The organism is Megasphaera sp. AM44-1BH (genome assembly GCF_003467125.1).
In the GTDB taxonomy this organism is placed as follows: Bacteria; Bacillota; Negativicutes; order Veillonellales; family Megasphaeraceae; genus Megasphaera.
Map to the genome: position 1 here is coordinate 57,319 of NZ_QSFA01000003.1, position 57,671 is coordinate 114,989.

Annotated in this window: 48 protein-coding genes, 3 tRNA genes and 1 pseudogene (2 of these 52 only partly in view); 26 read left to right on the forward strand and 26 right to left on the reverse strand. The window is 48.6% G+C overall.

What is annotated here, in order from left to right:
- The 17 genes from plsY to DW949_RS03965 form a co-directional block, all read left to right on the forward strand.
- On the forward strand, positions 1 to 352 hold the 3' portion of the coding sequence (plsY, locus tag DW949_RS03885) for a glycerol-3-phosphate 1-O-acyltransferase PlsY (protein WP_118021946.1). 266 nt of this gene lie to the left of the window's left edge; 352 of the gene's 618 nt are visible here — the last part of the coding sequence; its start codon lies off the left edge, out of view; it ends in the stop codon at positions 350 to 352.
- Between the two features lie 76 nt (positions 353 to 428).
- A complete protein-coding gene (gene rsmD, locus DW949_RS03890; protein WP_118021947.1) occupies positions 429 to 983 on the forward strand; it encodes a 16S rRNA (guanine(966)-N(2))-methyltransferase RsmD in 555 nt (184 codons plus the stop codon).
- 2 nt (positions 984 to 985) lie between these two features.
- Positions 986 to 1,477 (forward strand): pantetheine-phosphate adenylyltransferase, encoded by a 492-nt coding sequence (coaD, locus tag DW949_RS03895; RefSeq protein ID WP_118021948.1) that lies wholly within the window; start codon positions 986 to 988, stop codon positions 1,475 to 1,477.
- Between the two features lie 11 nt (positions 1,478 to 1,488).
- Complete coding sequence (locus DW949_RS03900) at positions 1,489 to 1,956, forward strand: hypothetical protein (protein ID WP_059075567.1); 468 nt, start codon at positions 1,489 to 1,491, stop codon at positions 1,954 to 1,956.
- A 134-nt stretch (positions 1,957 to 2,090) separates the two neighbouring features.
- Positions 2,091 to 2,900, forward strand: a complete 810-nt coding sequence (locus tag DW949_RS03905; RefSeq protein ID WP_118021949.1) for an RNA methyltransferase — start codon at positions 2,091 to 2,093, stop codon at positions 2,898 to 2,900.
- Between the two features lie 7 nt (positions 2,901 to 2,907).
- Positions 2,908 to 3,669, forward strand: coding sequence for a nickel pincer cofactor biosynthesis protein LarB (gene larB / locus DW949_RS03910; RefSeq protein WP_118021950.1), 762 nt, complete (start codon positions 2,908 to 2,910; stop codon positions 3,667 to 3,669).
- Positions 3,670 to 3,671: 2 nt separating this feature from the next.
- Positions 3,672 to 4,145 (forward strand): nickel insertion protein, encoded by a 474-nt coding sequence (gene larC / locus DW949_RS03915; RefSeq protein ID WP_233539479.1) that lies wholly within the window; start codon positions 3,672 to 3,674, stop codon positions 4,143 to 4,145.
- 107 nt (positions 4,146 to 4,252) lie between these two features.
- Positions 4,253 to 5,101 (forward strand): ChbG/HpnK family deacetylase, encoded by an 849-nt coding sequence (locus DW949_RS03920; protein ID WP_118021951.1) that lies wholly within the window; start codon positions 4,253 to 4,255, stop codon positions 5,099 to 5,101.
- A 26-nt stretch (positions 5,102 to 5,127) separates the two neighbouring features.
- The gene (locus tag DW949_RS03925; RefSeq protein WP_118021952.1) at positions 5,128 to 6,057 is read left to right on the forward strand and encodes an NAD-dependent epimerase/dehydratase family protein; all 930 of its coding nucleotides are present in this window, start codon (positions 5,128 to 5,130) and stop codon (positions 6,055 to 6,057) included.
- Entirely contained in the window at positions 6,054 to 6,503 is a 450-nt protein-coding gene (locus tag DW949_RS03930; protein WP_118021953.1) for an ACT domain-containing protein, read from the forward strand. The genes DW949_RS03925 and DW949_RS03930 overlap by 4 nt, the downstream gene beginning before the upstream one ends.
- A 12-nt stretch (positions 6,504 to 6,515) precedes the next feature.
- Positions 6,516 to 7,802 carry a homoserine dehydrogenase gene (locus DW949_RS03935; protein ID WP_118021954.1) on the forward strand — a complete coding sequence of 429 codons (1,287 nt, stop codon included), beginning with the start codon at positions 6,516 to 6,518 and terminating at the stop codon, positions 7,800 to 7,802.
- Positions 7,803 to 7,813: 11 nt separating this feature from the next.
- Positions 7,814 to 8,737, forward strand: a complete 924-nt coding sequence (gene thrB, locus DW949_RS03940; RefSeq protein WP_118021955.1) for a homoserine kinase — start codon at positions 7,814 to 7,816, stop codon at positions 8,735 to 8,737.
- Between the two features lie 81 nt (positions 8,738 to 8,818).
- Positions 8,819 to 9,643 carry an NAD(+) diphosphatase gene (gene nudC / locus DW949_RS03945; RefSeq protein ID WP_118021956.1) on the forward strand — a complete coding sequence of 275 codons (825 nt, stop codon included), beginning with the start codon at positions 8,819 to 8,821 and terminating at the stop codon, positions 9,641 to 9,643.
- 311 nt (positions 9,644 to 9,954) lie between these two features.
- Positions 9,955 to 12,618: a valine--tRNA ligase gene (locus DW949_RS03950; RefSeq protein ID WP_118021957.1), complete on the forward strand. Its 2,664-nt coding sequence runs from the start codon at positions 9,955 to 9,957 to the stop codon at positions 12,616 to 12,618.
- Positions 12,619 to 12,627: 9 nt separating this feature from the next.
- Positions 12,628 to 13,935, forward strand: a complete 1,308-nt coding sequence (locus DW949_RS03955) for a folylpolyglutamate synthase/dihydrofolate synthase family protein (RefSeq protein WP_199595734.1) — start codon at positions 12,628 to 12,630, stop codon at positions 13,933 to 13,935.
- Between the two features lie 195 nt (positions 13,936 to 14,130).
- Positions 14,131 to 15,927 (forward strand): phosphoethanolamine transferase, encoded by a 1,797-nt coding sequence (locus DW949_RS03960; RefSeq protein WP_118021958.1) that lies wholly within the window; start codon positions 14,131 to 14,133, stop codon positions 15,925 to 15,927.
- Between the two features lie 63 nt (positions 15,928 to 15,990).
- Positions 15,991 to 16,812 (forward strand): 4Fe-4S binding protein, encoded by an 822-nt coding sequence (locus DW949_RS03965; protein ID WP_118021959.1) that lies wholly within the window; start codon positions 15,991 to 15,993, stop codon positions 16,810 to 16,812.
- Between the two features lie 167 nt (positions 16,813 to 16,979).
- Here the strand turns inward: DW949_RS03965 and DW949_RS03970 are convergent, their stop codons facing one another.
- Positions 16,980 to 18,713 (reverse strand): IS1634 family transposase, encoded by a 1,734-nt coding sequence (locus DW949_RS03970; RefSeq protein ID WP_118021960.1) that lies wholly within the window; start codon positions 18,711 to 18,713, stop codon positions 16,980 to 16,982.
- A 363-nt stretch (positions 18,714 to 19,076) separates the two neighbouring features.
- Here DW949_RS03970 and DW949_RS03975 point away from each other — a divergent pair, with 363 nt between their 5' ends.
- A complete protein-coding gene (locus tag DW949_RS03975; RefSeq protein WP_118021961.1) occupies positions 19,077 to 20,933 on the forward strand; it encodes an APC family permease in 1,857 nt (618 codons plus the stop codon).
- A 265-nt stretch (positions 20,934 to 21,198) separates the two neighbouring features.
- Here DW949_RS03975 and DW949_RS03980 read toward each other — a convergent pair.
- Positions 21,199 to 21,966 (reverse strand): annotated as a pseudogene (locus tag DW949_RS03980) (tyrosine-type recombinase/integrase); the annotation flags it as partial.
- 564 nt (positions 21,967 to 22,530) lie between these two features.
- Between DW949_RS03980 and DW949_RS03985 the strand changes: the two are divergent.
- Positions 22,531 to 22,604: transfer RNA gene (locus tag DW949_RS03985), tRNA-Gly, on the forward strand.
- A gap of 87 nt (positions 22,605 to 22,691) precedes the next feature.
- On the opposite strand, the gene DW949_RS03990 is transcribed toward DW949_RS03985, so the two are convergent.
- The 10 genes from DW949_RS03990 to DW949_RS04035 form a co-directional block, all read right to left on the reverse strand.
- A complete protein-coding gene (locus DW949_RS03990) occupies positions 22,692 to 23,099 on the reverse strand; it encodes a HEPN domain-containing protein (RefSeq protein WP_233539480.1) in 408 nt (135 codons plus the stop codon).
- Positions 23,086 to 23,427, reverse strand: a complete 342-nt coding sequence (locus DW949_RS03995; protein ID WP_059075643.1) for a nucleotidyltransferase domain-containing protein — start codon at positions 23,425 to 23,427, stop codon at positions 23,086 to 23,088. The genes DW949_RS03990 and DW949_RS03995 overlap by 14 nt, the downstream gene beginning before the upstream one ends.
- A 262-nt stretch (positions 23,428 to 23,689) precedes the next feature.
- Positions 23,690 to 24,019: a hypothetical protein gene (locus DW949_RS04000; RefSeq protein ID WP_118021963.1), complete on the reverse strand. Its 330-nt coding sequence runs from the start codon at positions 24,017 to 24,019 to the stop codon at positions 23,690 to 23,692.
- A 49-nt stretch (positions 24,020 to 24,068) separates the two neighbouring features.
- Complete coding sequence (locus tag DW949_RS04005) at positions 24,069 to 24,965, reverse strand: hypothetical protein (RefSeq protein ID WP_118021964.1); 897 nt, start codon at positions 24,963 to 24,965, stop codon at positions 24,069 to 24,071.
- 10 nt (positions 24,966 to 24,975) lie between these two features.
- The gene (locus DW949_RS04010) at positions 24,976 to 25,914 is read right to left on the reverse strand and encodes a phosphodiester glycosidase family protein (protein ID WP_118021965.1); all 939 of its coding nucleotides are present in this window, start codon (positions 25,912 to 25,914) and stop codon (positions 24,976 to 24,978) included.
- Between the two features lie 30 nt (positions 25,915 to 25,944).
- On the reverse strand, positions 25,945 to 26,763 hold the full coding sequence (locus tag DW949_RS04015; RefSeq protein WP_118021966.1) for a polysaccharide deacetylase family protein: 819 nt from the start codon (positions 26,761 to 26,763) through the stop codon (positions 25,945 to 25,947).
- Positions 26,764 to 26,836: 73 nt separating this feature from the next.
- On the reverse strand, positions 26,837 to 27,799 hold the full coding sequence (locus DW949_RS04020) for a C-terminal binding protein (RefSeq protein WP_118021967.1): 963 nt from the start codon (positions 27,797 to 27,799) through the stop codon (positions 26,837 to 26,839).
- Positions 27,800 to 28,010: 211 nt separating this feature from the next.
- Entirely contained in the window at positions 28,011 to 29,543 is a 1,533-nt protein-coding gene (locus DW949_RS04025) for an ABC transporter permease (RefSeq protein ID WP_118021968.1), read from the reverse strand.
- Positions 29,540 to 30,289: a phosphonate ABC transporter ATP-binding protein gene (gene phnC, locus DW949_RS04030; protein ID WP_199595736.1), complete on the reverse strand. Its 750-nt coding sequence runs from the start codon at positions 30,287 to 30,289 to the stop codon at positions 29,540 to 29,542. The genes DW949_RS04025 and phnC overlap by 4 nt, the downstream gene beginning before the upstream one ends.
- A 22-nt stretch (positions 30,290 to 30,311) precedes the next feature.
- Positions 30,312 to 31,337 carry a phosphate/phosphite/phosphonate ABC transporter substrate-binding protein gene (locus DW949_RS04035; RefSeq protein WP_233539481.1) on the reverse strand — a complete coding sequence of 342 codons (1,026 nt, stop codon included), beginning with the start codon at positions 31,335 to 31,337 and terminating at the stop codon, positions 30,312 to 30,314.
- 401 nt (positions 31,338 to 31,738) lie between these two features.
- On the opposite strand from DW949_RS04035, the gene DW949_RS04040 reads away from it, so the two are divergent.
- Positions 31,739 to 32,836: a mandelate racemase/muconate lactonizing enzyme family protein gene (locus DW949_RS04040; protein ID WP_118021970.1), complete on the forward strand. Its 1,098-nt coding sequence runs from the start codon at positions 31,739 to 31,741 to the stop codon at positions 32,834 to 32,836.
- On the opposite strand, the gene DW949_RS04045 is transcribed toward DW949_RS04040, so the two are convergent.
- Positions 32,833 to 33,387 carry a phosphatase PAP2 family protein gene (locus DW949_RS04045; RefSeq protein ID WP_118021971.1) on the reverse strand — a complete coding sequence of 185 codons (555 nt, stop codon included), beginning with the start codon at positions 33,385 to 33,387 and terminating at the stop codon, positions 32,833 to 32,835. The two genes, DW949_RS04040 and DW949_RS04045, sit on opposite strands and share 4 nt — an antisense overlap.
- Positions 33,388 to 33,700: 313 nt before the next feature.
- Between DW949_RS04045 and DW949_RS04050 the strand changes: the two genes are divergently transcribed.
- On the forward strand, positions 33,701 to 34,732 hold the full coding sequence (locus DW949_RS04050) for an alpha/beta hydrolase (protein ID WP_199595737.1): 1,032 nt from the start codon (positions 33,701 to 33,703) through the stop codon (positions 34,730 to 34,732).
- Positions 34,733 to 34,949: 217 nt separating this feature from the next.
- On the opposite strand, the gene DW949_RS04055 is transcribed toward DW949_RS04050, so the two are convergent.
- From DW949_RS04055 to DW949_RS04115, 11 genes are all read right to left on the reverse strand, one after another.
- A complete protein-coding gene (locus DW949_RS04055) occupies positions 34,950 to 35,246 on the reverse strand; it encodes a helix-turn-helix domain-containing protein (protein WP_118021972.1) in 297 nt (98 codons plus the stop codon).
- Complete coding sequence (locus tag DW949_RS04060; RefSeq protein WP_233539482.1) at positions 35,243 to 35,710, reverse strand: type II toxin-antitoxin system RelE/ParE family toxin; 468 nt, start codon at positions 35,708 to 35,710, stop codon at positions 35,243 to 35,245. Before DW949_RS04060 ends, DW949_RS04055 begins: the two co-directional genes overlap by 4 nt.
- A gap of 326 nt (positions 35,711 to 36,036) precedes the next feature.
- On the reverse strand, positions 36,037 to 38,151 hold the full coding sequence (gene brxL / locus DW949_RS04070; protein WP_118021973.1) for a protease Lon-related BREX system protein BrxL: 2,115 nt from the start codon (positions 38,149 to 38,151) through the stop codon (positions 36,037 to 36,039).
- Positions 38,152 to 38,175: 24 nt separating this feature from the next.
- Positions 38,176 to 40,701 carry a BREX-1 system phosphatase PglZ type A gene (gene pglZ / locus DW949_RS04075; RefSeq protein WP_118021974.1) on the reverse strand — a complete coding sequence of 842 codons (2,526 nt, stop codon included), beginning with the start codon at positions 40,699 to 40,701 and terminating at the stop codon, positions 38,176 to 38,178.
- A 27-nt stretch (positions 40,702 to 40,728) separates the two neighbouring features.
- Positions 40,729 to 41,754 (reverse strand): Fic family protein, encoded by a 1,026-nt coding sequence (locus DW949_RS04080; protein WP_118021975.1) that lies wholly within the window; start codon positions 41,752 to 41,754, stop codon positions 40,729 to 40,731.
- A gap of 3 nt (positions 41,755 to 41,757) precedes the next feature.
- On the reverse strand, positions 41,758 to 45,450 hold the full coding sequence (gene pglX, locus DW949_RS04085; RefSeq protein WP_118021976.1) for a BREX-1 system adenine-specific DNA-methyltransferase PglX: 3,693 nt from the start codon (positions 45,448 to 45,450) through the stop codon (positions 41,758 to 41,760).
- Between the two features lie 20 nt (positions 45,451 to 45,470).
- A complete protein-coding gene (gene brxC / locus DW949_RS04090; protein ID WP_118021977.1) occupies positions 45,471 to 49,088 on the reverse strand; it encodes a BREX system P-loop protein BrxC in 3,618 nt (1,205 codons plus the stop codon).
- A 13-nt stretch (positions 49,089 to 49,101) separates the two neighbouring features.
- Entirely contained in the window at positions 49,102 to 49,731 is a 630-nt protein-coding gene (locus DW949_RS04095) for a DUF1788 domain-containing protein (RefSeq protein WP_118021978.1), read from the reverse strand.
- A gap of 5 nt (positions 49,732 to 49,736) precedes the next feature.
- Positions 49,737 to 50,336, reverse strand: coding sequence for a DUF1819 family protein (locus tag DW949_RS04100; RefSeq protein ID WP_118021979.1), 600 nt, complete (start codon positions 50,334 to 50,336; stop codon positions 49,737 to 49,739).
- Positions 50,337 to 50,853: 517 nt separating this feature from the next.
- Positions 50,854 to 50,929: transfer RNA gene (locus DW949_RS04110), tRNA-Ala, on the reverse strand.
- 82 nt (positions 50,930 to 51,011) lie between these two features.
- Positions 51,012 to 52,577: a tetratricopeptide repeat protein gene (locus DW949_RS04115; protein WP_118021980.1), complete on the reverse strand. Its 1,566-nt coding sequence runs from the start codon at positions 52,575 to 52,577 to the stop codon at positions 51,012 to 51,014.
- A gap of 159 nt (positions 52,578 to 52,736) precedes the next feature.
- Here DW949_RS04115 and DW949_RS04120 point away from each other — a divergent pair.
- The 5 genes from DW949_RS04120 to DW949_RS04135 all read left to right on the forward strand — a co-directional run bounded on the left by DW949_RS04120 (position 52,737) and on the right by DW949_RS04135 (position 56,151).
- Positions 52,737 to 52,813 (forward strand) — tRNA-Val (locus DW949_RS04120).
- 314 nt (positions 52,814 to 53,127) lie between these two features.
- Entirely contained in the window at positions 53,128 to 53,328 is a 201-nt protein-coding gene (locus tag DW949_RS04125) for a hypothetical protein (protein WP_118021981.1), read from the forward strand.
- Between the two features lie 202 nt (positions 53,329 to 53,530).
- A complete protein-coding gene (locus tag DW949_RS13615) occupies positions 53,531 to 53,701 on the forward strand; it encodes a hypothetical protein (protein ID WP_158570631.1) in 171 nt (56 codons plus the stop codon).
- Positions 53,702 to 53,842: 141 nt separating this feature from the next.
- Positions 53,843 to 54,745 (forward strand): mechanosensitive ion channel family protein, encoded by a 903-nt coding sequence (locus tag DW949_RS04130; protein ID WP_118021982.1) that lies wholly within the window; start codon positions 53,843 to 53,845, stop codon positions 54,743 to 54,745.
- A gap of 20 nt (positions 54,746 to 54,765) precedes the next feature.
- Complete coding sequence (locus tag DW949_RS04135) at positions 54,766 to 56,151, forward strand: GDSL-type esterase/lipase family protein (protein WP_118021983.1); 1,386 nt, start codon at positions 54,766 to 54,768, stop codon at positions 56,149 to 56,151.
- Between the two features lie 94 nt (positions 56,152 to 56,245).
- On the opposite strand, the gene DW949_RS04140 is transcribed toward DW949_RS04135, so the two are convergent.
- Together DW949_RS04140 and DW949_RS04145 are read right to left on the reverse strand one after the other, a co-directional pair.
- Positions 56,246 to 56,749 carry a hypothetical protein gene (locus tag DW949_RS04140; protein WP_199595738.1) on the reverse strand — a complete coding sequence of 168 codons (504 nt, stop codon included), beginning with the start codon at positions 56,747 to 56,749 and terminating at the stop codon, positions 56,246 to 56,248.
- 13 nt (positions 56,750 to 56,762) lie between these two features.
- On the reverse strand, positions 56,763 to 57,671 hold the 3' portion of the coding sequence (locus DW949_RS04145) for an AAA family ATPase (protein WP_118021984.1). Its footprint extends 705 nt past the window's final position; 909 of the gene's 1,614 nt are visible here — the last part of the coding sequence; the start codon falls outside the window, past its right edge; its stop codon occupies positions 56,763 to 56,765.

Consider the following 57,671-nt stretch of genomic DNA (forward strand, 5'->3'; position numbering starts at 1 on the left):
TGGCGGCGGACTGCTGGCGATTCTGGGTCATTCCTGTTCCCTGTTTATGAAATTCAAAGGCGGGAAAGGCGTGGCCACCGGCCTGGGGGTCATTTTGTATCTGGCTCCCTGGGAAACGCTCATCGTTTTTGCTGTCTGGTGCATTATCGTGGCCTTCACGCGCATCGTTTCTCTCGGTTCTATCGTGGCGGCTATTCTGGTGCCGGTGACGATGTACCTTTTCCATGAACCGTTTGAAATCGTGGTATTTGGTGTCCTGGCAGCGGCATTTGTCATTATCAGGCACCGTGCCAATATCGTACGGCTCCTCCATGGCAATGAATTGAAAGTAGAACGGATACACAAAAAATAACTGTCCCGGTTTCAGGATTTGTATTTGATATGTAAGGAAAAACGTGTATAATTAACATGTACGAGCAGGTGATGATGTGAGAATCATAGGCGGAAGTGCCAGAGGCAGACAGTTGAAATCCCCGAAAGGGATGCTGACCCGGCCTACACTGGACAGTACGCGGGAAAGTTTATTCAATATTCTGGCTAACTATGGCCTGCAGGATGCGGCCGTGCTGGATATTTTTGCCGGAACGGGAGCTCTCGGACTGGAAGCTCTCAGCCGTGGTGCTGCCTATTGTGTGTTTATCGATCATTATACACAGCACCTGATTCAGGAAAATGCCGATATGTGCGGGTTTTCCGGAAAATATGAGGTACTGCGCATGGATATGAAACGTGCACTGGCCCGGCTGCGCGGGCGGACGTTCCAGTATATCTTTGCCGACCCGCCGTACGATAAAAATCTGGTCAATGATACAATTTCTTTTATCTTTCACTATCAGCTGCTGGCTGCCGGCGGCCTGGTCATTATGGAACACAGCCGCCATGAAGATATATCGGAGAACCCGTTGTATAGCATTATCAGAGAAAAATCCTATGGAAAAGAAACGCGCGTCAGTCTTATCTGCCGCCGTCAGGAAGGGGAATAATTGTGCGTATCGGAATCTGTCCGGGAAGTTTTGATCCCGTGACGAACGGACATATCGATATATTTGAACGAGGAAGCAAGCTGGTTGACAAGCTGATTGTTGCCGTCTTCAGCAATCCGACGAAACAGCCCGTATTTACGATGGCCGAACGGGAAGAAATGCTACGGGAAACGACGAAGCATATCCCGAATATTGAGGTGGCCAGTGCCGGAGGACTGCTCAACGAATATGCTATGTCCCACGGAGCTACGATTATCATCCGCGGTCTCCGTGCACTCAGTGACTTTGAATACGAATTTCAGCGGGCTCTTCTCATGAAACAGATTGAACCGGCTATTGAAACGGTATTCATCATGGCCAATACAAAATATTCGTATGTAAGTTCTACGGGAATCCGGGAACTGGCCTGCTTTGGAGGCAAGCTGGACGGCATGGTGCCGGATTATGTGGAACAACGCTTGAAAGCTAAATTTAAGGATAAATACAAGGTATAGGGGTGGACAACATGAATTCTGATAAGTTGTTGGAAGATTTGGAAAGTTTAGTACTGAATGCGTCAAAGATGCCCTTTACGAACAAAAAGATGATTGAAGAAGAAGAACTCCTTCAGATCATTGATGATTTGAAAGCATCCATGCCGGCTGAGTTAGACGAATCTAAAAAAGTTCTGGCAGAAAAAGATAAAATCATTGCCGATGCCCAGCGCCATGCGGACAGTATGGTTGCCCAGGCAAAAGATTACATTGCCAAACTGACAGAAGAAAGTGAATTGGTACGGCAGGCACAGGAACATGCCAATCAGATTGTCATGAGTGCTACGAAATCCTCTGATGAACTCAAGAGCAGTTCTATTACGTATGCTGGTGACGTCTTGAAATATGTGGAATCGACATTGGAAAAGACGCTGACCAGTATCCGTCAGAACCGGGAAAGCCTGCTTCAGTCCAACCGGCAGGATAATAGCAAACAGTGATGCAGTAAATCAGATTACAAGAGACCGTCACACGAAGAGAAATACTTTGTACGACAGTCTCTTTTTGCGTTAAGGCATAAATAAGGCCGGAAGGCTCCGGCTGCTTGTATTTGGTACGATGCAGGGAGAAAACGATGAAAGAGATAACATCACGGGATAATCAGTGGGTCAGGATGGCCCATTCGCTTAAAAAGAAAAAGGGTCGTCAGGAACAGAGCCGGTTTTTGGCAGAAGGATACCGGCTGCTGGCAGATGCTATCCGGGTAGGCATTATGGATGGCATCTGCTTCGTTACGGAAAAAGGCATGCATCATGAAGGATTTGACGCATTCCTGGCAGAAGGAGAAACTTTAGGCTGGACATTTTTTCGTGTAACCGACAGTGTGTACGATAAAATAAAAGATACGGGGAATCCTCAGGGAATGGCGGCTATGCTGCCACTGTTTCCGTATACGCTCCAGGCACTGGATACGCTGGAATCTGACCGGCCCGTCCTCTATCTGGAAGATATTCAGGACCCGGGCAATCTGGGTACCATTCTGCGTACTGCCGCGGCCAGTAATGGCGCCGCTGTCCTTTTGAGCGAAGGCAGTGTCGATGTGTATAATGACAAGGCGATCCGCAGCGCCATGGGAGCCATATTCAAGGTCCCTGTCATACAGCACGTCACACTGGATGATCTGCTGGCATTCCGGAGGCGGAGTGGCCGTTTCCTGCTGGGTACGGCGCCCCTGGGGAAGGTGCGCTATACAGATGCGCCGTATGAAAAACCAGTCATTCTGGCGTTTGGCAACGAAGGAAATGGCCTGTCCCGTACGCTGCAGGAACAATGCGATGCCCTGATCACGATACCGATGAAACCGGATACGGAATCACTCAATCTCTCACTTTCTGCAGGAATTATCCTGTATAAGGCGTGGGAAATCAATGGATTTAAGGAGTAATGCCAATATGGATATAACCAGTATTTTAGAAGATTATAAAAAAGGGACACTGTCTCTGGAAGCAGCACAGGCAGCTCTGGCACAGGGCAGAAGTCCCCATACGGAACAGACGGCAGATCTTGGCTTTGCCAATATTGATCTGCAGCGTCAGGAACGGTGCGGATTTCCCGAAGTCGTATATTGTGCCGGAAAAACCGTAGACCAGTCTGTCACTATTTTATCCCTTTTGATGAAGCAGTATGACAATGTCATTGGCACGCGGGCCCCAAAAGAAGTCTATGACCGGCTGCTTCCTGATTTTCCGGACGTACAGTACGATAATCTGGCACGCATGGTTTATCAGCGCAAGGATACCACCATCGTCAATGGCGACAGGACGATTGCCGTCGTCACAGCTGGCACCAGTGATATTCCCGTTTCGGAAGAAGCGGCTCTTACGGCTGAAATCATGGGAAATAAGGTCATACGCGTTTACGACGTGGGCGTTGCCGGCATTCACCGTCTGCTGAACCGGGTCGATGACATACGGAAAGCCAATGTGGTCATTGTCGTCGCCGGCATGGAAGGCGCCCTGGCCAGTGTCGTCGGCGGGCTGGTGAGCCAGCCTGTCATAGCCGTGCCGACCAGCATCGGGTACGGTGCCAATTTCCATGGCCTGTCTGCCCTTTTGGCTATGCTCAACAGCTGTGCAGCCGGTGTCTCTGTCGTTAACATCGACAATGGATTTGGTGCCGGCCGCCTGGCGGACATATTGAACCGGATGAGGTGACGATGATGGAAACACTCTGGCAGATGGAAGCCAATATTGACGATATGAATCCCCAGAATATGGAATATATTTTCCGGTGCCTTCTGGATCTGGGAGTCAATGACGTGTGGGCCATGCCGATGCTCATGAAGAAATGCCGGATGGCCTCCATGCTTTGCGTTTTATGCCGGGAAGACCTTCTGGAAAAAGCAGCCGATATTATTTTTAAAGAAACGACTTCTGTAGGCGTCCGCTATTTTCCTGTCAGCCGCATCGCCTGCAGACGGTCTATACAGACTGTGACTGTATCAGGTGAAACGCTTCATTGTAAAATCTGCTGGTCCGGTGATGCAGTGACCAATATTTCTGCAGAATACGATGATTGCCGGGCTGCAGCCGTAAAGACCGGTATTCCACTGAAAGAATGGCAGCGTCGTGTCCTGGAAGCCGCCTGGCAGCGCTATGGCGGGAAAAAATATGAAGAGACAGCAACTTGAACAATGCGTTTCCTGAAGCGTCTCTCAGAGAAAAACAACTTGTCTCTTGCAAATAAACAATTGTCCGTGTATAATAGTGAATGAGTTCAAAAAAGGCGATTCTGATTATGAATAGATTAATTATCAATGCAGATGATTTCGGTATCCATCAGGAAGTAAACCAGGCTGTAGCCATTGGCTTTGATACTGGCATCCTGAGGAGTACATCCCTTCTGGCATCGGGGCCGGCGTTTCCTGAAGCCGTAGCCGTTGCCAGACAAAGACCGGGCCTGGGAATTGGCATCCATCTCTGCCTGGTCGGGGGCCTGCCGCCTGTTTTATCACCGCAGGAAGTTCCCAGTCTCGTCGATGAACGGGGCTTGTTCCCTGATAGTTACGGGGAATTTATGAAACGGGTATATACGGGCCGGATCCAGTATCAGGAGCTGTATCGTGAGCTGGATGCGCAAATGGAGAAAATCATGTCCCAGGGGCTTACCATTACCCATGTAGACAGTCATCAGCATCTGCATGTACTGCCACAAGTCTGGGTTATCGTACAGGCCCTGATGAAAAAATATCATCTCCACCGGCTGCGCATTCCCGACGAATCGTATCTTTTCAAGATGTGGACCGCCAATCCGGTCCGGGCTCTGGGCCGCGATGGCCTGACTTTTTTTGCCAGGAAGGCCCGTCGTGACGCACGGCATCTTGGATTTTCCATGGCCGATTATTTTTGGGGCATGGCAGACGGGGGAAATATGAACGAAACGAATCTGCGCTATATCATCGGTCAGATGCCCTTTGGCATACATGAAGTGATGATGCATCCCGGCTGTCACACATCCGTTCTCAGCCAGATATTCCATTGGGGATATCACTGGCAGGATGAATTAGCGGCCATCGTTTCACCGGGAATCCGTCAGCTCATCGAAAGCCACCATATTGAACTCATCCATTATGGTAATCTGCCGTAAGTTACGGGAGTGGGGAGTGGTACGTATTGAATATATTGGTTACAGGCGGTGCCGGTTTTATCGGTTCACACCTCGTTGATACCTTAGTAGAAGCCGGTCATGATGTAACGGTATTGGATGATCTTAGCAGTGGCAGGAAAGAATATGTCAATCAGGCAGCCCGGTTCTGTCAGGGCGATGTCCGGGACACGGAAGCGCTGGACCGTCTGTTTGCCGGAACCGCTTTTGATGTTGTGTTTCATGGAGCAGACAAGACACAGGCCCCCTGTTCCATGCTCCATCCCCGGGAAGAAGCCGATGTCAGTATTCTGGGCCTGATCAATGTGCTGGAACACTGCCGCAGGCATGATGTGAAAAAGATACTTCTGTCTTCTTCGGCTGCTGTATATGGAAATCAGGAAAAAGGCCTGGCCGACGAAACAGCACCGGTACAGCCGCAATCCTTTTATGGACTGACGAAGGCAGCAGCAGAAGCCTATGCTGCTTTGTATCACCGTATGTACGGTCTGCCCTATGCTGTCCTGCGTTATGCCAATGTATATGGCGAACGTCAGGGAAGCGGCACGGAAGATGGCGTAGTCAGTCTGTTTTCCCGGGCGCTGGCAGCAGGAAATCCTATGACCATCTATGGTGATGGAAATCAGTCCCGGGATTTTATCTATGTCAGGGATGCAGCATCTGCCAGTATGGCTGCTATGGCCGCAGACGTCCCCAGCGGCATTTACAATATCAGTACTAAAATCGAAACGACCATCAATGCCCTGAAAGAAATATTGATGTATTTTGCCCAGATACGGACGGAAGTAACCTATGAAGAGGCAAAGAGCGGTGATATCTACCGGTCCGTCCTCGACAATGGGAAAGCTGTACAGACACTGAACTGGCGGCCGAAAACAAAACTTCTGCCAGGCTTGATGACGACGTTTTCTTACTTTTTAGGGAGGGATGAACTATGAAAAAGGATACGAGCCATAACTTCTATCTGGTCCGGGAAGACATCCTGCCAGAAGCGATTAAAAAAACAATCCGCGTCAAAGAAATCCTCAAGCATCATCAGAGCCATACCATCAATGAAGCGGTAAAGATGATGGATTTGAGCCGCAGTGCATATTATAAATATAAAGACTATGTTTTTCCGTTCCATGATGTCACACAGGGAAAAATCGTCACCTTATCGCTCATGATTTTCGATAAACCCGGTGAACTGTCCCAGGTGCTCAATACGGTCGCGGCCAGCAATGGCAGCATCCTGACCATCAACCAGGGCATTCCCCTGCAGGGAATGGCAGATGTCAGTATTTCTATTGAAACAAAGAATATGAATATTTCTGCCGATGAATTAATGAAGAAATTAGATAAACTGCCAGGAGTCAGCAAAGTTGATATTATCGGGCAGGCCTAAGGAGGGGGCTGTATGAAACACGTTGCAATTGCATTGTTGGGCTGTGGCACTGTTGGCAAAGGGGTTGTCGATTTATTGAGCCGCAACGGCCAGCTCATAGAAGAACAGCTGGATACGCATATCAGCATCAAACGGATACTCATCCGGGATTTACCGAAATATGAACGGATGGATCTGCCGGATACGATTGCCCTCACGACGGATTTCAACGATATCATCAATGACGATGAAATTGAAATCGTAGTCGAAGTCATGGGAAGTGCTGATTTTGCAAAAGAATGCATCGAACAGTGTTTCAAGCGGGGGAAGAGCGTAGTCAGTGCCAATAAAGACCTGATTGCTGATTATGGGATTCCGCTTTTGAAACTCAGTCAGGAAAATAATGTCGATTTCCAGTTCGAAGCCAGCGTAGCCGGCGGTATTCCGGTCATCCGTCCCATGTATTCGTCACTCAACAGCAACCGCATCGAGCGCATCATCGGTATCATGAACGGAACGACAAACTATATCCTGACCAACATGACCGAACGGGGCCTGTCCTATGAAGAAGCCCTGAAAGAAGCCCAGGACAAAGGGTATGCCGAAGCGGATCCGACCAATGATGTCAGCGGCTATGATGCGGCCCGTAAAATCGCTATTCTGGCAACACTGGGATTCCATTCGGCTGTCACGTTCCGCGACGTCGCCGTAGAAGGCATCGAGAAAATCACTCATGAAGATATCGCCCATGCCACAGAAATGGGATATGCCGTGAAGCTGCTGGCCATTGCCCAGCAGAATGACGATGGGATTTCTCTCAATGTCCACCCGGCCTTTATTCCCAGGAGCCACCCCCTGGCAAATGTCGGAGGTGCCTATAATGCGGTGTATGTGCGGGGCAACTGTGTCGGGGATGTCATGTTTTACGGGCAGGGCGCCGGCGCATTCCCGACAGCGAGTGCTGTTGTCAGCGATGTCATGAATGTCATCCTTCATTTTAATCTGACTGTGACAGGGAAACGGAAATATGTCTGGCATGATACGAAAATGACGGATCCCCGTTCTATCCGGGCTCCCTATTATCTGCGCATGATTGTCGATAACGCACCGGGCGTTTTGTCCAGTATTTCCGGCGTATTTGCAGAAAACCGCATCAGCATCCGTTCTCTCATCCAGAAAGATGAAACGAAGGAAATTGCTGAAATCGTGATTCTCATCGATGCATCTGCCGATGGGCTGGTACGGGATTCCCTGAAAAAAGTGACGTCCCTTTCCTGCGTCCGCCGTGTTGCCAATGCGATCAGAGTCATTGAAATTTAGAGGTGCTGATTATGACGAAGAAAGTACATGTAAAAATTCCGGCCACATCGGCCAATATGGGATCCGGGTTCGATGCCGTCGGCATTGCCCTGACACTATATAATGAAATACTATTTGAAGAACGGCCGGGAGCGGAAGCGATAACCATAGAAATCAAAGGAATGGGTCAGAATGAAATCCCGACAGATCCCAGAGAAAATCTGGTATCGGAAGCCATGGAATACGTGGCAAATCGCAATGGCCAGCCGCTTCCTGCAGGTCATCTGACACTGATCAACCGCATTCCGCCGGCACGCGGCCTGGGCAGCAGCTCGGCAGCTCTCGTTGGCGGTATCATGGCAGGAGATGCTCTTACGGGGCGGAAACTGACAAAAGAAGATATCCTGATTATAGCCAATTCGATGGAAGGGCATCCCGATAACGTAGCCCCTGCGACGTATGGCGGTCTGACATCGTCTATCATCGTCCATGACAAGGCCATTACCAATTCTGTGCCTGTAGGGAATGACTTATCTTTCATTACGGTCAGTCCGGAAATTGAAGTTTCTACGGAAGAAGCGAGACAGGCTTTGCCTGATACGATTGATTATAAGAGTGCCGTATTCAATGTCAGCCGCGTCAGTTTCCTCTTGTCTTCCTTCTTTACGAAGCGGTATGAGTACTTAAAGTACAGTCTTCAGGATAAGCTTCATGTTCCGTACCGGATACGGCTGATTCCCCACGGTCAGGACGTACTGGATGCGGCAACCGCAGCCGGTGCCCTGGGTTCTACTATCAGCGGTTCTGGTTCAACCCTCATCGCCTTTGCGACAGAACGGGAAAAAGAAATAGAAGAAGCGATGATTTCTACGTTTGCCGGGTATGACATCCATTCCTTCGGACATATCCTCAAAGCGGATAATCAGGGTGCCACCTATGTAGAAATTTCTGAGTAATCCCAGACTAAGGGAACGTATGTATAAAAAACGGAGAGAGGCTGCCTACAGACAGCCTCCTTTCCTTTGTAAGGAGAATATATGATTCAGGATATCAGTCCCTACACGTATCACAACGAATTTATGCCAGTCCCTATAGACGAAAAGGCATGTATCTTATCCTATGATAAAAAGAGCGTCCTCGTGCGGCAGGAAGGAAATCAGTTCACACTGCCGGCTGCCTCTGATTTTCCCGGATGGAAGGCCGATAATTTTATCTGGCTTTTTGCCATTGACGATATACCATTTTTCCTGGCCCGGCGCACACTGCCAGCTCCTGAAGGCTTCACGTATGTGCCTATCCGATATATGCGCCATGCCGGTCCGCGGCACCTGGCATTTGCTTGTGTTACCGGTATGTCACTGGCCGGGTGGTACCGCCATCATCAGTTATGCGGCTGCTGCGGCCGGCCATTGCAGCACAGCAAAAAAGAACGGATGCTGTACTGTCCATCCTGCGGCATCATGAATTATCCCCGTATCAATCCGGCAGTCATCGTGGCTGTCCGGAACGATGACAAACTCCTCGTATCGACATACGCCGGCAGGGAATATACGAATATGGCGCTCATTGCGGGATTTGCCGAAATCGGAGAAACCATTGAAGAGACGGTTCATCGGGAAGTCATGGAAGAAGTGGGCATACGCGTCAAAAACCTGCGGTTCTATAAAAGCCAGCCCTGGTGTTTTACCGATACACTGCTGTTTGGATTTTTCTGTGACCTCGACGGGGCAGATACGCTGCGGGTGGATCATGAAGAACTGGCGACAGCCCGCTGGATCGGCCGGGATGAAGTACCGGATGATGTGGAAAAAGTCAGCCTGACCATGGAAATGATGACTTTGTTCAAAGAGGGAAAGGCATAGCAAATCCCTTGACAGTCATGGGTAAAGTTGCTACAATTATTACCAACATAAAAGCGATGAGCGGAAGAAGCGGTTTTGGTTCTGTCCCAGAGAGATGCTGCACCGGTGAAATGGCATTGGCAGGGCGTACTGCAGGTCACCCGTGAGCTGGCAGAAGGAAAAGTCTGCCCGTCTGACAGGCGTTAGCTGTCTGATGAAGAGGCCGCGTGAGGCGGCAATTTAGGTGGTACCGCGGAAGAACTAAGCGCCTTTCGTCCTAAGTGAGGACGAAAGAGCGCTTTTTTTATTTTATCTTTGGAGGGAACAGACAAATGAAATGGAATAAGGAAGAATTAGGGGCGTATTCACCGAATGACATCGAAATGTCCTGGTATGATTTTTGGGAAAAAAGTGGCTATTTCCATCAGGATGCCGATAAGAGCAAAAAGCCCTTCAGCATCGTCATGCCGCCACCAAATGTCACGGGGCAGCTTCATATGGGTCACGCACTGGATAATACACTGCAGGACATCCTCGTCCGTTTCAAACGCATGGAAGGATACAATGTTGCCTGGATTCCCGGCACAGACCATGCCGGCATCGCTACCCAGGTCAAAGTAGAACAGCAGCTGGCCAAAGAAGAAGGAAAAACACGCTATGATATCGGCCGTGAAGAATTCCTGAAACGGGTCTGGGCCTGGAAAGAAAAGTATGGCAGCCGCATTGAAAAGCAGGTACGCCGCCTCGGTTCTTCCTGTGACTGGAGCCGTAAGCGCTTCACGATGGACCCTGTATGCGCCCGCGCCGTCCGCGAAGTATTCTGCACCTTATATGAAAAAGGCCTCATCTATCAGGGACAGCGTATCACCAACTGGTGCCCTCATTGCAATACGGCACTGTCCGATATCGAAGTAGACCATTCGGACGTACAGGGCAGCCTCTGGTATGTCAAATATCCCGTCGTCGGAGAAGATGACTACATCATGATTGCCACGACCCGTCCGGAAACCATCATGGGCGATACGGCCGTTGCCGTCAATCCCGAAGACGACCGCATGAAAAAATACGTCGGCAAGAAAGTCGTCGTACCGCTCGTAAATCGTGAAGTCGAAGTCATTGCCGATGACTATGTCGATATCGGTTTTGGTACCGGTGCCGTAAAAATTACACCGGCCCACGACCCCAATGACTTTGCCATGGGCGAACGCCATCATCTGGAATCAATCATGATCATGAATCTGGATGGTACGATGAATGCCAGGGCTGGAGCCAAATACGATGGCATGACACGGGAAGAATGCCGCAAAGCCGTCGTTGCCGACCTGGAAGAACTGGGCCTCCTCGACCACATCGAACCGCTGACCCACTCTGTCGGCCACTGCTCCCGCTGCAAGACTATCGTTGAACCGTTTTCGACGAAACAGTGGTTCGTCAAGATGGGACCGCTGACCGAAGCAGCTATTGATGCCGTCAACGGAGGGAAAACCCGGTTTATCCCCGAACGGTTCAGCAAGACATATAATCACTGGATGGAAAATGTCCATGACTGGTGCATCAGCCGCCAGCTCTGGTGGGGCCATCAGATTCCGGCCTGGTACTGCGACGACTGCGGCAAAATTTCCGTCAGCCGTGAAGATATCACCGAATGCCAGCACTGCCACAGCAAACATATCCATCGCGACCCCGATGTCCTCGATACATGGTTCAGCTCGGCTCTCTGGCCGTTCTCGACTATGGGCTGGCCGGAAAAAACGGAAGATATCCAGCAGTTCTTCCCGACGAGCGTCATGGTCACAGGCTATGATATCATCTTCTTCTGGGTTGCCCGCATGATGTTCATGACCTGCGAATTCATGAAAGAAATCCCCTTCCACGACGTCTTCATCCACGGTCTCGTCCGCGACAGCCAGGGCCGCAAAATGAGTAAATCCCTGGGCAATGGTATCGATCCTCTGGGTGTCTGCGAACAGTACGGTGCTGACGCGCTGCGCTTTACTCTCGTAACGGGCAATACACCAGGTAATGACATGCGTTTCTACATGGAACGGGTCGAAGCGAACCGCAATTTTGCCAATAAAATCTGGAATGCATCCAAGTTCGTCATCATGAACCTGAAAGACTATGATCCCGATTTCAAACCGTCCGCCGATGACCTCACCTTAGCCGACCGCTGGATTCTCACATCCTTCAATGATACGGTCAGCCAGGTCACGGCCAACCTCGATAAATTCGAACTTGGCGATGCCGCTGATGAAGTGTATGATTTCATCTGGAATTCCTACTGCGACTGGTATATTGAACTGGCAAAACAGCGCCTGTACAAATCAGATGATCAGCGCAGTAAACAGACCGTACAGTATGTACTGGTCTATGTCCTGACCCACACGCTGGAAATGCTTCATCCATTCATGCCCTTTGTCACAGAACATCTCTGGCAGCACCTGCCTCATGAAGGTGAAAGCATTATGGTGGCACCGTGGCCGCAGCCGAAGGCCAATCTGGAATTTACTGCCGATGCAGCAGTCATGAATGTCATTATGGAAGCCATCAAGGGCATCCGCAATATGCGTGCCGAATCCAACGTGCCGATGGGCAAAAAAGCTCCGGTCATCATGGTACCGGCTGATGAAGGAATGGCACAGACACTGCGCAAGTATGAATCCTATTTCCACACCCTGGCCTTTGCCGATAAAGTGACCCTGCTGGCTCCTGATGCGGCCAAACCGGAAAATGCCGTCGTCACCGTCGTACCGGGCATTGAAGTCTATCTGCAGCTGAAAGACCTCATCGATGTAGAAAAAGAAACGGCCCGCGTACAAAAAGAACAGGATAAACTCCAGAAGGAAATCGACCGCCTTTCGAAGAAACTGTCTAATCCGGGATTCCTTGGCAAAGCACCGGCAGCTGTCGTAGAAAAAGAAAAAGCCAAACTGGCTGATTATACGGATAAGATGGCCTCCCTCAGCAAACGCATGGAAGATCTGGCTAAATTATAAGAGGCGCCCATGACCTACGAAGAAGCAATTGATTATATCCAGCATGCCAGCGTGTTTGGCGTACAACTGGGCCTGGGCCGGATTCAGGAACTCCTGAAACGGCTGAATAATCCTCAGGAGAAATATAAGACGATTCACGTTACGGGAACCAATGGCAAGGGATCGGTGACGGCTATGATAGCCAGTGCTCTTTGTGAAGCTGGTTTCCAGACCGGGCGCTATACGTCGCCTCATCTGGAAGAATACACCGAGCGGATACACGTCAACGGCGATGATATTTCCCGTGCTGATTTTGCTGCAGCCGTCGCCGTCGTCCGGGACCAGGTGGAAGCCATGGCGGCAGATGGGCTGGAACGGCCGACGGAATTTGAAATGATTACGGCAGCCGCTTTCTGGCATTTTGCCCGTGCCGGTGTCGAATACGCCGTCATCGAAGTCGGGCTGGGAGGTCTCCTCGATTCGACCAATGTCATCGTACCGGAAGTCTCGGTCATTACCAATGTGGCCATGGACCACATGAAATACTGTGGCAATACGATAGAAGAGATTGCGACGCAGAAAGCGGGCATTATCAAAGAAGGCGTCCCTGTCGTTACGACGGCGGAAGAGCCGGCTCTTTCGGTCATTGCCCGTACGGCCTATCACAAGCACAGCCGGCTCTATGCCTATAAGCACAGTTTCGATGTCATTGGCAATGCCGGCCCGGAAGATCCGGCAGCGGGGCAGATGGTGACGGTCCGGGAACCCTATGGTTTTGCCATTACGACGACACTGCCCCTTTTGGGAAAACACCAGCGCGTGAATTGCGGTGCTGCGGCTATGACGCTGCTGCTCCTGGCCCGTCACGAAAAGAAACTGACCCGTACGGCGATTGAACAAGGCCTTCACCACGTACAATGGCCCGGGCGGTTCCAGGTCCTCCGGGCAGGAAAGACCGACGTCGTCATCGACGGGGCGCACAATCCGGCCGGCATCGATACGTTCTGCAAGACCTACAGTGATGTATTCGGGGACAGGAAACGGGTATTCCTCTTCTCTGTCCTGGCCGATAAAGATTATACCCGGATGGTACGGGAACTGTTCCATGACGATGATTACGTCGTCTGTGCACCGGCGCCGACACCGCGCACATCGGATCCGGAAGAAATGGCAAAAATCCTGCCATGCAGGGCCGACTGGGCGGACAGCATCGCTCATGGACTGGACAAAGCCTTTGCTGCCGTGCAGGATGGACAGGTACTCTGCATAGTCGGCTCTCTCTACATACAGGGTGAAGTACGGCAGTACCTGCGCAACACATACTACATAGACATGTAAGTTAATAACAGTAAGACTCCCCAGACCTGCAGCGGTCATAGTACTGCTGCGGGTCTTTATTTATGGGATGAATAGGTGCAACTGAATACGTACCATCATATTGGCAGTCTGTATCGCGCTCCTGGAGTATGATATAATGTAACATATAAATGCGATTTCTTTCATAGACTTCGCCTGACTGGAGAGATGTGATTCATGAATTTTCGCCTTCACAGGTACGGCGGCTGTAATGATATCATAAAAGGAACAGCCTGTGCCGCCGTGTATTCGTTGTGTTATAGTGTCTGTCAGTGGCTGGTTCCAGATCTGTCGTCGTACCGGTTTTATGAAAGTGCTGCTATCTGTGCTCTTCTTGTGGCAGGAAATCTGACAGTTTGGCAGTACGATAAAAAATGGATACGGACGTTGATATTCTATAATGGGATTGTATTGTCAGCAGCTTTTATTCCACTACTGTCTGGTCAGCGGGTTCTCCATGAAGAGATAGCTCATGCTTTTGTCATGGGAACAGCTGTATTTTTCTGCCTTTCCTCTTTGCAGACCATGGCCTGGCAGGTACGGTTTTCCCCCGTGCGGCGTTTCTGCCTGGGTATGGTATATCTGTTGGGCGCTGGTTTCCTGCTCGTACCGTTTTTGTTCTGGGGGTATTATGTGGTAAGTGGCCATGTGCTGTCATCTGCTATCGTCCTTACCCTGTTTCAGACGAACGGCAGTGAAGCCATGTCTTATTTAAAAGACCAGAATGTATTTCTCTGGTGCCTGACGGGGGCAATGGTGCTGTCGGGAATCGTCATCATGATGTATCTACTGTATCGTGCTGGCAGAAAGACGGGTCCGTATCCGCTCTGGATACAGCTCCTGCTGACACTGGTTACACTGGCCGGGAGCCTTTATGTCATGGAGCAGTCATCCAGTTATCTTCCTGTACGGATAATGGATGAAACAGAAAATGTGCTGCAGGAATATCAGAAATATGGACAGGCAAAAGCCGTGCGGCAGGTGCGGCTGAAATCATTGCAGAATCTGAGGGTTTCCTCGTCGGGCGGTATTTTTGTGTTGGTCATCGGTGAATCGGAAAACCGGGACCACATGCAGGCTTATGGATATGACCGGCCGGACACGCCCTGGTTGTCACAACAGGCCGGAAAGGCAGATACTATATTGTTTACCCATGCTTATTCGAATCACAGTCTTACTGTACCGGTGCTGACCTATGCCCTGAGCGAGAAAAACCAGTACAACGACATTCCACTGGAAGATGCCTGTTCTCTCATGGAAGTGGCAAAAGCGGCCGGATATGATACCTTCTGGCTGAGCAATCAGAGACATTACGGTGCCTGGGATACACCTGTTGCCGAAATAGCAAGTACAGCTGATTATCAGCTGTGGCTTAATGAGCGGAACGGGACGGAGGATTGCCGGACGAACTATTTTGATGATATCCTGGCCGATAAGATTCCGGATCTGGAGGAATCTTCCAATGCTCTGATTGTCATCCATCTCATGGGAAGTCATGGATCATATGGGGACCGGTATCCACAGCAGTGGGATATATTTCATGGAGAAAATGAACGTATAGATCAGTATGACAATTCTGTAGGCTATACGGATTATGTGTTACAGAAAATCTATGACCGGGTTAAAACGCAGCCACGGTTTAAGGGTTTTATATATGTTTCTGACCATGGAGAAGAAGTGAATCTGGGTTATTTCCACGAAGCGACGAAATTCACCTATTCCATGAGTCATATTCCCTTTGTCATGATTTTCAGTGATACATTTATTCAGGAATATCCGCAGATGGTTGAAACGCTGCGAAATCATCGGGAATCGTATTGGACCAATGACCTGCTGTACGATATCATGGTCAGTCTCATGGGCATTGACGGAGTATCTACGGTAATGCCCGATTTAGATCTCACATCTGATGGGTATTCTCTTGATAGAGGAACTATACGGACACTTCATGGCACGAAAAAAATAGAAGAATGAATGCCCAGGGGTTTGGCCATTGGCCGGCAGCTCTTGTGGAATTTCGATAAAGGAGGAAGGATAATGCAGATTAGGCAGATTTATATGGTGTCGTTCAGCCCTACCGGCCATACGCGGAACGTGGCCCGGTATTGTGCCGCCCGTCTGGTGGAACGGCTTGCGGTTCCCGTTCATGAGATTTCCTTCGATTTACCGGAAGACCGGAAAAAGGTATACACCTTTGGCCCCCAGGATCTGGTCATCGCAGCAGGCCCGACTTATGCGGGAAAACTGCCCAATAAAATACTGCCGGCTTATACAGAGAATCTCCGCGGGCAGGGAACGCGGGCCGTGGCGATCGTGACCTTTGGCAACCGGTCTTTCGACAATTCTCTGGCGGAGTTGTGTGACGTACTGCAGAAGAACGATTTTTGTCCTATATCTGCCGGGGCCTTCGTTGCGACTCATGCCTTTTCAGACCGGCTGGCTCCCGGACGGCCCGATGAGCAGGATCTGGCAGACATCCGGCAGCTGGCTGACAGGACCGCTGATAAAATCCGGAACGGGACGGATGGACGGACTGTGATATCTGTTGATGGTGATGCGGCAGCCCCTTACTATATCCCCAAAGGCATGGATGGAAAACCGGCGAAATTCCTTAAAGCACGGCCAAAGACCCGGGAGGACCGGTGTGTTCAATGCGGAATCTGTGCCAGAAACTGTCCCATGGGAGCCATATCACTGGAAAATCCGTCTGTCCCTACGGGTACTTGCATCAAATGCCAGCGATGCATCCGGTATTGTCCCCATGAGGCAAAATATTTTGACGATCCGGCTTTTTTGTCCCATGTCCGTATGCTGGAAACGCAGTACACGGCTAAAAAAGCCAATGTGATGTATTGGTAAGTATCTGGCTTTTTTGCAGAAAAGTTATCGTTTGAGGCTTGTAAATCCTTTTTTCTATGATATACTCCCATCTTTGACACTTTTAAAATAAAAAAATGCTCGCAAAGCCTGCTGTAATGGGCTTTGTGAGCATTTTTTGTTTGGTTTTCATACGTGCTATATTTTTCTCATTCCTGTTTTATGGTTTTTGAGTTCTTTATGATGGCTCGCATCGTTGCTTTAGTCATGAATTCATAGTCTGTCCGGAATCCGGTCAGTTCATGCAGATCATCAGTAAGCTGTGTCCGTTTGTAGGAGGGAACATAGCCATTTATGGTAGATAGTTTCGTTACGTTCATCCGGCTCAGTGTCTTGAGTAATTGTGAGCAGGTATAGGTGTTTCCCAGCTTCTTTTCCAATAGCCGGTAGACCAGAAGGCTGATGTAACAGGTTAAGAAATGGGCCCGTATGCGGTCTTCCCGGCGGACGTAGACGGGGCGGGCTTCGAATTCCGACTTCATGATCCGGAAGTTTTCTTCGATTTCCCAGCGCCGCTGATTGATCTTCATAATGTCTTCCGGATTCCCGTCTATATTGGTGACGACGGCATAGAATCCGTCATATTGGGCTTCTTCGGCAATCCGTTCTTCATCCAGACTGTATACATAGGTCTTCGCGACTTCTCCTGTCTCGCAGATGGCGGTTTTCTCAATGAATCGGGCGGGATCGTTAGGATTCTTTCCCCGTCTTTTTTTGCCGGGAGAATCGAGAATCTTCTGGGCCCGTTGTATCTGACTCTGCCGTATGGCCCGCTGGTATGCCTTGTATTTAGGTGAGTAGGTTACAATCAGGGTTTCCTGTTCGTCCAGCGGGATTTCTTTATAATAGATGGTCTGGAATACCTGACTGTTGCTTTCATCCAGTATAGAGATATCGACATACTCCCGGGAACCGGGAGCCCGGAAATACTGAGGATTCAGGGCTACTTCACGGTCTTCCTGTTTCATCTTTTTCAAGGAGTGGGCAATGACATATTGTCTCCCGTTAAGGCTGTTGAACCGCCGGTTAGCCCGGCTGCCCAACCCGGCATCGGAACAATAGATGAACCGGGTGCAGCCAAAATCCTGGATGACCTTTGTCTCGAGCGGTTTCAAGGTCGTCTGCTCATTCTGGTTACCCGGATACATATCGAAGGCCAGCGGGATACCATCGGCGTCCATGAACAATCCCATGGTGATGATCGGATTGGGACGGTGTTCCTTGCTTTTCCCATATTGCCGGCTGCCTTCCGGTTCCTCTATTTCGAAGTAGTAATTGGTGCAATCATAATAGAGGACGGTACGATTCCGTGGTTGTACGGAATTGGAATTGCGGTACAGTTCTTCCTGAATAAAATCAGATTCTGCAGCAATAACCGAAAGAGCACGGTACAGGTTCTGCAGGGTATAGCGGGGCGGTTCGAGTAAGGTCTGGCAGAAGGTATAACTGCTTAACTTACTGGCCGGAGAGAGGATACGGGCAAAAATGAGATCCGTGAGGATGGCAGACAAGTCATAGCTATACTGATGACGCCGCTTGATTTTACGGCAGATGGCATCGAACCGAAGTTCGGTACAAAGGTGCTGTAAGAACAGATAGCCTACGTTAAAGGAGCGTTCTTCATCCTTGGGGATATAGGCGGATTGGGAAAGAGAAATAGAAATTTCTCCGGACTGTTCGTTATATAACCGGGTATCTTTGGCAGCTTCCGATTTGGCCCAAGCCATGAGCTTTTCCTGATTGCCATCGTACTTTTCCAACAGGTCGTCAAGACGGCCCAGTTTACGATGAACGCGGGACGAAGTCCTGCCGTTTTCCTTACGGAAGGATTGCATGATATAAACGCTTTTATTTTTACCAGTACCGGTGATAGCCGCGTACATAAAACCACCTCCATCTCTCTATTATACCACATATAGTACGATATAGCACTAACTAATTTATAAAATTTGACAAAAAAATACGCCATTTTACTGGCTTCGTGGCACTTTTTTTCGCTTGCAGGTGTCAAACTCCCGAACATGCCGCAGCCCTCGTCGCCTCTAAATAGCACGATTTCCTCCTTAGACAAAAAGGCATCCTTTGACTTGCAGCAGCGAGGGATGTCTTTTTGCTATTGTTTCTGAAATCTTATGGTCAACAGGAATAACACATGAAAAACCTTTATTGACAGGGGTATGAAAAGGGATTATACTGAGCTGTATTTAGCAAAATGCAGTTTCTTACAATAAAAAAAGGAGGCTATCATGCTATTCAAAACGATTAGTCGCCACCTTCTCGGCAAGCCTTTGGAGAATACCAAACTCGAGGGCGAACAGATGCCAAAATGGAAGGCCCTGCCTATTTTCTCATCGGATGCCCTGTCATCCGTCGGGTACGGGCCGGAACAGATTGCCATCGTCCTGGCTTCGGTACCGACCTTAGCGACATACCGTTATTTCGGACCTATCGTCTTAGCTATCATTGCCTTATTATTCATCGTTGCCCTGTCCTATACCCAGGTCGTCCGGGTCAATCCGGGCGGCGGCGGTTCCTATGGCATCGCCATGAAATACCTCGGTGTCTACCCGGCCCTTACGGCAGGGGCGGCGCTTCTGGCCGATTACATCCTGACCGTTGCCGTTTCCATTTCTTCAGGGACGGCGGCACTGGTCAGTGCCTTTCCGGTCCTCCACCCTTATCACGTCTACCTTGACCTCGGCGTTCTCATCCTGATGATGATCGTCAACCTGCGCGGTACCAGGGAGGCCTCAACCGTCTTCGTCTGGCCGACGTACTTCTTCTTGGCTACCATGGGGATCACCTTAATCGGCGGCTTCTATCAAATCTGGAACGGCACCCTCACGGCTCATACCGTCGCTGTCGAAACGGTAGCCCCATTGAATCAGACCGCCTTGATGCTCATCGTCCTGCGGGCCTTTGCTAACGGCTGTAGTTCCATGACCGGCATCGAAGCCATTGCCAACGGTGTCACCATGTTCAAGGCGCCTCAGCAAAAAAACGCCATCGAAACGACGGCTATCATGGCCTGTATCCTGGCAATCATGCTCGGCGGCCTCGGTTACCTCATCATTTATCTTCACCTCTTGCCGACACAAGGCTACACTCTATTGTCCCTCCTTGTCGAAGATATCTTCAGCCGGACCTTGATTTACTACGTCATCCAGATTTTGATGATGGTCATCCTCTACATCGCCGCCAATACGGCCTACAACGGCCTGCCGCCGCTTCTTTCTTTCATGGCCGTCGACGGCTACGCCCCCCGCTACTTTGCCAACCGCGGTGAACGCCTGAGCTATTCTAACGGCATCCAAGTCCTGACGCTCATGGCCGGCATCTTGATTGTCCTCTTCCAGGGTAATATTGAGCACCTCATTTCCCTCTATGCCATCGGCGTATTCCTCTCCTTCACCATTGCCCAATCGGCCATGGTCGTCTACTGGAGACAATGCCGGGAACGAAACTGGCGCCTCTTTTCCGTCATCAACGGCTTCGGTGCCCTGGTCACGGCCTGCGTCGTCGTCATCGTCCTCATCACCAAATTCATCTACGGAGCCTGGATCATCGTCCTGCTCATCCCGACCTTGGTCTATATGTTCCTTAAAGTCCATCATCACTATGATGACGTCCGAGAACAGCTGTTGCTGACACCGGAAGAGTATACGAAAGTCATGACCACCGACTTAGGCCGCAATATCATCATCATCCCCATCGCGTCCCCGACTCAAGCCGTAGCCAAGGCCATTCGCTACGCCAAGATCATCAGCGGTCCGAAAGATAAAATCTATGCCGTCCACGTCTACAGCGACGATGAACGGGGTAAAAAAATCAAAACCTTGTGGCGCCAACTGGAACCCGCCATCGAGCTCATCATGCTTCAATCGCCTTATCGGCAGTTGACGGACCCGCTCATCACCTTTATCCAAGAGCTGCGGAAAGAGACGGCTCCGAAAGATACGATTACCGTCCTCATTCCGGAATTTGAAACGAAAAAATTATGGCACCGCCTGCTTCACAACCAGAGCGGCTGGCTGCTAAGACTCCGTACCCTGCCTTACTTAGACGTCGTCGTATCGACAGTCCCCCTGCAGTTTACGAAATAGAAATCAAGTAGCATCTACAACAAAGCCCCGTCGAAGGAAATTTCTTCGACGGGGCTTTCTGTTATGGAACTGTCATCGGGAGATGGTCAGTTATTTTTTATAGAGCATGCGGACCGAATTGAGGACACACAGGGCGGCGACGCCGGAATCGGCAAAGACGGCAGCCCACATGGAAGCATAGCCGGCAAACCCGGTAATCATGACGACGCCTTACCGCCAAGAAGACATAATTGTTCTCATTTATATATCCTTTCGATTCCAGATATTTGATTTGTTTTCTTTTAAGTTGTTCTAATAATTGGCTGAGGAAGTCACTGATGTAAACTGTCCGGATGGACTTGTCCGTCTTTGGATTAGAGACTTCAGTACAACGAGATGATACATATTTCACAGACCTCTGAATACAGATTTTTTTCTCATCCCAGTCTATATCCGACCATCGCAAGGCGCTAACTTCACCTTTTCGCATCCCTGTCATCAAAGTTAAATAAAATATAGCCCTGTGTTTCAATTCACTGTAGTTATCAGGTAAATCATCTATTGCCTTCAGCAATTTCTTCAGCTGTTCTTCCTGAATAATGGGATAGTGATGATAATTAGGCTTTGGTATTTCTCTGTGTTCTAATCTGTCACAAGGGTTTTCCTTGATATATCCCCATTCAACAGCTTTAGACAGGATATGTTTTAAAAGAGCAAAGTTTTTGTGAATCATAGTCTCTAACAAGAATCGTTGTTTTTGCCTAGAATTATGATGAATCTCACTCTGGTGAAGTTCATAGATGAAAGCCCGGATATCTTCAACGTTGATATTTTCGATAGGTTTGTCATGGAAGAATGGCAGAATCCGGTTTCGCAACAGTGTCCGGTTATATTCCCTTGTCGTCATGGCCAGATGGATATTATGTCTCTTATCCCAGATACCGACAAAATTATCAAAGGTAATTGCCATATCCTTATGGACAGGAGCAGCTACTTCTTCAGCTTGTAATTCTTTTGCCTGAAGTTGTAGTCTGAATTTATCTAGTTCCTTCATAGCGGCTCTTTTGGATTTAGCTACGATGCGTTTACTTTTACGGATTTTGTTGCCGTCCTTATCTTGACCTATATAGACCCGAAGCTCCCAATGACCATTTCCTCGATTGATTACAGTAGCCAACAATTACACCTCCTAAAAAAGAGGCTCACTTAGAGAGCCTCTTTGATATGCTACGATACTATAAATTGTATTTTTATTACCATTTCATTCATAAATCATTGCCCCTTTTTATTTTCCATAAAATCGCTTAACCATGCGGTTTATAGGCCCTTTAAAGCTTGTATTCTATAAATGTAGAGCTTGTATTCAGGGTCAAACTGCACCCCTCCTGCACCCCTTTTGAAGAAAAACCACTAAAAATCAGTGAAAATGTACAGTAAAACAAATACTCAGAAAATCAATAAAAAAAGGCGGAAAAAGCTAGATTTTATCTGCTTTTCCGCCCATTGTTAACCATTATAAAAGGCCGTGAGGCCTTATTTTACCAGTATTTCAAGAAAATTCTTCGAAAACCTTTACAAACCGCATGAATACTGGTAAAATGAACAAGTAAAAGTTCATGCGGGTGTAATTCAGTGGTAGAATACGAGCTTCCCAAGCTTGGTACGAGGGTTCGATCCCCTTCATCCGCTCCATACCAAAAGGCGGTCCCATGAAGCAAAATTGCTTCATGGGACCGCCTTTTTTCTATTTTTTATTTCTTTTACAAACAAAAATAATAGCTATTGAGAAATTCGTTTAACTAAATAAATTTCAACCGCATGGCAAAAATCAAGTGCCTTATCATATTGCTCTTTTGCTTCTAATTGTGAAACTATAAAAAAATCAGCATAATCCGTGTTATTACGAATCTGAAATGCCTGGCTAAGGTATTTAGAATACATTTTATCAAAAATTCCTGTTTTAATATATTCCTTTTGGAAATAAGAAATAACTCCAGCATGTTTTTTAAAATCTACACCATCCAGAGCCAAAACAGCTCTGACTGCTGTAAACATTGCATAATAAGATCTGCTAACAGAATCTTTATAACTCCTGCATTCCAGCAAAATAGAAGCAGCATGTAATTTTTCTTTCGCCATGTTTAACCTGTATCTCATTAACTCTACCCGGTTTTCATGCAACAACATTCACTCCCTCTTTTTTTATATTACGATAATAAGGAATATCATCTTGGTATTTCATATATTCATCATAGGGGATAACTGCAGGAGAAATAATTGTTCCATATTCAAGCTCTAAATCAGCAGAAATATCCCACACTTTTTTTAACTTTTCCTGTAAATCCAGCCGTTCACCGTGTACAATGGCCACTAAATCAATGTCTGAATCTTCCGTATTATCCTTTCGTGAATAAGATCCATATAGTAGAATCTGATCAATGGCATCACCAAAAGCTTGGTAATATGCATCTACCACGGCCTTAATAATTTTTTTTAATTCTATTTCTGAGCACATGGTATCATCACCTTATTAAAAAATCCAGGATTCAATCCCGACTAAAGAGGCGGGAAATTTCTTGAAAAATCTGTTAAAATCATTGTAGCAAATATACCGGTTTTATACAATACAAATGCACTTAACAAGTATTTATCAGTTATGTACGATGATTATAAAGTTCTTGGCTCATTGCAGGTATTCTTTATTTTTTAAGCTCCGAGCTATAAGTGATACAATGAAAGGGACTGTTTATGCAACCCAGTCCCTTGTATTATACACCTTATTTTCTTTTACTCATCTTCGGCGCCGTTTTGATGACGACGTTGCGGCCATCTTTGACAACTTCCAGCGAAATATCACCGACGCCGTCTTTATAATAGGCCATCTTGATATCGAGAAGAATAGTTCCGACCTTTTTCTGCAGGTCATCCGTAAAGAATTGTTTCCGGAAATCCTCTGCTGTCTGCTGGGACGCCTTCTTCTTTACGACAGGACGCCGGGTTACTGCTTCTTCATCATCCCAGTCCGCCGTTTCAAAGGTCACTTCTTCCTTTACCCCCTTGAACATGTCCTCCAGAGAACGGTTCTTAGGGATTTTATGTTTTGCCATATGAATTCACTCCTTATATGCCAAAAGGCGCCAGATGGCGCCTGGGCAGTTATTTCTTTTCATCCATCTTATCAGCCGCTTCACGCATGCTGTTCAATGTAATCTTTGAAAATTCTTCCGGTGTCTTATAGGTAGCAATCTTGGTGAAGCCTTTCCGCAGCCGTCCCCGGTATGCGGCAACGACTTCATTGTCAGCATTCATTTCGGCAATGAAGATTTCCTGTCCGTCAATGCCTACGAGGCGGAATTTGCCACTCGGCGAAATTTCACGCCAGCTGCTGGTCGCTCCATCAAACATGTACACGACGCCAGTACGCAGATTATCGTAGAAGAAAATATCCTGATCATAGAATACAGCGATGCGGCCGATATTTTCTGCCTGGACATTGATGCGCCGCGTATCGTAGTTGGCATCGGTCCGGTAAATACGATATTTATCCTTATCGACTTCCAGTTTCATATACACCACATTGGTTGCCGTCGAGTACGCAACATCGACGATTTTACTGTCTCGTGGTGCATTCTCAATAGGCGTATCGAGTTCGCGGTCCGGGTAAATCGGGTTATACTGGGCAATATAGACGCCATAGCGCCCGGTCTTTTCATCTTTGCCATAAGTCGCAAAAATGGCCAGATTACGGTCGGGAAGCCATTCAAAAAAAGACACCTTGCGTCCATGAAGGCGGATACGCTGCGGTTCGCTCTTCTGGCCCGCTTCGTAAATAGAGACCGTATCGTCTACGACTGTCGCCATGAACCGCTTGTCGTAAGAATAATACGTCTGTCCATTGGGTTCAGCCCCATAGCCCATCTTCTCCTGCTGATTGGTACCACCAATCTGAAAATCCGACGTCGGCGCAAAAAGGAACTGATCCAGGTAATAGTACACGCCGGCCTGGATCGCTATGCCTGCAGCAAAGGCCAAAAGCACTTTTTTCAGCTTCATTCGTTCCCTCCTACTTTACAATAAATGCCGTCGGAATCATCCGTTCACCGAGGAGATCTGCCGGTTTGTTGACAACTTTACCATTAAGATACAGCGTAGAACTGGAGCCGCCATCGAGATTGGCAGCAATATAAGCGCCCTGTTCGTACATGATATTCTGCAAATCCCGCAACGTTGCACCAATGGAATACGATGGCTGACGACCGTCGATGACCAGGAACAGGACCGTCCCGTCTTTGCGCTGGCCAATAGCCGTACGCGGCCCGACGCCCCATCCGCCATCACCGGCAGTAATCATTTTCTGCCCATTGACGATCAGTGCCGGACCAAAGGAAATCCCTTCCTGGATATCCATGGAAATGAGTTCGCCTTTACTGTAATTGCCGGCTACGAGGTTACCGTCTTTCGTAAAGCCGATGAATTCATTGACTTCACTATTGTCCGCATCACCACCGAGGATAAACTTGCCATCGTGGAGAATGAAGCCATAAGGGCTGCGGCCGGTTCCAGTGCCATTGGCATCATAAAATCCGCCGGCATTGATAGCCGCTACGGCGTTGTTGCGCTGGGCAATGCCACTGGTCGTATCACCTTTTTCATCCATATTTTCAGCCGTGCCGACTTTGACCCGTTTGGGATCAGGGATTTCCAGCAGGAAGCCTTTAAACCGGCTCGATTCGATATTCTGCAACTTCAATGAAGAATCAGTACGGACTTTGAATTTGAACAGCTCCTGCTTTGGTGCCGTACTGATACCCCCCAATATCTTATCGATCTCATCCTGGGAAAACAGCCAGGTGATATACTGGGGGTGGCGGCTCTTCAGAATAGCCCCGACAACGGTCCGCTTAATATTATCAAAAGGCCCGAAGAGAACGACTACAGGAGACGTTATAGCAAAAAACAAGAGCAGGACTACAAAAAATTTACCTATTTCCTTCAGCTTCATAATTACCTCGTCCTAAGCACACCGGCTGTCTTACCGTTGTTCGTACTTTTCAGTCGTAATGCGCTGTCTGAAATTATCTATGTCCACTTCATTGCCAATCCAGATACGTTTGACCGCATAGGGATCATCACCGTATTTCGCCCATCCCGGATTCATGGTAAAGGCCAGCTTGATGCCATATTTCTTCATGACCTTTTCCGCTTCCGGACTGTTTCCGCCATAAGGATAGCAGAAAAATTCATTGGTTATTCCCAGCTGTTCTTTGAGCTCAGCCTGGCTCTTCTGCATTTCCGTGTCCAGGGTATTACCGCCCATCTGGTTCAGCCGTTCATGATGATACCCATGAGATGCGATTTCCATGCCTGCCGCTTTCATTTCTTTAATCTGCTTCCATGTCAGGCGCGTCCCCTGATCCGCATCATACGTAGGAATGAATACGGTACAGGCAAACCCATATTCTTTCATGACCGGCATGACGATGGAATACGTATCGGGGTAGCCGTCATCAAAAGTCAGGACAACGGGGCGGACGGGAACCGGTTTGTTATGGACCATGTATTCATAAAGCTGTTCCATCGTAATCGGATGAAAATCATTATCCTTGAGGAACTTCATCTGCTTACGGAAATTTTCTTCTGTCAGGCAGGCCTGATTATGAGGATCATCGGGATCGACACCTATCATATGATACATCAGGACCGGAACCCCGTTTTTAGGTACAGCCATTTCTACCTGGGCAGTCTGGGCAGCCGGTGCATCCTTTTTCTGGGATTCTTCACCAGAAGAGCCGCAGCCCGCCAGCAGAGACAGGCATATCAGAGCCATGCCTAGTAGTTTCCAAATACGCAAAATTCAGAAGCCCCCTTCTCGTATACTTGTGTTACGTATTATATTTTACAGGATTTTGACTTTTGGTGCAAATTTATGGGCAGGGTACAAAAGACAATTCATCCTCATGACCTGCCAAGAAAAGCCGTATCTGCCGTTCCGCATCATGGAAGAGCGCCTGCCGTCCTTCAACGGAATGAGACGCTACACTCGGTGTCAGCAAAAATTCCGGCCGGGTCATCATCTTGAGCATCATCGGGCTGGGATGTTCCATAGACAGGACATCCAGAGCCGCACTGCGGATATGACCGTCATCGACAGCATGGTACAAGGCCGCTTCATCGACCAGCCCGCCACGGCTGCAATTAACGAATATGGCGCCCTCTTTCATTTCTTCAAACTGTTCATCCCGGAAAATGTACCGTGTCGTTTCGTTGAGCGGTATGTGCAGTGATACGACGTCACTGGTCCGCAGCAGTTTATCGAAATCGACAGGACGGACCCGGTCTTCCATCATGACCTTTTCATCGACAAACGGGTCATAGGCCTGTATTTTGCATCCGAAAGCCTGCATCCGGGCCGCGACGGCCTTTCCCGTACGACCATAGCCAATCAGGCCGATCAGGTTGCTGCCTACGCGGTGCAGCGGCCAGGCTACGGTACCGTACTCCCAGCGGCTGTTGCTGCGGATATCATTCTGATACTCCGGAATCTGACGCAGGAGAGCCAGCATCATGGCACACGTATGATCGGCAATATCATCGACACAGTACAACGGATCGCACAGTACCTTCACGCCGTGTCGTGCTGCCGCCTGAAGGTCTACATGATCGACCCGCAAGCGGAGGACGACAATCAATTTTAATTCATCTAATCGGTCCAGCAATGACTCCGTTATTTGTTCATCCCGGCAGACAAGGACATCACAATTTTCCAGTCTTTCTGCCATTTCTTCTTCGTTTGTGACCGGGCAATACGCTACATCGGCAATATCGCCCAACCGCTCGCCAAAATCATCTTCATCCTGATGTGTGGCAAGAATACTTATGTGGTACATATCACAGCCCCTTCTCTCTTATAAATAAAGAATTTAGTCATAGATATACAATTAAATATATATCACATTACCGGTCAAATAGCAAGTCTTATGCACAAAAGGAACTGAATCCTCTCCTGCCGCACTAAGCCCGGCTGACTGTTTTACAGAAAAAATCCGGGCAGCTCCCATAAGGAAAATCTGTCCGGATTGCTCCCTGCAAATCAATTGATTAAATCCGCTGTTTTTTTCGCAGCCATTCCGAAAATACTTCTACGATGGTCACCAATCCTACCATCCCCCACAGCAGAGCTCCGGCTGCGGCCCATTCATAATGCATCATCGCCAGTATCAACGGCGTACCGATACCGCCGGCACCAACCAGGCCCAGGATGGCCGCATCGCGCAGGTTGACATCGAACCGGTACAAAATGGCAGCCCCGTAACGCGGTCCCAGCTGGGGCAGGACGGCCCAACGGATGGACCGCACGATAGAAATCCCCATGGCCCGGTATGCGCGATACGGTTCCAGCTGAATATCATCGATAGCGATGAGGAACCGCTTGGCCAGAAGGCCGACGCTGCACAGTGTCAGTGTCAGCACGCCGGCAAAGGGCCCCGGGCCGGTGACGCGGATCCACATCAGACCGTACACAAAGACGGGAACAGCGCGGATCAATAGCAGTATCAGCCGGAAGGTCAGTGCCGCTGGTGCAGGAAAGAGACGGAAGCTGGCCGTGAAAGAAAACCAGGCAGCAATGACCGTACCACCCAGTGTCCCCAGAAAAGCAATGCAGAATGTCTCATACAGCAGCCAGGGAACACCATCATGGGCCAGAGAACATATCATAGACCAGTCGGGATCAAGGATGCCCTGTACAATAGCGGCGGCGGCCATTCCCTTTCCACCGGTATCCGGCAGAGACAGTGTCTGGAACGAGGAAAGAAATAGCACGGCCAGTACCAGTCCCAGTACCGTCTTTCCTGCCCGGGGTAAATGGCTTTTACCGGAAAGGACCTGACGCAGCCATTCACTGACTCCTTCTGTCACCACAACGACACCGTACAGCAGCAACAGAATCATGCCGACTTCACTGTATTCACGCCAGGCCAGTCGTTCATTCAGCAATAGCCCGATACCGCCAGCCCCGACGTATCCCAAGATGGCCGCATGACGCACATTGGCTTCCAGCATATATAATACATTAATCAGATATCCTGCCAGCACAGCCGGAAGGATAGTCCGGATAAAAGCCCGCAGCCGGCCGCAGCCCGCCGCCTCCAGAGCCTGGGCGGCTTTTAAGTCTGTATTTTCCATATCTTCATAACCCATGCGGATCATGACGACTGTCGTATAGATGCTCAGGGCCAACGTCCCGGCCAGTGTTCCCAGACCGACGAGAAAGGTACACAAAAGAGCCAGAATCAGAGCCGGTATGGTACGGATAAGATGAACGATGGCCTTGAAGGGAATCCGGAGCCAGGCATGAGGATTGAGATATGCACTGGCAAAGGAGGCCCCCACAAGCCCCAGTACGGCTCCGATACCCGTACCGGCCAGAGACATCTGCACGGACGCCCATAGTGGAGCCAGCACGACCCGGGCATAAGACGTGTCCGGCGGTATCATGGCTCCGGCAATATCAAAGAAACGCACGCCCCGCCTCAGGAGGAGGGGCAAAGACACGTTGGTACTTTCTCCGCAAAGGATAATCAGTGCCAGAAACAACAGCACCATGCCCGTACGACGCAAGGAATATCTCATGACTGCGTCCTCCCGTACAGGGCCTGCAACCGGTCTTCTGTCCAGTCTGCCGGGGACCCGTCAAAGAAAATCCGTCCGCTCTTGAGCCCGATAATCCGGTCCGACCAGGTACAGGCCTGTTCTACATTGTGACTGTTCATGACGACGGTGAGCCCCTGTTTCTGCTGCAAACTGCGCAGGAGCTCTAAAACCTGCCGGGCTGTCAGGGGATCCAGCGAGGCGACCGGTTCATCGGCAAGAAGAATCGTGGCATCCTGCATCAGCGTCCGGGCAATAGCTATGCGCTGTTTCTGACCACCGCTCAACGCATGGGCCGGCGTCTGGCTATACCCTTCCATTCCCACGGCTTCCAGAGCCGGCAGAGCCTTTTCTTTTTCTGCCCGGGGAAACCAGCCTGACAGGGCCCGCCACAGCGGAACCCGGGCCAGACTGCCATTAAGCACATTTTGCAGGCACGTGCACGTATCGACAAGACAGAAATCCTGGAAAATCATGCCGACCCGCTGCTGGATAGCCCGTCTGCCCCGGCCCTTCAGTGTATCAAACCGGGTACTGTCAATCCAGACTTCTCCCGAATCAGGACATATCATATGATTAAACAGGCGCAGCAGCGTCGTCTTGCCAGCACCGCTGGGCCCGATAACCGATACGAACTGTCCGGCCGGAATAGCAAGGGATATATCACACAGGACAGGTTTTTCCTTCTTGTAGGACTGGCAGACGTGTTTTAATTCCAGCATAGCCATGATTCTTCCCCTTTTCCCCTTATTATTTCAATTCCTGCTGAACTTTCCGTTCTCCATCATAATCCGAACTCTGGGCCCAGTCATACCCTTTATGACCCAGTGTCTGCAATACCTTCAGGCCTTCATCGGTCTTTCCGATTTCAATAAGTGATTCGCCGAGAGCTTTGCGGAAGTTTTCATCCTGCATGACCTTACTGGTCTTGCTGACACTGACTGTATCATTGTAAATCTTGTCCGTTACGCCAATGACGCCGGTCTGGGACCAGATATCCGACGTACCGCCGAATTTTTCCTGCCAGTTTTTAGCCATATGGGCGCGGATATGAGAATAGGCCACAATGACATCCACCTGTCCCGATGCCAGGCGGGCTGTCGAAGTCGTATACGAATCAGACTGCACGACGTGGGCCAGATCAGAAATTTTCTTTCCATAGTTGTCTTTCAGCCAGAGAGACGGATACAGATACCCCGAAGCAGATGCCGGGCTCATGACGCCCCAGGTCAGGTCGTTCAATTCATCCCATGTCGGCTTTTCACCCCGTTTGACCTTGGCAAGGATAGCCTGCCCTTTGGCACTGGGGCCGACGACGATGGCCGAACGATAGTATTTGACCAGATCTTTTTTGAAGGCTTCCGGCGTGCCATTATTCCAGACAGACAAATCCGTCGTATCCTTGTCGATTCCCTGGCGCAGTGCTGTCAGCAGTACATCGACGTCCTTATCATACATGACGTACGTAGCGCCGGAAATAAAGCCCATATCGGCACTACCCGAACTCAGCGCTTCCCCGACAGCATTATAAGAAGTACCTACATTGATGGTCACTTTCTTGATATTGTATCCTTTTTCTTTCATTTTTTCCTGGAGCATCTTCCCCAGCGGTTCCGTTTTCGTCTGGATCGTATCGGCATCCTGGTAGGGAGATACGGCGATTTTCAATTCTTCTACCTCTTTCGATCCGCTCTTCTGCGTATCACTGCTGCCACAACCGGACAGAAATACACAGCCCATAAGCAGTGCAGATATCAGAACTTGCCATTTTTTCATCATCATCGACTCCTCACGATAAATATAAAACATATTATACCCATACAAAAAAGAGAGGGACCCTGCATCCCTCTCCGTGCGGCCAGTCCATGCGACAAAAAGGGACTACGATTCCCAAATAACGGTCGGCGGCTCTGGCGCCCTCTCAGTCCGGCACACGGACTCCCTCGCATGTTGGCCATTAATATCACGATATAACAAATCCAGGGAGCTCCCCCAGGATTCATATTCAGACCTTCTTTAGTATAATATATGCAATTTGTAAATTCAAGGCAAAAAATGTCTGCCTTTCTCATTTCGCCGTGGAATTCCGGGATCTTCCAGATTCTGGACAATCGCAGGTCAAGTCAGTACAATAGTACTAGTCACATTTTTGTCCAGCCAAAGGGAGGAATCCTCTTATGAAAATCACAGATATACGCGTGGGAATCATACGTATTCCCCTGAAGACGCCCTTTATCACGGCACTGCGCCGCGTCGATACAGCCGAAGACCTGGTCGTCCAGGTCATCACCGATGATGGACATACGGGCTGGGGCAACGCGCCGGCCACAGTGGTCATTACGGGAGACAGCCATGCATCCGTGGCATCTGCCATTACCGATACCATAGGCCCCCGGATTCTGGGCATGGATATCGATGACAGAGAAGCCATCCTCCAGCGCATCCAGCACAGCATGGTGCACAATACATCGGCTAAAGCAGCCCTCGATATAGCCGTCCACGACTTATTTGGGCAGAAATACAACCTATCGCTCTATCGATTTTTCGGTGGCCTGCGCCCACGCATCACTTCGGATCTGACCATCAGCCTGGGCTCACCGGACCAGATGGTACAGGATGCACAAAAGGCTATCAAAGCCGGTTATACGAACCTGAAGCTCAAAGTCGGCGTTGACGCCGCCCTCGATATCCAGCGTGTCCGTGCCATCCGCCAGGCTGCCGGGCCGGATATCACCATCCGCCTCGATGCCAATCAGGGCTGGAAACCAAAAGAGGCCGTACGCACCATCCACCGCATGGAAGATGCCGGCCTCGATATAGAACTGATTGAACAACCGGTGGCAGCCGCTGACATAGAAGGGCTGAAATTCGTCACCGACCACGTAGATACGCCCATCATGGCCGACGAATCGGCATTCAGTCCCAACGACGTATCTCATCTTCTCGCTACCCGCGCCTGTGACCTCATCAATATCAAGCTCATGAAAGCCGGCGGTCTCGGACCGGCTTCCCGCATTGCCGCCATGGCCCAGGCCTCCGGTATAGACTGTATGATGGGCTGCATGCTGGAAAGCAAAATCGGCATTACGGCCGCCGCCAGCCTGTCAGCTGGAAATCCTGCCATTGTAATCAATGACCTCGATGCCGCTGACCTCATGGCAGACGATCCCATCACAGGTGGCATCTCTTATGACAAAAACGAACTCATCCTGCCCGAAGCTCCCGGACTAGGCATTACTGGCGTAACGGGCTGGCAGGAATGGAGTCCTCGCTAACGTATCAGACGGACAGCAACCCGTTTCCGTATAAACTGGCAGATCCGGTACGCCCCATACCCGACACCGACCCCCAAGATAGCTCCCGCCAGGACATCACTGGGAAAATGCATGAACAGATACATCCGGGAAAAAGCTACGACCGCCGCCAGCCCATAGGCCAGTATACCCAGGCGGTGGCGATAACAGTACAGGACCGTCGCCCCGGCAAAGAAAAAGAACGAATGGCCGGAGGGAAAGGAATAACTGACGGGATATTTGAGAGCCTCCACCACAGGAGCCCCGTCAATGACGATATACGGACGGAGCCGCATGACCGCATGCTTGAGGGCGACATCACCAATAAAAATTGCCATGATAACGGCCACGATGATGGTCAGCGTCATCCAGCGGCTGCGGCGGTTCCATAAACCGGCAGCAGCCAGCCCCAGCCAGAGCCACAGACAATTGATGCCTGTTGTAAACAACGTAATGAAACTATTCATATGCGGACCGGCCAGCCGGTGCAGCCAGAACAACACATGCACATCAGTCGAAAAAATCCATTCCATATATACCCTTCCTTTCGTAACGGAAGCAGTATACCACGGAAGATAGCACAGGTAAAATATATATAATGTAGGGAATCCATATGATAATCATATGGATTCCCTACATTACGTTTCTGATTCCGTGAGACGCTGCACGGAATATAGCACGTATGGAAACCAAACAAAAACGGCTCACAACGCTCATTACATCAGGCTTCGTGAACCGTTTTTTCTTTTAAAAGTGTCAAAGATCGTATGATAGCAGATACGAGTTCATTGCTACCACCATTATTCCATGCTAGAATGAGACATACTACAAATAAAGGAGATACCGATGAAAATCTTCAAGCACAGCCAGAAATCAAAAAAACAAGTAATAGCCCTTGCCCTGACCGGGCTGGTGTGGATAGGAGGCAATACTATGGCCATGGATGTCAATGTCGATTCTGCTACAAAGAACATGCCGGGAAAAGTGGAAAGCACGAAGATTTCTGTCCCGTTGAAGACGCCTGTCATCAACCAGATTTCCGATGTCGTATACGAACAAGTTCCGATGCGGGGGTATCCCAATGTGGCCATGAAAATGGACATTCTCCAGCCGAAGTCAGAGAAAAAGCTTCCAGCCATCGTGTATGTTACCGGTGGCGGTTTCATCAATGCCAATAAGGATAACGGCATTCAGCTCCGGATGCACCTGGCAGAAGCCGGTTATGTCGTTGCCTCCATCCAGTACCGGGTAGCGCCTACGGCCCGTTTCCCGGAACCACTGGAAGATGTGAAATCTTCTATACGCTATTTGAAAACCCATGCTGACCAATTCGGCATCGATCCGGAACGGGTCGGCATCATCGGGGGCAGTGCCGGTGGCTATCTTGCTGCCATGGCAGCTACGACCAGTGGCACGACGACCTTTGACAAAGGGGACAATCTCCAGGCAGGAAGCGATGTAAAAGCGGCAGTAGACCTGTATGGCCTTTCCGATCTGACACGCATTGGCGACGATTACAGTGATGCCGTGAAAGAAGCCCACCAGTCGGCTGGTGCCACAGAAGCACTGTGGGTAAACGGATCTGCCGTATTCGGAGGGAAAGACGGCGGCATCCTGGCCGATCCGGAAGGCGCCCAAAAAGCCAATCCCATTACCTACATTTCCCGGACCAGTGCCCCTATGTTACTCATGCACGGCACAAACGATACCATCGTTTCTCCCAGCCAGACCGACCTGCTCTTTCAGGCACTCCAAAGGCATAACATCCCATCCAAACGATACCTGGTTGAAGGCGCAGCTCACGGCGGCATTTACTGGAACCAGGAAGAAGTTCTCCAGATCATTACAGACTTCTTTGACTCTTACTTAAAGGGGTAAGATTCTTTTTAGTGCTATAGCTGTAGAAAAACAGGGATAACCTTATTTTCCAAAAAAATAACCACGCGGCTCGTAAACCGCGTGGTTATCGTATTCTTTATGGTGGAGATAAGGAGGATCGAACTCCTGACCTCTTTTCGAACGACATCGTCCTTTTCTGAACATTAACTAGCAATCTATCTCGTTCGTAAATTATATAGATACCCTTTATTATATTTCATTGTGTTTGGATCTTCTTTTTAGGCTCAAAAGACACTTTTAAAACCATATCCATACCGTCTGCCAAACGTTGCAGAATTTTTAAGGATGGATTGCGAGTACCATTTTCGATTCGGCTAATTTCGGTTTGAGCAATTCCTGTTTTTGCAGCTAACTCTTTTTGAGTAAGATTTTGGGCAATTCTCGTATTGACAATAGCACGGATAACATTCATTTCCGGTTCCAGTTCTGTATATGCAGCGGCAAAAGCAGGGTCTTTCATTTGTTCTGCTTTGAATTGTTTTAGCGTTTTCATTTTAGCCCCTCCATTCGTCGAATATATTCGGCTCGACGTTCTTGCGCTAAACGTATTTCTCTTGGCGGAGTTTTAGGCGTCTTTTTAGTAAAACCATTAGTGGTATGCGAGAGTCTGGCAACATTGGTGGCGTTCCATTGTATCTGGCCGCCGTAATATGTGCCATAGTTTTCTTCCCGATAACGAATTCCCTCCTTAAGCAGGGAGCTAATAAGCGTTTGAAGCTTTGCCTCATCAATGAGTGTATCGGAATGAAATGGATGAAGAATGTACTTAGAAATGACTTCTTGCGGCATCTTCTTTCCTTCTGTATCGTCTAATTCATAGACAAAAGAAATAGGTCCAAAACGACGCAGGATAACTAAAGGACGGGCTCCCGGTTTAGGCCGACGATGATATACTTTTTGCCACGTATCCAGAGTCGCTACAAAAGCACTACCTGGTTTTTGCACTTTAACCATCATCGCATTATAAGGTGCTAAATAGGGGAATTTTGGCAACCCGGTGCAGCATCTGCAAATCATTAACTTTCAGACGGTCCATGTTATCATGCCGTACATACCACGAAAAATGCATTAAACGTTCCCCCGTACTTTCCAAAATACGGAAATTAGCACCGCCATTACCTGAAGCTCCGGCTAGATCATATACCGTCAATATTTTGCAGCCATTAATATACCCGTCTTGTATCTGTAATACCAGATTGCCATATGGACAGCACGCTTCTACTATATAGTATAGTTTCGATATACGTCATGTAAATTCTGCTAAATCCACCTGAAGCATAGCATCATTCTACTCCCAAGGCTTTAAAGACAGCATCTTCAGGAGTACTATAAAATATCAGTTGAAAACTCCCGATTAATTCAGGTGGTACCGTTCCCAGGTCGGCGGCGGATGTAATGGGAAGCAGGATTTTTTTTGCGCCCGAGTCGAGACATACTTGCAGGGTGTTAGCCAGTTCTTCGACTTTCATCAGTGTACCGCTGATGCTGATTTCGCCCAAAGCGACGAGGGAGCTTTGGACGGGTTTGTTCAAGGCGATGGAGCAAATAGCGATGAGCGTCGGGAGCGCTAAGCGATGGGTCATACCGATGCCTTGCAGGTCCTGGTAGTTGATGATGTAATCTTTGGCAGTCGTCGAAATGCTGCCGCTGATACGCCGGCCATTGGCTTTCAGGTAGTTATAGGCAGTGTTGACGGCTTCTTTACACTCTCTGTCGCTGCCAATGCCGGTGCGTTCAAATCTCCCGCTGCCCGGCAGCATCTGGCTTTCCAGGCGGAATACACCGATCATATTGTTTCTCCCATGGGAAACGGTATAGACCTGCCCGGGATTGCAGAGGCCTTCGGGAATGAGTTTGCCACCGCCCTGTTCTGGTACGGAAACATAGTGTTCCTCAAAGGTTTCGTTATTGATGTAGGAAAAATTCACATCGTAGAATTCCATGCCGCCCAGCTTTTTGAGCTGTTCTTTGACGCGGCGGCGCATTTCCAGCGCCATTTGCAGTACTTCTTCTACTTCGGCTTTGTTAAAACGGCCATCCGGATACAGCAGCTTGATATATCCGCCGACCATCTTGCGAACCGCAATAGTATCACGCTGGTTCAGATTCTTTCCCAGCCAGAAATAGGTATCCAGAGCGTCACCATACTGCTCTTTTCGCAGTTCCCGCATGAATCCGGCCAGATAATCAGAAATAAATCCGTAATCGTCGGTGAAGTGTTCAGGCCGGAATTTTGGGATTTCCCAGCCAGGGTTGTAGCCATGGATACGGTCGAGAAAAGCCGTGTCGGTTCCCATTTCCGGTGGGAACGGGTCGAACAGGCTCGACGTTTTCAGCAAGACATCGACAGACTGGTTGATATTGCCGACAAAGACCATCGATGCCGAAGCCGCTTTTTCTTCTTTGCCCCGGGCAAAGGAGCCCGATGCCATATAGTCTTTCATGATCTGGATGCCATCCTTGTCCTTGAATTTAATGCCGGCTACTTCATCGAAGGCAACGCAGTCCCACAGCCCGACCAGTCCGATCTGATGGCTGGCCATGTTATAAAAGAGGTTGGCTACCGTCGTCTGGCCGCCAGAAACGAGGATACTGTTCGGTGAAATTTCCTTGTATATATGTGATTTCCCTGTACTGCGCGGTCCCAGCTCACAGAGATTGAAATTATTTTCCACAAGCGGAATCATACGTGTAAGGAGCAGCCACTTTTCACGATAGGACAGAGAGTCCGGCTCCATACCGGTCGAGCGCAACATGACGTCCATCCATTCTTCTTTAGTAAAAGCCTGGCGGCCGCGCTTCAATTCATCCATATCGACATGAGGCATCTGGATTGGTGTCAGATTGCGGATACTGATAGGATAGATGTTCTTCTGTCTCCGGTTATTTGACTGCGGGCTGTTTTCATTGGGCAGAATGATATCCAGATTTTCCGTTCCTTCTGCATCGTAATTCAGCTGCACGATGCACCATATACCACCACACAAAAGACGGTCGTATTTTTCCGGGTATTCATCAGCAATGGGGATTCCTGTCAGGCCCAGATTGGAAAAGGAGGCTTCATAATAATCCTGCTTGATATTCAGGCTGACCGTAATCATATCGATGACGGTATGGCTGCCGTGCTGACGCAGGACCGACAGTACCTTTTGCGCTTCATCGGGACGCACAAAATTGGCGGATAAAATTTTTTTTACGTTTTCTACCCCCGCTTTGACGATTTCTTCATCGTCAGAGCTGCAATACTGGCCTAATAGAAATTCCAATACGTACACAGGGACATTGGCCCCTTCTTTGATTTTTTTCGTCAAATCCTTGCGGACAATCTTCCCCGGGAAATAATCCTTTAATTTCTGGCGGATTTCCTCCCGGTTTGTAGTTCCACCTGCTGTATCCATCTCAATCCTTCCTCTCTGCGTTCATCACAAATCAAAGCCGAAATCCCCAGCGAAGGGAAGATCCATAATGAACGGATGGCGGAATACGTCTATGCCCGTTTCCGCGTCTTTGATGACCAGGAAATACGACTGGCTGACATCATACTCCTGATTTTTGAACGTAAAGCGGATCCGGAATGTCCGCTTGGCCGGGTCTTCTTCCCGACTGTCGGCCACATGTGTGATTTCATTAGAAACAGGCTGGCCTTCGGCATCTACAAAACCAATCAGATACGTGGCTTCTTTGACAGCCTCCCCGACCGGTTCCGACTGGATGAAATCCAGCGTCGTAATGAGATTGGTAATCTTACTGATGGTGTTGATGAAGCGGATTTGTACCGTCCGCACATCTGCTTTGCCCCGTTCCATATGGACATCAATGACCGGGACCAGCATTTCCTGCGGCGAAGAGCCACCGTGTACATAATTCTGGCCGCCGCTGCCCCGTGTCTTGAATACACTGGTCCCAATGGGGAAAGAAACTATCCGGCTGTCATCGTTCCCCAGCAGGTAGCCGAGATTCAGGTTCTGCACACCGTCTTCCCGGATGCCTTCCTGAGAGATGATGTAACGCCGTTTCACAATATCATAGTGATGGACGTTTCCGATTTTATCCGATTCCTGCACCTTATTTCGCTTGTAAATGAACCCGTGGTCGGCCGTCACGATGAAATGATGTGTATTAGCACCGTTATGGACTTTTTCGATGAAATCCAGGATTTCTTTCACGGCTTCTTCACAGGCCTGGAACACTTCATCTTCGGCATGTTCGCCACGGACATCTATCTGGTCGTGATATACGTAAATGACCTGCTGGCCCGTGAAAATATCCCGCATATCCAGTGTTTTCATGTGTTTCACGTCATCAAAGGATACACAGCAGGCCATCGGCTGCCATGCCTGCAATGCTTTTTCCCGGTTCTGGATGTCGATACAGTATGCCCCGTCAACGAGTTCTTTTCCTTCCGGGGACAGTTCCAGCTTCCGATGAGGCAGGAGGGCCGACATGCCCAGCCGCGTATACGACGGCAAGGTGCTGAGCATCGCCCCGATTTTCACTTCGCTGCGGGGATTATCAGCCAGGCGGTCAAAAAGCTCCCGTCCTGTTTCGTAACGCATAGCATCGGAAATAATGACCATAACCCGGTCTTTGCAGGCACCGACATAATGGTCATAGAAATTACGTTGCAGGGGAATCACCGATAAAGCCTTATCTTCCATGATACCCGCATTCCATTCCGGCAATAATTTACTCAGGTATTCATTGGTATACATATTTTCAATCAATATCCGCAGTGGTTCATAAACGCTGGCATCGGCAAGCTGATCCAGATGGTAATAAAAATGGCGGTAAGCCTTATCAATCTGGTACAGATTGTTTTCATAGGCCGTAATGATATCCCGGAATCCCTCAGGATACGACTGGCCGGTCAGCCTTTCCAGTTTGCCGGCACAGATAAACATGTCGTATACAGGTTCCCGCTGCTGGCCGAAATGTGTCTTTTTGCGAAATTCGCAAAGTGCGGGAATACTGTAGCCACCTAAATGCGCATCCACATTTTCCGCTTCCAGACGGCCGGCAATCCACTGGATCAACAGCGTATCGATATCAGCGAAGCAGCCGCAGGCAATCAAGCTTTCCAGAGGGTACGTTTTCAGTGAATCTGCGACATGGAGCTGCTTGCTGGCAAAGAGTGACAGCCTGTCAAAAACAGCCTGATAGACAACGCTGTTCATCATGCTGTCCAAGAAAGCAATGGCATTGCCGGGCTTGCACATTTTGAAAGGTTCCCAACTACCTGGTACGGGTTCCATGATTTCATGAGCGGCACAGGTCACAAACAGGGCCAGTACCAGCCTGGCTATGCCCGGATTTTCCCAGGCCAGGCCAAAATGGCGGGTGCACAAATCCCAAAAAGAATCCATCAAATCAAAACGGGCCAATTCGTCAAAAATCCGATGGTTTTTCTGGCTTTCTTCATTGAGGATGATGCGCAGTGCTTCTTCAAGCGAACACGTCCGGGCGCCTGCCAGGGCACATATCATACCCAGGCGGATCGTCGTTCCGTCGTACTGGCTGATACCCAGGTCATAAAATTTCTTCGTCCGCTCTTTATTGGCAAAAAAGCGGATATGTTGCTCCAGGACCGGCTTCCATTCTTCATTGATGCCGAGATCGACAGCGAGCAAAGAGGCCCGGTCTGCATAAAAACGCCGCGAATAGAGCAGGATATCTTCCAAATGATTCTCGTGGACGTCGGGCTTGGGAAAAGGGGCATAAATGAGATAATTCGTAGTCCGGTCTTCCCGTTCGAGGAAGAGCTTGGTAGCAAATTGCGTATCCGGCTTAAGATGCAGGATTTTTGCCTCATCCAGATGCAGGGAATCTACATCTTCGGCAAATTCAGCCCGGTCATCATACCAAAATACCAGTTTCCGGATTCCGTCTCCACCTGTATGAAATTCTTCATTCAGTCTGTTTTCTATTTGCTTGAGATTTAATTCTGCCATAATTCACCGACTCTTCATAGGAAATAGTTATTTGTCTGGCAAATTGACCTGCCAATATCCGCCTTTACTGGCGCCATGCCGGATTAACAATCCCTGCTTCTTCAATTTAGCAATGATTCGCTCTACTTGTCTAGGGGTAATAGCCAATGTTTCAGCTAATACCTTTATTGTTAATCTTCCGTCTTGCTGAAGCAGCAGTAGTACTTTCTGTTCGTTTATACCGACATTTTTACCGACATTTACACTGACATGTATACCGACATTTGATTTTTTTTGTTGTTCATTCTGCGATTCTGCCAATTCTTTCAAGGCATCGCGAATCATTTGTAACATAAATTCCACGAAAACAGTGGATTCTCCATCATTGTTTGCCATTTGCAAGGCGTGATAATACGCTTCCTGGTTTTCATGTACCAGTGTCTCTATAGGCAGCCAGGCAAAAAAAGGCTGCCATTTTTGTAGTATTACCGACTGCCACAATCTGCCGGTCCGGCCATTGCCATCGGCAAAAGGATGAATATATTCAAATTCATAATGAAAAATGCAACTTTTTATTAATGGATGATAGTTCGAATGTTTCATCCAGGTAAACAATTGCAGAATCAATTCCGGCACGTAACGAGCGGGAGTCCCGGCATGAACCAGCTGCGTTCCCGCAAAAACACCTACATTGCCCGAACGGAAGCATCCCGCTTCCTTTACCAATCCGGTCATCATCATTTTATGGGCCGTCAGTAAATCCTGAATGCTGTACGGATCAAAAGCAGCTGCCTTTTCATACACTTCATAGGCATTTTTTACTTCACAAATGTCTTGCGGTGGTCCTAAAACCCGTTTTCCCTCAATGACATCTGTCACTTGTTGAAGGGATAAGGTATTCTGCTCAATAGCCAACGAGGAATGAATCGAGCGGATGCGGTTTTCCCGGCGTAAAACAGGATTAGGATGTAGCAATTCATAGGTTGCAATCATACCCACATATTGACCAATCTCAATTGTAAGATTTGTTATTTCCTCCGTCATTGTAAAAGGAGGTATATAGTCATTACTCATAGGTTACTCCTTTTCATGGGGCCATTCCGTGAGGTATTCGTGCCAGAGGGAGTCTTTGGCCATGATGGCTTTGGAGTCGGCCAATACTTCGTAAAATTTACCGTCCCGGCCGGTCTGGGCTTTGCGGTAGTTGATTTTGACGCCATCGTCCAGGTCGAGGTGAATCTGGTCCAGGGCCAGGTGGCCCAGCTTAGCATCATAGTCCTGACATTCTTTGATTTGCTTCTTCATCTTTTCCAGCCGCTTTTCCGCTACCGATACTTCATGGGCCGAATGGCTGTGGTCGATAACATCCTGCATGCGATTGACTTCATTGCTGTAAATCCGTTCCATGCGGTGGAGATAATCGGCACGGACCCGGCCGGTGGTGTTTTCATCGCAGCGGTGGAGATAAACGAGGGCCTTGAAGCCGTTCTGTTTGCCACTGTCATAGAGCCAGTAAATCGGCCGTTTCTGATAGGTTTTGCAGTGGTCCTTGAAGAAATCCTTGAGGAAATAATTACGGATGACTTCACGGCTCGATTTGCCCCGCGTACCCAGTGCATCGGCGATAAAGGCGAGGTTTTCTTCCAACGTATCGGCACCATAGACGGTCTTCACGAAATCGACGAAACGGCCGACAATATCATCATCAAAATAGTCTTCATCGGTGATGGGCAGGACATTATCTTCATCAGGCAGGAACGTTGTATACTTAGAATCATCCCAGTCGCCGCCGGCATAGGCCAGGCCCGGCGTATCGAGAGAGTAGCGGCCGAACATGCAGCCCACTGCATAGGAAATAAAGGATTTGATGACGTCCTGCTTGGTGAGGACGTAGTTACTGTCTTTCATTGATTCCGGCACATCGTCTTTCGTATCGAAAATCCGGTGAACCGTTACATCCTTATCTGATTCTTCAGGCGTTAACTCATTTTTCAAGCCGTAAATATCGATAAAAATGCGGTTCAGTTCTTCTTCATTCTGTTTCAATTGCTGGAAACAATCAGTATAATCTTGTTTAAATGTATCATAAGCATCTTCTAATTCAGTTGGTTTATTTTTTAACAATGGATGAACTGTAAAATCCCAGGAAATTTCTGAAGAATCCCAGTCTGCTTTAGCAAGATGAACGCATTTTTTTGCTAAAACTTCTATTTCTTTAATTTTGTGGTTATCAATAGTTAATGGAAGTGACATAATATGCCCTGCTTCAAAATTCAAAGTAGGGCTAGTCACTTGAAGAAGTTGTAAAGAAACTTTTGAATTTAAAAAGGCAATAAAATACCATATATCCCCATCAGGAATATATGCTGTTCCACCACCTCCATAAATGCAATTCTCTACTAATCGCATTGATGGTTTAGATGAAGAAATTGCAGACCATGTAATGATTTTTTTAAAATAGTCATCTGTATTTTGAGGTCGTGATTTTAATTTGCCATCTGCATTTCGAAAGTTTCTTAACTCTAATCCATCATTTTCCCACAAAACAACGTTATAAAGATTGCCATACCATTTTCTGAATTCTCCTCCTTTTGTATATGAAAACCATTTGAATTTATAAGTATCTTGTTTTCCTCTAGCACTAAAATTTATTTTATTTATGTTGATTTCAAACCAATATCTTACAAATCTATCAACATCACATGTATCAAGCCCCTTTTGAGCTTTTCCATAATCACCAAGTTTCTTATATCTAAATGAATGTAATATTTTCTGGCTAACCCAATACGCCACGGGGCTTCCAGGAATTTTAGCAAAATTTTCTTGCTTACTCACATACCTATTTTGGGCTGACAAAAACATGTCTTCTTTGCCCTGTTGTGTCGTCGGTTCAATAAGTCGGCAATATTCTCCCTGGTATCCGTTTGAAAATGCTTTTCGTAGAACAAAACTGGTCGTCTGTACGACTTCGCCGCCGATTTCTTCAAAGGCCCGTGGACCTAAATGAGCCATATTGACAATCATCTTTTGCAATATCTTTTCCCTCAGCTTTTCATAGCTGGAAAGGAACATCCAGGCGTGCTGGGTAATCATGGCTTGATAGCCGTTTGGCTTAGTCATGGCTCCGCATTGTTCAATGAAAACGGCAAAGAGGTCGCTCTTACTGTCGGGATAGTTGTCCTTGACATACTTCGACAGCTTGGCATCCATGCCGCCACTGCCCATATAAGGCGGATTGGTCACGACGACATCATATTTTCTGGATAACAGCTTGGCCTGACGGATGAGTTTGGGAATTTTGTCAGCCATTTCATCAGCCCAAGCGGCAAAGAGGATGTTTTCCGAACCTTTTTGCCGGATTTCTTCCAGATATTCCTGGAGATTGTCATAATCTGCCGGCTCGACCTTGAGGATGGAGCCATATTCTTTGGCATCATGAAACAAGTCAATCAATTCATCAGCCTGCACAATATAAGTTTGGTCCAGTGTCAATTGGCCAAAATCACTGCCGGCAAATTCCTGCCATTTCGAGAGGCCGTTGCTTTCTTCGATGGCATAGATATGGGGCTGGAGGCCCCGGCTCAGGAAGCGCCGGTCATACTGGCGGGCTTTCATCATGACAGCAAAATAGGCCAGCTGGGCTGCCCGTTCGTCGATATCGAGACCATAGAGATTATGTTCGACAATACTGATGGCGGCATCACGGTCACGATAGCCCCGGCTCTGATAGATTTGCATAAGTACATCAAACATATAGACCAGGATATGGCCGCTGCCACAGCAGGGATCGAGGCAGGTCAGGTCTTCCGGGTTGAGCTTACTGTGTTCAGCATATATCTGATTCAGTTGTTTCTGGACGGATTCTTCTTGTTCGGCTTCGTCGAGATAATATTTCCATTGCCCTTTGAGGTCCTCATTGGGATGGCCTTCTATCCACAACCGCCCCAGGGAATTTTCTACCATGTAGCGGACGATCCAGTCCGGCGTAAACAGCTGGGTAGCAGCCGGGATATCCTCTTTCTTTATTTTTTCACTGCTCTTACGGGCAAAGACTTTATCTTTCGGTTCTGTATTGTAATACTGATAAAACCAGCCGATGATCTGCACCTGGTCCCGGAAATCATCCTCAGGTATATCATGGACGAGGTGCCAGACGACGCCGTCCCGGTCAGAAATGGTGAGGGTAAGCAGAAGTTCCGTATAGTCGGCGATGGTTTCAAACAGCATGGGCAGGGGTTCATTCAGGGCATTACATTCCTTGAGGAACAGCATCTGAAACAGGTCGTCGGTCTGGTTGTTTGTTTTCCAGTCTACGATTTGCCGCGATTCGTCTTCACTAAACGTTAAGTCCGAATCGAACGGCGACGTTACCAGATCCGGTTCGATCTTTTCCGGATTATCCGAAGACAGGACACGGACATGGCCGGGCAGATAATTGTTCACTTCCATGAACCGGATGGCGATGAGACGATTGAACCAGGTATAGGCAGTTTCTTCCATGATACGGGAAAAAGCCTCCGGATAGGAGATGTCTTTGGCCTTTTCCCTGATGACGGCCACGAGATTGTTCCGCTGGGCGATAGCGTCTCCCGTAACGATAGCCGGTTCTTTTAAGCCGATATCGAAGAACTGGGCATCCTTCGTAGACTGGGGCAGCGGGTCCTGTATCTCTTTGTCGGTGATGCCCAGGAGCCGCGCCCTATATACGCTGTCGGCAATAAGTTTGTTTCTCGCCCAGATGGCAAATTTCTTTATAGCCGTTTTATCCATGATGTCCCTGCCCTTTCCAATTAAAATTCAACATTAATAATCGTGTCTTTATCTAGTTCGCTCAGTAATTTTTTCCGCAAGGCATCGATATAGGCATCGACATCCTGGGGCGATTCCAGACGCCACGAAGCCGTCCCGGTCATGGACTTGATAGTCACGTTCTTTGTCTTTTTGATAGGCGGCGTAACCTTAGGCGTGTTTTCTTTCGTTCCGGACTGGCCCGGGGCATTCTTTCTGTTCTTTTCGGCCTGTTCCCGTGCCAGTTTGTTATCCTTGGCGTCCATTTCATTGAGCAGGCGGATTTTCAACGCATCGGCCTGGTCAGCAAAGCTGCGCAGTGTCGATACGTTATTGCACCGGTCCACTCTTCGCAGCAGATCATCGAACTGGTGTGTATAGGAATCTTTCTTTTCTTCCTGATAGGACTTTTCCCGCAGTACGTCCATAACGCGTTGACGAGAGCTGTAGATAGAATCGCGGACCGGTTTTTCCTGTTCATCCAGGACCGCAGTATAAAGCGCCCCGAATGTATTCAGCAGTTCCGGCAGGCGGGGAATATCCCGATACGGATTATCTTCATACAGAATCCGCTTGATTTCTTTTACCGTGCCTTCCAATTCACGGTTGACGATATAGTTTTTGCTGTCATCATAAATTTTCATCGAGTTCAGGGCATTATCAAAAATCTGCTTTTGTTCACCCTGGAAAAATCCCTGGATTGGTTCATAGTCTTCGGCAAAATCAAGCAAATCATCCTTAGCATCGACGATTTCTTTATAAAATTCTTTCGTAGACCGTGTTGCCAGGATGTCCTGCAACAGCCGGATTCCCTGACCGATTACGTTTTTTCCCGGATAGGCATCATTATTTTCATAATATACCTGTACTTTTTCTAATTGGGACAGCAATTTCTGGAATCCGTTGCGGGTATGCTGCATCAGTTCGTCTTCATCGTCTGTTGCCGGAGTGATTTGCAGCAGTTCCCGCATAATGTCTTTACACGTATTTTTATCCTTGCTGGAAATGCGAATTTTCCGTTCCATCATCAGTTTTTCTACGAATTGTCTCTTCGTGATATAATTGATGATTTCATCTTTCGTTTTGTTCATCAGGCTGACCGGAACCCCATTGACGGTAAAGGCGATATCGCCCTGACGGAACAACTGGGCTACGAGGTATTCCACATCGTCTTCGACAAAGCCATAGGGAGCTTTCATGAACCGGTCTTTGACCGATTTGAGGGACGTTTTCAGGTGCGCCTGGGAATTCATCTGGATATAGGCCAGTACGTCATCCAGAGCCAGCTGGTTGGCCTGGCGCGTCTGATCCAGATTGAGCGCGGTCTGTCCGTTTTGGGCAAACAATTTGCGTATGCTGCTTTCATCAAAAGGTGTGTCAATGTAATATAATTTGTTGTATACCTTATCGACAAGGTGATGCAATGCATCCTGAATGCGGACATTGACATCTTTGGCCTTGATATCCGCCGGGCTGCCGTTAATGTAGATGGTGGCGTTCTTCAGATTTTCCATCAGGAATAAGCGGGCATTGTCATAGCGTTCCCGCATTTCCAGCCGTTTTCCTTCTTTGATGCTTTCGTACTGCACCATCGAGGCCGTCGTATTGCGGCGCAGGAATTTTTCAATTTTCAGGTACGTCTGGATTTCATCCATAAAGGCCCGGTCATTGGGAAGGGCTATCAGGACATCTGGCTGTGCGATGGATAAAGAAGCCAGCATGGCGTCATCGGTAATATCCGAAGCCGGCGTCAGGATATGGATGCCGATATCATTGCCTTTTGTTACTTTATAGGGGTATTCATCGACGGTCTGATTAAAGCTGAATGTATAGCGGCCGTTGAATTTGGGATAACGGTATTTTTTGTCCGTAAAAATATCTTCAAAGACCATTTCCGAAATTTTGTGGATGACATCGGCATTGTCGATATCTTCGCTTTCGATTTCCCGGTTAATTTCCTGTTCTTCGTTTGTCAGGAATACATAGGATTCGCCATTTTTCTGTACCAGCATCTGGCGGATCAGGACTTTCAGAGCCTCTTCGACTTTTTCCTTCAGGGTAATCCGGTCTTCCCCGAGATTATCCATCATGAGGGTCGTAATATTATCGACATTCGGCGTCATGTCCTGTACGTATTTGATGAGGAACAGTGTTTTCAGTACGTTGATGGCAAAGACATCGCCGGTCTTGTGATCCGGGTTGATATAGTCATTTTCATAGGCTTTGATGATGACACTGCGATGGCTGTGGTCGAGGAAATTTTCCATCGGCGTGTAGAAAGCATAGAACGGGATAATCGTGCCCTGCTGTTCATGCATATAGGCCACTGCCGATTCTTTGAACATGGCCAGCATGGAGCGTTCCCCTTCGGACAGATGCTTGCCGGAAGCACCGTGGGTACGGATAGCGGTCAGGACGGAACCGAGCAGATTGAACTGATACGGGATAAACGGATAAACGGCGGCAAAATCGTCTTTTCCTGTGTACAATTTGCGTTCTACCGAGTCGGTGAAGACAATCTTGTTCTTGATGGTCGTTTCTTCCTGGCCGTACAGGAGACGCAACGTCTGGGCGGCAGTATCATTTTTTTCGAGGATACGTTTTTTGATGACCGCATCGACATTGGCGGAAGACAGGGACAGGCGGGTATCAAAGCGGCCCTGGATTTTGGAGAAATCGTTGCCTTTGACTTTGATAATGGAATCGATATCCTGCTGGGATGTGACAATGACCCAGGCTTTGCCATTGCAGGCACTGCCCAGATCTTCGGTCACGGTCTGCAAGTTGAGCATGAGATTACGGTCGTCACCGATATACTGGCCGACTTCATCGACGAGGAACACGACATGATGGTTATGACCTTTTTCGTCGATATACTTTTTGACGCGGCCAGCAAATTCTTCGATAGAGATGCGATAGGGCTGGGTAGCTTTCTCACACCAGTTCCGTACTGATTCTTCCGACATGACGCCCATATCGACCAGGACATCGACGATATCGTCCTGTACGAAGTCGAATTCATGGCGCGCATCTTCCCACGCTTCACCACTGACGGCGGCAAATTTCTGTTTGAATTCGTCGTAGCGGCCTTTTTCCGCAAGATTGCGTTCCAGGTCGGCTACATAGGGAATCGTGCCGCAGAAGCCCTGCATTTCGTTGAAGACTTTGAGAAATACGTTGACGATGGCGTCCTTATCTTTTTTGCCATTGGAGTCGCTCTTGGAGTCGATATTAAAAAGGACGACATCGGTCGGCGTTTCGGCGGCCAGTTTCATATCGGCCAGCACCATCGGATCTTCGATTTTATGATCATCGATAAAGTAGTCAATGGCTCTTTTGCCACCGACTTCGGTATTATCCAGCAGATAGGAAAAGATTTTTAACAAGTGCGATTTACCACTGCCAAAGAAACCAGAAATCCAGACGCCCATTTTCGGCGTCGTCCCGTTGATTCCTTTCTTGTAGGCAGCAAAAAAATCGGCAAAGTGTTTTTGCAGTTCCTTCGTCACAACGTATTCTTCCAGCTCCTGCCGGATATTTTCATTTTCAATGTCGCCGACCTTGATGACGCCTTGCAGGTCACGGTCGATGGGTTTGGCAAACATATTTTTAATTTCCATGATTCATCCCTCTTTAGCGGGCTATGCGGAATGCCCGGTAATAGCTATCTTCCACAAATTCATTAAAAACCACCAGCTCTTGTTCCGTATAGGTTCCCGGATAAAACAGGATGACCGGCGTGGCGGCAAATTTTTGCGGCAAATTGTAAAGCACTTTATTGAACACTTCCGGCGCTTCTAAGATAGGATAGCATTTGCCAATCCCCGTAATCAGGACAACGGCATTTTCCGGCGTATGTTCTTCCATATAGCGGACCAGGTAGTTATCTTTGTCGGTAATCCGCAGCATCCGCTGTATAGCCGTTACGACATGCTGGATACCGCCACGGCTTTCCAACTTCTTGGTCTTTTCAATATAGCCTTTTTCCGTTAATCGGTCGATGATGATATCGTATAAATCATATATAATTAATTCGTAGTCATCAAAACCTTTACTATTGCGTTTCTTCAGCCATTCAATATGACTGCGGACTTCCAGTTCCTGTTCCGGCGGATAGTCAAATACCCAGTAGTTGACCTCGTTGGCTTTGCCGGTAGACTGCCGGAAGGAGGGAACTTTGATTTTTTCGTCCATCTCGGCAAACCGTTCGGAAAGGCTGCGGCGATTTTTATAATATTCACGCGATACTGTCTGTACTGCCATGCTGATCAAACTCCCGTCAATGCTTTGATAATCGGTTCCAGGTGCTGCTGGCCCAGCCAGGCTTCAAAGGCCGGATCCAAGATGGGTTTGAATAATTTCCGTGTCTTCTGGCCCCGGTCGGAAAGGCCAGCTTCCAGAATATAACTTTTATAGGTCCTCCCCAGGCGTTGCAACGTCTGATCCGTCCAGGTTGCGGCTTTGCTGTCCTGCAGCTGCTTGTCGCGGAAAAAAATCCGTATATCCTTGTCACTCAGCTCATTGGTCCCAATGAGAATTTTTTCTTTGAACACTTCATACATAAAATCAAAAAAGAGGCTTTCATGCATCATGATAGCCGTCAGGTTGATCAATTTCTGTGTTGCCAGATCCGACTGCTGGAATAACGGGTACATACTGGCATCCAGCTCCTGGATCCGTGCTGTCACTGTCTGATATATCATCGTGGCCCGGGCCGGCGTCGAAGCATTAAACATATTCTGTTCAAGACACGCCATCTTGATTTCATCAAAACTCAGGCCCTCAGAAAGCATAGCGATTTCCTTACGAAACTCAGGAAACCAGAAAGCAAATTTAACAGCTCCGGCACTATACGGTTTACGATTCATGATTTCACCTCTATACACCCGTCACAGATCATCTTAACACACATTATTAGCTCACCTTTCTAAATACATTCGTCAAAGCATAGGAAAATTCCTGCAATCCGGATAATCAGCATCCCGGTTAGAACGCTTTGCCCGTTCAAAAAGTAAAAAACGCTACACCATGTGAAATGTAAAACTAGGAATTTTTCATCCACAGTCCATCCGGAATACTATTATTTCAGCCGGTAATAACGGGAACGTTTTCCCAGCCCTTTTCTCTTCAGTTTACCAGAAGCTATCAGCTTTCGCAAAGCCTCTTCTATCGAACTGACACTAAGCGATAGACAAAGTTCCCAGCTATCCTGTTGGGTAAAACGACCGATTTTGTTCTGTACAATCTGTCTTGTGAAGCAACCAATGCTTCATAAGACAAATCCTTACCCCATGTTTTCCTTTTCATACACCTACGACCTTATGCGTACGCAAACAAAAAAAATAACCACGCGGCTCGTAAACCGCGTGGTTATCGTATCCTTTATGGTGGAGATAAGGAGGATCGAACTCCTGACCTCTTGCATGCCATGCAAGCGCTCTCCCAGCTGAGCTATACCCCCATGTCGTGACTACAAGGGAGATTATAGCATTTACTGATTTTCTTGTCAAGGCAAAATTTGAATCCGCCGGGAACTTCCCTGTTCAGTCTTTCCAGTCTTCTGACAGTGTCGGAAGGGGAACGGCCTCATGTTTCCTGTGTCCGTCTCTTTTTTCTGCCGTCAGGCCCAGATCGTGACGGATCCAGTTGCGGAGATCGTTCCAATTGGCCCAATACTGGCTTTTTTCTCCTTCCAGAGCCTTTGTAATATCGGCCAGCGCCGTCCTGTTTTTGTGACTTTTCCATTCACACCAGGCTTTCTGGGCATAGAGCTGGCTGCGGAAGGCCTGCTGCAGGGATCCGTGTCCCTCTGTATCCAGATACTGCAATGCTTTCCCCAGGCAGGAAGCCGCTTCTTCATATCGTCCGGCCTGTATGAGCAGCAAGGCATAGTCCGTATTTCCTCTGGCCGGATTCGTATCCTTAGCCAGCCAGTCTGCATACCGGGCCAGTCCTTCTTCCGGTTTTCCGCCGTAAATAGATAGCCAGCTTGCATAATATACTTGTTCCCGGGCCGGAATATACGTCCGGTCGGCTTGTTCCAGCCAGTGCGCCGCTTCCAGAGGACGCCCTTGGTTATATTCCAGCAAGGCCAGATTCCAGCAGAGTCCTGCGTCATGCGGCGACAGGGAGACAGCCCGTTTTAATTCATCGCAGGCTTTTCGTTCATTTCCCTGTAAAAGCCAGTTATAGGCCCGCAGCGCATGAAGATGGGCATTGTCCGGTTTCAGCCGCAGCGCTTCCTCACAGGCTGCCGCCGCCCGTACATAGTCCTGCTGCTGGTCTGCCCAGGCAGCTTCCATGACCGGACGACGCAGTAACGGATCCTGTGCTGCCTCATTGGCTGCCCTGTAAGTCAGGTCTTTCAATATGCCGTCCCGCCAGACAGTGGCGACCTGTACGGTTTTCGGCCAGGCTTCGGGCAAATGCAGTTCTTTATGCATTTCCTGCCGGTGCTCTGCTTCTGTCAGCATACGGCTCTGCCGTTCCCCGGCATCCTTTGGAAGTGGTGTCGTCATGACTTCTTTCAGGATATTCTCCAATGCCTGATTTCCTATTCCCCAGGTGTTCATGGCATACCGGACATAGCCGTCGCGATCAATAAAAATCAATTGCTCCATATTGCCCAGCTTGCCATATGAGTCCTGGTCGGTATAGAGTTTTGGCAAATCAATATCCCAGTCCTGCAGTTCCTGAAACCGGGACTGATTAGGTGTGGCCGGGAAAACGATGTAGAAATCGGCACGCCCTTTATATTTCTTCTGCATATCCTGCATAAATTGCAGTTTCTTATCCAGCTGGATGCTGTGAGAAATGGGCTGGGCCATGTACAGCAGTGCAGCCCGGTGATTTCGTCCGATCGCAGACGTAGCTTCCTGTGTTTTCATATCGTGCAGTACTACTGGCGGCATCCGGTCTCCCGGGCGGACACCTTTTTCCATCATTCTGCCAGACTGTCTTTTTGCCATCCCGGACACTCTCATGCTGACAGGCTGCCCTGTAACCTTCGCATCTACCGCCGGTCCTGCCTCTGCAGCAGCGCACAGGTTTCCCGTATACAGCGACAACGCTACCGCCATCACCGTCATCGTGACGGACCATCTTCCCACATGCCTCATCTCCTCTGAATTATGCAAATTACAATTTGTATGATATTCAAAGTATACCATAGCCAGCCAATCACTGGCTATATATGGACCAGCCTTTATTTTTTTCCCGGTGAGACTTGAAAAATAATGGTAAACGATTATAATATAACTATGTCTCGCGGGATTATAGCTCAGCTGGTTAGAGCGCTACGCTCACATCGTAGAGGTCGAGGGTTCGAGTCCCCCTAATCCCACCATAGGAATAAATATGCAGCTTCTGTCAAAAGGCAGGAGCTGTTTTTTATATCTTCATTCAGCGCCTATATTACTATAACATATCTTTTTACTGATATTAATAGTAATTTGCATGTATTCTTATTTTGTTCTCTGTTCTAACATGCCATTTTGTCATTTGTTTTTGATCTTTTATTAAAAATTTTCTGATATGAATAACTGTATCGGATGCTATGAGGATTTCTATCTTTATTTTTTTCTGTTCATACTGTATCATATGTCTTGCACACAAGAGATGTGCCTGTAGAAATTCCCAATAAGAAAGAGGTAACCAACTATGAAAAACGTAAAATGGACACATAGCATCGCCGTATTAGCTCTCGTTATCGCCGCTGGATTCGCTTTTGCCAATGGCAATGTACAGGCTACTGCCAGCACCCAGGCTGCCAAGGCAGCGGTTCATCAGGCTTCGCCCGTTGTCACCAACGGCTTTGCCAACTCATATGCCCAGAGCACTCATCACACCAGCCTCTACTAAGAATCCGTGCATGACCCCAAAAAAGCTGCTCCCAGGCAGCTTTTTTTGATTGAAACGCACGGGGAGATGGCTCTGCAGCCGGGCAATATCATGCACAGCGGCTATGCAAATTATAGCTATCTTATATTTTCTTTTTATGAAAAAGTATTGTACAATACAGTCACTCAAAGGGTTATTGTATTTATAAAGGAGCTAATTCATCATGAAAAGCGTAAAAATCTGTGCTATTGCCTGCATCATCGCTGTTGCCGCCGTTGCTGGTACGGCTTTCGCCAATTATGGCAATGCTACGAACGAAAATTTCAGCAGCCAGGTCGTATACAATTACACAGCCTATGGCAAAATGATTACAGAAGCTGCATTGAATAGATAAGAAATAAATCAGATTATAAAAGGGCGCCAGTTCAGTACTACTGCTGGCGTCTTTTTTCGTGCCCATCTGTACAAGGGAAGGCAAAACGTCTACAATAAGGATATCTGCCATATTTTTCCATGACAGAAAGGAGCCATTACTATGAGTTTAGCCGCAAATACTGCTGATACAGCCCAGACTGCAGCCTCTGCTGTAAAGGCAGATGTGCAAAACCAGGTCACCCAGAGCGTCTCCGCCCTGGATCAGTTAAAAGAATTTTTATTGAACCACGGTCCCGATGTCATTTATGCCATCATCATCTTTATTGTCGGCCGTTATATCGCCAAGGGATTCAAAAACGTAGCCATCCGCATGATGACCCATGCCAATTACGATCATACAGTCATCACCTTTGTCAGCCAGATGATTTATTATGCCATCATGGCCCTGGTCATCCTCTCGGCTCTCAATAAAGCGGGAATCCCGACTAATTCGTTTCTGGCCGCATTTGGTGCCTTCGGTCTGGCTGTCGGTCTGGCATTGCAGAGCAATCTGTCCAATTTTGCTTCTGGTCTGCTCATCCTGATTTTCAAGCCATTCAAAGCCGGTGACTGGGTATCGATTGGTGGCGTCGAAGGCAGTATCAAGGGAATCCAGATGTTGAATACTGCCGTTATCACGAAAGACAACAAAACCGTATTCATCCCCAATTCTATCATCACATCCAATCAGGTCATCAATAGTTCTTACCAGGATGAACGGTACATTTCATTTCTTTTCGATATCGGCTACGACAACGACCACCACAAGGCAATCGCCATCCTGAAGGATATATTCCACTCAGACAAGCGGATTTTGAACGCTGACACGATGGAAATCGGCATCAAAGAGTTCGCCGATAATTCCGTACGCATCGCTGCCTTTCCCAAGGTCGCCAATGCCGACTATCTGCCTGTATTCTATGATACTATGTCCCGCGTCAAAGATGCCTTCGATGAAGCCGGCATTGATATTCCTTTCCCGCAGCGTGTCGTTTATGTCCGGGAAGAAAAGAACGAAGATTAGTATATAAAAGAGGTATCGTTATGTCTGTATTCCGCACATTGTCTTTATCTGTCCTGATTGCTCTTTCCTGCGTTCCTGTGCTGGCCCGCACGCCGGCAGCTCCTGTCAATGCGTCCCATGCCACGCGGACTGCTGCCCATGCCAAAGCGGCTGCGTCTGAACTTCCCATGGTGCAGGGCATCCCACTCGACCAGATCCGGGAATTGTACGACCAGGAACCGCCACATATTATTTCTCATTACACAGAAGAACAGCCGGCTTCACTGCGTCCGGTCCTGCGCTGGGATAAGGTAAAAGGAGCCGTATCCTACGAAGTAGAAATCACGCCTCCTCAGATGCCGTCCCAGACGATCCGTCATATTTTCGTCCCCGGGTACAACGCCGTCCTCCCGGCCAATACGCCGAAAGGTACAGCAACATGGCGGGTCCGGGCTCTCGATTTCGATTATAATCCCATTACGGCCTATTCACCGGAAGAACCGATGTACGTGGACCCGCAGCAGCAGGTCCCGCTTTACCCTCATCCGCTCAGCAAATTCAATACAGGAAATGGTACGACTCTCCTCTACCCCGTATATAACTGGGTTCCCGTCACCGGAGCCGCATCCTATAAAGTAGAAATCCTCACCAGCCCCGATGTCTCACCGGATCAGGATGCCCCGGACGATCTGGTCATGGGCCGTGGTACCTCCCACTGGTTCGACTGGTATGATGACAGTCCCCGTATGTCCACCCAGCCCTTGTACTGGCGAGTCCGCGCTTATACCAAAGGCGACCAGCCCCTGGGGGTATACTGCCCGCCCCAGACAATGACAATCAATCCGGATAAGCCTTATACCGTAGGTACACTGGGCGACAGCATCACCCACGGTGGCGGTGACTTATCCTATTCTCCGTCAGACTGGGAATTCAGTTACCAGCACTACCTCGATTTTGACACCATCAATCTGGGGGAAAGCGGCGATACGAGTGAAATGACGAAGGAACGCTTTGAAAGGGATGTGCTCCCGTTCCATCTGAAATATCTAATTATCATGACCGGCAGCAACAGCCTTCGCGGCTGGACCAGTGCTGACGATGTCATCAGTGACCTGGCCGCTATTAAAGAAAAATGCCTCGACCATGGCATTCAGCCCATTTTCCTCACCCTGCCACCCATCAATCCGGCCAATATCAAAAAAGCCTTTGACGAACCGACGGCAGAAGACTGGCAGGAACGCTTCCAGAAAGTCAATGCCTGGATACGGCAGCAGCCCCATATCGACCTGGCTGCTAAAATTCCGGAAGATCGGGAGCTACCGACCGCTCTGGGTATTGATGGCATCCATCTGAACAGTACGGGCAAACAGCTTATGGCGCAGGCCATCAACGAACAATGGGCTTCGGTGACAGGAGAAACTCAATAAAACTCAATAAAAACAAAGAACCGGCTTTTTTCTGTACATATCGTGTACGGAAAAAAGCCGGTTTGTCATTGTAATATCCGCGAAATAAGCAGAGCTATGCTTCGTCCATGATGACAGCAACCGATCCGTCTTCGCTTACGGCACGGCAGGCATTTTCATAGACTTCGACGAATGCATAATTGCCGTGCAGGGCCAGTCCCCTGGCCTTTTCCATATATTCCGGCAGCGATTCGCCCCGCTTGTAATGTTCGATGATATCCCCTGATATATCCAGCGTATGGACTTCATAGGGATCCCCCAGGTAGCACCGGGATACGATGCCCATCAGTGTGCCCCGGATGGCAATTTCCGGAAATTCATCTTCTATGATTTTCATGAGCTTATCGAGCAGTTCCGGACTGAGATGAGCTCCCCCGGCATCGAGCCGGCGCAGGGCGTCACAGTATTCCCGTGAGCGGGGCCTGCGCAGCAGAAGTGCCAGTTTTCCTGCATCCATCTGTTGTCTTCTCTGAGCCCGGCGCGGTGTCACCGAAAGCCGCGTATGGCTTTCGGTTTTCGTATCAGTCTGCGTCCGGGGACGCAAAATAAAACGTGCCAATTCTATCACTCCCTTAGTGGCGTGTCAGGACGCGCCGTACGTGGAGACGGTCCGCCTGTGGCAGTGTTTCTTCTCCGATTGGACGGCCAGAAGCCGGCACGGCCCGTTCCCTGCCCCAGTCACGGATAGCTTCTATTTTTTCCGGGCTGGTCTTCGACAAGGGTACGACATTTTCAAAAGTCGAAATGACATCGTCATCACTCAGTTTTCCATTTTCATCAGCCAGCTGGTGATAGGCCAGCTCCCGGACGGTGGATTCCAGATCGGCGCCGGTAAAGCCGTCGCTCAGTTCCACCAGTTTATCTGTAAATTCCGGAACGGCTGCCAACCGGGCATGGAGATATTTGGAAAAATACAAGGCCAGGATTTCCCGTCGTTCTTCCGCTGTCGGCAAATCGACGAAAAAGAGTTCATCAAACCGGCCACGGCGCAATAACTCACTGGGGAGCATAGAAACATCGTTGGCCGTAGCTACGACAAATACCTGTTTTTTACATTCCTGCAGCCAGAACAGGAACTGCCCTACCATGCGGGTTGATACGCCTCCATCATTGGATGAGCCGGCACCGGAAAGGCCTTTTTCGATTTCATCGATCCAGAGGATGCATGGCGATACATTTTCTGCCGTCGTAAGCGCATCTTTCAGCTGCTGCTCCGACTGGCCCACATAGCTGCCCTGAACCGTAGCGAAATCGAGGCGGTACAACGGCAGCTGCCAGTTCGCCGAAATAGACTTGGCCGACATAGATTTGCCGCATCCGGGGACGCCGACGAGGAGGATGCCCCGTGGCGGCTGCAGATGAAGCTGGCGCATCTGTTCCCGTTTTTCTGGACGCAGGAGCGCTTTCTTTTCATCGAGCCAGTTGCGCAGGCCCTGCAGGCCTCCTACGTGTTTCATGTCGGGATCGACATCGATTTTTTC

Excerpts from the sequence above, each read along its gene's own strand:
- DW949_RS03900 (WP_059075567.1), top strand. The coding sequence starts at position 1,489 with ATGAATTCTGATAAGTTGTTGGAAGATTTGGAAAGTTTAGTACTGAAT.
- DW949_RS03905 (WP_118021949.1), top strand. The coding sequence starts at position 2,091 with ATGAAAGAGATAACATCACGGGATAATCAGTGGGTCAGGATGGCCCAT.
- larB (WP_118021950.1), top strand. The coding sequence starts at position 2,908 with ATGGATATAACCAGTATTTTAGAAGATTATAAAAAAGGGACACTGTCT.
- larC (WP_233539479.1), top strand. The coding sequence starts at position 3,672 with ATGATGGAAACACTCTGGCAGATGGAAGCCAATATTGACGATATGAAT.
- DW949_RS03920 (WP_118021951.1), top strand. The coding sequence starts at position 4,253 with ATGAATAGATTAATTATCAATGCAGATGATTTCGGTATCCATCAGGAA.
- DW949_RS03930 (WP_118021953.1), top strand. The coding sequence starts at position 6,054 with ATGAAAAAGGATACGAGCCATAACTTCTATCTGGTCCGGGAAGACATC.
- DW949_RS03935 (WP_118021954.1), top strand. The coding sequence starts at position 6,516 with ATGAAACACGTTGCAATTGCATTGTTGGGCTGTGGCACTGTTGGCAAA.
- thrB (WP_118021955.1), top strand. The coding sequence starts at position 7,814 with ATGACGAAGAAAGTACATGTAAAAATTCCGGCCACATCGGCCAATATG.
- nudC (WP_118021956.1), top strand. The coding sequence starts at position 8,819 with ATGATTCAGGATATCAGTCCCTACACGTATCACAACGAATTTATGCCA.
- DW949_RS03950 (WP_118021957.1), top strand. The coding sequence starts at position 9,955 with ATGAAATGGAATAAGGAAGAATTAGGGGCGTATTCACCGAATGACATC.
- DW949_RS03955 (WP_199595734.1), top strand. The coding sequence starts at position 12,628 with ATGACCTACGAAGAAGCAATTGATTATATCCAGCATGCCAGCGTGTTT.
- DW949_RS03960 (WP_118021958.1), top strand. The coding sequence starts at position 14,131 with ATGAATTTTCGCCTTCACAGGTACGGCGGCTGTAATGATATCATAAAA.
- DW949_RS03965 (WP_118021959.1), top strand. The coding sequence starts at position 15,991 with ATGCAGATTAGGCAGATTTATATGGTGTCGTTCAGCCCTACCGGCCAT.
- DW949_RS03970 (WP_118021960.1), bottom strand. The coding sequence starts at position 18,713 with ATGTACGCGGCTATCACCGGTACTGGTAAAAATAAAAGCGTTTATATC.
- DW949_RS03975 (WP_118021961.1), top strand. The coding sequence starts at position 19,077 with ATGCTATTCAAAACGATTAGTCGCCACCTTCTCGGCAAGCCTTTGGAG.
- DW949_RS03990 (WP_233539480.1), bottom strand. The coding sequence starts at position 23,099 with ATGTTGTTGCATGAAAACCGGGTAGAGTTAATGAGATACAGGTTAAAC.
- DW949_RS03995 (WP_059075643.1), bottom strand. The coding sequence starts at position 23,427 with ATGTGCTCAGAAATAGAATTAAAAAAAATTATTAAGGCCGTGGTAGAT.
- DW949_RS04000 (WP_118021963.1), bottom strand. The coding sequence starts at position 24,019 with ATGGCAAAACATAAAATCCCTAAGAACCGTTCTCTGGAGGACATGTTC.
- DW949_RS04005 (WP_118021964.1), bottom strand. The coding sequence starts at position 24,965 with ATGAAGCTGAAAAAAGTGCTTTTGGCCTTTGCTGCAGGCATAGCGATC.
- DW949_RS04010 (WP_118021965.1), bottom strand. The coding sequence starts at position 25,914 with ATGAAGCTGAAGGAAATAGGTAAATTTTTTGTAGTCCTGCTCTTGTTT.
- DW949_RS04020 (WP_118021967.1), bottom strand. The coding sequence starts at position 27,799 with ATGTACCACATAAGTATTCTTGCCACACATCAGGATGAAGATGATTTT.
- DW949_RS04025 (WP_118021968.1), bottom strand. The coding sequence starts at position 29,543 with ATGAGATATTCCTTGCGTCGTACGGGCATGGTGCTGTTGTTTCTGGCA.
- phnC (WP_199595736.1), bottom strand. The coding sequence starts at position 30,289 with ATGGCTATGCTGGAATTAAAACACGTCTGCCAGTCCTACAAGAAGGAA.
- DW949_RS04035 (WP_233539481.1), bottom strand. The coding sequence starts at position 31,337 with ATGAAAAAATGGCAAGTTCTGATATCTGCACTGCTTATGGGCTGTGTA.
- DW949_RS04040 (WP_118021970.1), top strand. The coding sequence starts at position 31,739 with ATGAAAATCACAGATATACGCGTGGGAATCATACGTATTCCCCTGAAG.
- DW949_RS04045 (WP_118021971.1), bottom strand. The coding sequence starts at position 33,387 with ATGGAATGGATTTTTTCGACTGATGTGCATGTGTTGTTCTGGCTGCAC.
- DW949_RS04050 (WP_199595737.1), top strand. The coding sequence starts at position 33,701 with ATGAAAATCTTCAAGCACAGCCAGAAATCAAAAAAACAAGTAATAGCC.
- DW949_RS04055 (WP_118021972.1), bottom strand. The coding sequence starts at position 35,246 with ATGAAAACGCTAAAACAATTCAAAGCAGAACAAATGAAAGACCCTGCT.
- DW949_RS04060 (WP_233539482.1), bottom strand. The coding sequence starts at position 35,710 with ATGATGGTTAAAGTGCAAAAACCAGGTAGTGCTTTTGTAGCGACTCTG.
- brxL (WP_118021973.1), bottom strand. The coding sequence starts at position 38,151 with ATGGATACAGCAGGTGGAACTACAAACCGGGAGGAAATCCGCCAGAAA.
- pglZ (WP_118021974.1), bottom strand. The coding sequence starts at position 40,701 with ATGGCAGAATTAAATCTCAAGCAAATAGAAAACAGACTGAATGAAGAA.
- DW949_RS04080 (WP_118021975.1), bottom strand. The coding sequence starts at position 41,754 with ATGAGTAATGACTATATACCTCCTTTTACAATGACGGAGGAAATAACA.
- pglX (WP_118021976.1), bottom strand. The coding sequence starts at position 45,450 with ATGGATAAAACGGCTATAAAGAAATTTGCCATCTGGGCGAGAAACAAA.
- brxC (WP_118021977.1), bottom strand. The coding sequence starts at position 49,088 with ATGGAAATTAAAAATATGTTTGCCAAACCCATCGACCGTGACCTGCAA.
- DW949_RS04095 (WP_118021978.1), bottom strand. The coding sequence starts at position 49,731 with ATGGCAGTACAGACAGTATCGCGTGAATATTATAAAAATCGCCGCAGC.
- DW949_RS04100 (WP_118021979.1), bottom strand. The coding sequence starts at position 50,336 with ATGAATCGTAAACCGTATAGTGCCGGAGCTGTTAAATTTGCTTTCTGG.
- DW949_RS04125 (WP_118021981.1), top strand. The coding sequence starts at position 53,128 with ATGAAAAACGTAAAATGGACACATAGCATCGCCGTATTAGCTCTCGTT.
- DW949_RS13615 (WP_158570631.1), top strand. The coding sequence starts at position 53,531 with ATGAAAAGCGTAAAAATCTGTGCTATTGCCTGCATCATCGCTGTTGCC.
- DW949_RS04130 (WP_118021982.1), top strand. The coding sequence starts at position 53,843 with ATGAGTTTAGCCGCAAATACTGCTGATACAGCCCAGACTGCAGCCTCT.
- DW949_RS04135 (WP_118021983.1), top strand. The coding sequence starts at position 54,766 with ATGTCTGTATTCCGCACATTGTCTTTATCTGTCCTGATTGCTCTTTCC.